The sequence below is a fragment of the Sphingomonas aracearum genome (assembly GCF_003345355.1).
Taxonomy (GTDB): Bacteria; Pseudomonadota; Alphaproteobacteria; order Sphingomonadales; family Sphingomonadaceae; genus Sphingomonas; species Sphingomonas aracearum.
This window is the reverse complement of record NZ_QQNB01000001.1, coordinates 943,412-1,000,387: the sequence shown is the minus strand read 5'-3', so window position 1 is coordinate 1,000,387 and position 56,976 is coordinate 943,412. Positions and strand designations below refer to the sequence as shown.

General features: G+C 69.1%; 50 protein-coding genes, 1 tRNA gene and 1 pseudogene (2 of these 52 only partly in view). 35 read left to right on the top strand and 17 right to left on the bottom strand.

From position 1 onward, the window contains the following. Positions 1–593 carry the end of a glutamine--fructose-6-phosphate transaminase (isomerizing) gene (gene glmS, locus DVW87_RS04860; RefSeq protein ID WP_114686575.1) on the top strand. Its footprint begins 1,231 nt before the window's first position, so 593 of the gene's 1,824 nt are visible here — the last part of the coding sequence; its start codon lies off the left edge, out of view; its stop codon occupies positions 591–593. A 75-nt stretch (positions 594–668) separates the two neighbouring features. Here the strand turns inward: glmS and DVW87_RS04855 are convergent, their stop codons facing one another. Further along, entirely contained in the window at positions 669–1,823 is a 1,155-nt protein-coding gene (locus DVW87_RS04855; protein ID WP_114686574.1) for a pyridoxal phosphate-dependent aminotransferase, read from the bottom strand. Between the two features lie 319 nt (positions 1,824–2,142). Between DVW87_RS04855 and DVW87_RS04850 the strand changes: the two genes are divergently transcribed. From DVW87_RS04850 to DVW87_RS04835, 4 genes are all read left to right on the top strand, one after another. Beyond that, entirely contained in the window at positions 2,143–2,955 is an 813-nt protein-coding gene (locus DVW87_RS04850) for a sulfite exporter TauE/SafE family protein (RefSeq protein WP_114687078.1), read from the top strand. A gap of 62 nt (positions 2,956–3,017) precedes the next feature. Next, positions 3,018–3,509, top strand: a complete 492-nt coding sequence (locus DVW87_RS04845) for an Lrp/AsnC family transcriptional regulator (RefSeq protein ID WP_220149784.1) — start codon at positions 3,018–3,020, stop codon at positions 3,507–3,509. Between the two features lie 208 nt (positions 3,510–3,717). Next, a complete protein-coding gene (locus DVW87_RS04840) occupies positions 3,718–4,206 on the top strand; it encodes an Lrp/AsnC family transcriptional regulator (RefSeq protein ID WP_114686573.1) in 489 nt (162 codons plus the stop codon). Between the two features lie 20 nt (positions 4,207–4,226). Beyond that, positions 4,227–5,696, top strand: a complete 1,470-nt coding sequence (locus DVW87_RS04835) for an amidohydrolase (RefSeq protein ID WP_114686572.1) — start codon at positions 4,227–4,229, stop codon at positions 5,694–5,696. Between the two features lie 74 nt (positions 5,697–5,770). On the opposite strand, the gene ggt is transcribed toward DVW87_RS04835, so the two are convergent. From ggt to DVW87_RS04810, 5 genes are all read right to left on the bottom strand, one after another. After that, a complete protein-coding gene (gene ggt / locus DVW87_RS04830) occupies positions 5,771–7,516 on the bottom strand; it encodes a gamma-glutamyltransferase (protein WP_114686571.1) in 1,746 nt (581 codons plus the stop codon). Positions 7,517–7,548: 32 nt separating this feature from the next. Next, positions 7,549–10,017: a zinc-dependent metalloprotease gene (locus DVW87_RS04825; RefSeq protein ID WP_114686570.1), complete on the bottom strand. Its 2,469-nt coding sequence runs from the start codon at positions 10,015–10,017 to the stop codon at positions 7,549–7,551. A gap of 61 nt (positions 10,018–10,078) precedes the next feature. After that, positions 10,079–13,117: a TonB-dependent receptor domain-containing protein gene (locus tag DVW87_RS04820; RefSeq protein WP_239017751.1), complete on the bottom strand. Its 3,039-nt coding sequence runs from the start codon at positions 13,115–13,117 to the stop codon at positions 10,079–10,081. A gap of 309 nt (positions 13,118–13,426) precedes the next feature. After that, complete coding sequence (locus tag DVW87_RS04815) at positions 13,427–16,222, bottom strand: M14 family metallopeptidase (protein WP_114686569.1); 2,796 nt, start codon at positions 16,220–16,222, stop codon at positions 13,427–13,429. 36 nt (positions 16,223–16,258) lie between these two features. Continuing rightward, a complete protein-coding gene (locus DVW87_RS04810) occupies positions 16,259–18,082 on the bottom strand; it encodes an amidohydrolase family protein (protein WP_114686568.1) in 1,824 nt (607 codons plus the stop codon). 300 nt (positions 18,083–18,382) lie between these two features. Between DVW87_RS04810 and DVW87_RS04805 the strand changes: the two genes are divergently transcribed. From DVW87_RS04805 to DVW87_RS04790, 4 genes are all read left to right on the top strand, one after another. Next, positions 18,383–19,282: an ROK family protein gene (locus DVW87_RS04805; protein WP_114686567.1), complete on the top strand. Its 900-nt coding sequence runs from the start codon at positions 18,383–18,385 to the stop codon at positions 19,280–19,282. A gap of 83 nt (positions 19,283–19,365) precedes the next feature. Continuing rightward, positions 19,366–21,249 (top strand): putative bifunctional diguanylate cyclase/phosphodiesterase, encoded by a 1,884-nt coding sequence (locus tag DVW87_RS04800; protein WP_114686566.1) that lies wholly within the window; start codon positions 19,366–19,368, stop codon positions 21,247–21,249. Positions 21,250–21,254: 5 nt separating this feature from the next. After that, complete coding sequence (locus DVW87_RS04795; RefSeq protein WP_114686565.1) at positions 21,255–23,087, top strand: sensor histidine kinase; 1,833 nt, start codon at positions 21,255–21,257, stop codon at positions 23,085–23,087. Positions 23,088–23,166: 79 nt separating this feature from the next. After that, positions 23,167–24,921 (top strand): aspartyl protease family protein, encoded by a 1,755-nt coding sequence (locus DVW87_RS04790; protein ID WP_114686564.1) that lies wholly within the window; start codon positions 23,167–23,169, stop codon positions 24,919–24,921. A gap of 7 nt (positions 24,922–24,928) precedes the next feature. On the opposite strand, the gene DVW87_RS04785 is transcribed toward DVW87_RS04790, so the two are convergent. Together DVW87_RS04785 and DVW87_RS04780 are read right to left on the bottom strand one after the other, a co-directional pair. Continuing rightward, complete coding sequence (locus tag DVW87_RS04785) at positions 24,929–26,098, bottom strand: SET domain-containing protein (RefSeq protein ID WP_114686563.1); 1,170 nt, start codon at positions 26,096–26,098, stop codon at positions 24,929–24,931. Positions 26,099–26,210: 112 nt separating this feature from the next. After that, positions 26,211–26,287, bottom strand: a tRNA-Pro gene (locus DVW87_RS04780). 177 nt (positions 26,288–26,464) lie between these two features. On the opposite strand from DVW87_RS04780, the gene pnuC reads away from it, so the two are divergent. Both pnuC and DVW87_RS04770 read left to right on the top strand, forming a co-directional pair. Continuing rightward, positions 26,465–27,040 (top strand): nicotinamide riboside transporter PnuC, encoded by a 576-nt coding sequence (gene pnuC, locus DVW87_RS04775; RefSeq protein WP_114686562.1) that lies wholly within the window; start codon positions 26,465–26,467, stop codon positions 27,038–27,040. Then, positions 27,037–27,549, top strand: coding sequence for an AAA family ATPase (locus tag DVW87_RS04770; RefSeq protein WP_114686561.1), 513 nt, complete (start codon positions 27,037–27,039; stop codon positions 27,547–27,549). Before pnuC ends, DVW87_RS04770 begins: the two co-directional genes overlap by 4 nt. A 50-nt stretch (positions 27,550–27,599) precedes the next feature. Here DVW87_RS04770 and DVW87_RS04765 read toward each other — a convergent pair whose 3' ends face one another. Beyond that, complete coding sequence (locus tag DVW87_RS04765; RefSeq protein ID WP_114686560.1) at positions 27,600–28,136, bottom strand: peroxiredoxin; 537 nt, start codon at positions 28,134–28,136, stop codon at positions 27,600–27,602. 86 nt (positions 28,137–28,222) lie between these two features. Between DVW87_RS04765 and lepA the strand changes: the two genes are divergently transcribed. Then, a complete protein-coding gene (gene lepA / locus DVW87_RS04760; RefSeq protein WP_114686559.1) occupies positions 28,223–30,031 on the top strand; it encodes a translation elongation factor 4 in 1,809 nt (602 codons plus the stop codon). Between the two features lie 112 nt (positions 30,032–30,143). Here lepA and DVW87_RS04755 read toward each other — a convergent pair whose 3' ends face one another. From DVW87_RS04755 to DVW87_RS04750, 3 genes are all read right to left on the bottom strand, one after another. Continuing rightward, positions 30,144–30,377, bottom strand: coding sequence for a KTSC domain-containing protein (locus DVW87_RS04755; protein WP_239017750.1), 234 nt, complete (start codon positions 30,375–30,377; stop codon positions 30,144–30,146). Between the two features lie 120 nt (positions 30,378–30,497). After that, the gene (locus tag DVW87_RS18465) at positions 30,498–30,620 is read right to left on the bottom strand and encodes a hypothetical protein (RefSeq protein WP_275402071.1); all 123 of its coding nucleotides are present in this window, start codon (positions 30,618–30,620) and stop codon (positions 30,498–30,500) included. A gap of 163 nt (positions 30,621–30,783) precedes the next feature. Then, positions 30,784–31,356, bottom strand: coding sequence for a DedA family protein (locus tag DVW87_RS04750; RefSeq protein ID WP_114686558.1), 573 nt, complete (start codon positions 31,354–31,356; stop codon positions 30,784–30,786). Between the two features lie 95 nt (positions 31,357–31,451). Here DVW87_RS04750 and DVW87_RS04745 point away from each other — a divergent pair, with 95 nt between their 5' ends. Further along, the gene (locus tag DVW87_RS04745) at positions 31,452–32,198 is read left to right on the top strand and encodes an HAD-IIB family hydrolase (protein WP_114687074.1); all 747 of its coding nucleotides are present in this window, start codon (positions 31,452–31,454) and stop codon (positions 32,196–32,198) included. A 38-nt stretch (positions 32,199–32,236) separates the two neighbouring features. Here the strand turns inward: DVW87_RS04745 and DVW87_RS04740 are convergent, their stop codons facing one another. Both DVW87_RS04740 and DVW87_RS04735 read right to left on the bottom strand, forming a co-directional pair. Further along, a complete protein-coding gene (locus tag DVW87_RS04740; protein ID WP_114686557.1) occupies positions 32,237–33,493 on the bottom strand; it encodes a glycoside hydrolase family 25 domain-containing protein in 1,257 nt (418 codons plus the stop codon). A gap of 61 nt (positions 33,494–33,554) precedes the next feature. Then, positions 33,555–35,312: a fatty acyl-AMP ligase gene (locus tag DVW87_RS04735; protein WP_114686556.1), complete on the bottom strand. Its 1,758-nt coding sequence runs from the start codon at positions 35,310–35,312 to the stop codon at positions 33,555–33,557. A gap of 124 nt (positions 35,313–35,436) precedes the next feature. Between DVW87_RS04735 and DVW87_RS04730 the strand changes: the two genes are divergently transcribed. The 5 genes and pseudogenes from DVW87_RS04730 to DVW87_RS04710 all read left to right on the top strand — a co-directional run. Beyond that, positions 35,437–35,991, top strand: coding sequence for a regulatory protein RecX (locus tag DVW87_RS04730; RefSeq protein ID WP_114686555.1), 555 nt, complete (start codon positions 35,437–35,439; stop codon positions 35,989–35,991). Between the two features lie 117 nt (positions 35,992–36,108). Next, entirely contained in the window at positions 36,109–36,612 is a 504-nt protein-coding gene (locus tag DVW87_RS04725) for a cold-shock protein (RefSeq protein ID WP_239017808.1), read from the top strand. Between the two features lie 5 nt (positions 36,613–36,617). After that, the gene (locus DVW87_RS04720) at positions 36,618–37,118 is read left to right on the top strand and encodes a DUF192 domain-containing protein (protein WP_114686553.1); all 501 of its coding nucleotides are present in this window, start codon (positions 36,618–36,620) and stop codon (positions 37,116–37,118) included. Between the two features lie 68 nt (positions 37,119–37,186). Continuing rightward, positions 37,187–37,579, top strand: coding sequence for an NADH:ubiquinone oxidoreductase subunit NDUFA12 (locus DVW87_RS04715; protein WP_114686552.1), 393 nt, complete (start codon positions 37,187–37,189; stop codon positions 37,577–37,579). Continuing rightward, positions 37,579–38,025, top strand: a pseudogene (locus DVW87_RS04710) (DUF2155 domain-containing protein); the annotation flags it as partial. The gene DVW87_RS04715 and the pseudogene DVW87_RS04710, both read left to right, overlap by 1 nt. A gap of 35 nt (positions 38,026–38,060) precedes the next feature. On the opposite strand, the gene aat reads toward DVW87_RS04710, so the two are convergent. The 3 genes from aat to DVW87_RS04695 all read right to left on the bottom strand — a co-directional run bounded on the left by aat (position 38,061) and on the right by DVW87_RS04695 (position 39,838). Continuing rightward, positions 38,061–38,807, bottom strand: coding sequence for a leucyl/phenylalanyl-tRNA--protein transferase (gene aat, locus DVW87_RS04705; RefSeq protein ID WP_114686551.1), 747 nt, complete (start codon positions 38,805–38,807; stop codon positions 38,061–38,063). Between the two features lie 66 nt (positions 38,808–38,873). After that, entirely contained in the window at positions 38,874–39,257 is a 384-nt protein-coding gene (locus DVW87_RS04700) for a hypothetical protein (RefSeq protein ID WP_114686550.1), read from the bottom strand. Between the two features lie 41 nt (positions 39,258–39,298). Continuing rightward, positions 39,299–39,838 (bottom strand): DNA-deoxyinosine glycosylase, encoded by a 540-nt coding sequence (locus DVW87_RS04695; protein WP_114686549.1) that lies wholly within the window; start codon positions 39,836–39,838, stop codon positions 39,299–39,301. 168 nt (positions 39,839–40,006) lie between these two features. Between DVW87_RS04695 and DVW87_RS04690 the strand changes: the two genes are divergently transcribed. The 17 genes from DVW87_RS04690 to DVW87_RS04610 all read left to right on the top strand — a co-directional run. After that, positions 40,007–40,999: a cysteine synthase A gene (locus DVW87_RS04690; protein ID WP_114687073.1), complete on the top strand. Its 993-nt coding sequence runs from the start codon at positions 40,007–40,009 to the stop codon at positions 40,997–40,999. A gap of 50 nt (positions 41,000–41,049) precedes the next feature. Continuing rightward, on the top strand, positions 41,050–41,325 hold the full coding sequence (locus tag DVW87_RS04685) for a hypothetical protein (protein ID WP_114686548.1): 276 nt from the start codon (positions 41,050–41,052) through the stop codon (positions 41,323–41,325). A gap of 316 nt (positions 41,326–41,641) precedes the next feature. Further along, positions 41,642–42,142, top strand: coding sequence for a division/cell wall cluster transcriptional repressor MraZ (locus DVW87_RS04680; protein WP_114686547.1), 501 nt, complete (start codon positions 41,642–41,644; stop codon positions 42,140–42,142). Further along, on the top strand, positions 42,139–43,083 hold the full coding sequence (rsmH, locus tag DVW87_RS04675) for a 16S rRNA (cytosine(1402)-N(4))-methyltransferase RsmH (RefSeq protein WP_114686546.1): 945 nt from the start codon (positions 42,139–42,141) through the stop codon (positions 43,081–43,083). Before DVW87_RS04680 ends, rsmH begins: the two co-directional genes overlap by 4 nt. Positions 43,084–43,088: 5 nt before the next feature. After that, a complete protein-coding gene (locus tag DVW87_RS04670; RefSeq protein ID WP_181814720.1) occupies positions 43,089–43,739 on the top strand; it encodes a hypothetical protein in 651 nt (216 codons plus the stop codon). Then, positions 43,736–45,463 (top strand): peptidoglycan D,D-transpeptidase FtsI family protein, encoded by a 1,728-nt coding sequence (locus DVW87_RS04665; protein ID WP_114686545.1) that lies wholly within the window; start codon positions 43,736–43,738, stop codon positions 45,461–45,463. Before DVW87_RS04670 ends, DVW87_RS04665 begins: the two co-directional genes overlap by 4 nt. Then, positions 45,460–46,926, top strand: coding sequence for a UDP-N-acetylmuramoyl-L-alanyl-D-glutamate--2,6-diaminopimelate ligase (locus DVW87_RS04660; RefSeq protein WP_114686544.1), 1,467 nt, complete (start codon positions 45,460–45,462; stop codon positions 46,924–46,926). The genes DVW87_RS04665 and DVW87_RS04660 overlap by 4 nt, the downstream gene beginning before the upstream one ends. Further along, the gene (locus DVW87_RS04655; RefSeq protein WP_114686543.1) at positions 46,923–48,308 is read left to right on the top strand and encodes a UDP-N-acetylmuramoyl-tripeptide--D-alanyl-D-alanine ligase; all 1,386 of its coding nucleotides are present in this window, start codon (positions 46,923–46,925) and stop codon (positions 48,306–48,308) included. Before DVW87_RS04660 ends, DVW87_RS04655 begins: the two co-directional genes overlap by 4 nt. Continuing rightward, positions 48,308–49,378, top strand: a complete 1,071-nt coding sequence (gene mraY, locus DVW87_RS04650; RefSeq protein ID WP_114686542.1) for a phospho-N-acetylmuramoyl-pentapeptide-transferase — start codon at positions 48,308–48,310, stop codon at positions 49,376–49,378. The genes DVW87_RS04655 and mraY overlap by 1 nt, the downstream gene beginning before the upstream one ends. A gap of 142 nt (positions 49,379–49,520) precedes the next feature. Further along, positions 49,521–50,843: a UDP-N-acetylmuramoyl-L-alanine--D-glutamate ligase gene (gene murD / locus DVW87_RS04645; protein WP_114686541.1), complete on the top strand. Its 1,323-nt coding sequence runs from the start codon at positions 49,521–49,523 to the stop codon at positions 50,841–50,843. Between the two features lie 62 nt (positions 50,844–50,905). Then, complete coding sequence (locus DVW87_RS04640) at positions 50,906–52,084, top strand: FtsW/RodA/SpoVE family cell cycle protein (RefSeq protein ID WP_114687071.1); 1,179 nt, start codon at positions 50,906–50,908, stop codon at positions 52,082–52,084. After that, the gene (gene murG, locus DVW87_RS04635; protein WP_114686540.1) at positions 52,081–53,235 is read left to right on the top strand and encodes an undecaprenyldiphospho-muramoylpentapeptide beta-N-acetylglucosaminyltransferase; all 1,155 of its coding nucleotides are present in this window, start codon (positions 52,081–52,083) and stop codon (positions 53,233–53,235) included. Before DVW87_RS04640 ends, murG begins: the two co-directional genes overlap by 4 nt. 142 nt (positions 53,236–53,377) lie before the next feature. Then, complete coding sequence (murC, locus tag DVW87_RS04630; RefSeq protein WP_114686539.1) at positions 53,378–54,796, top strand: UDP-N-acetylmuramate--L-alanine ligase; 1,419 nt, start codon at positions 53,378–53,380, stop codon at positions 54,794–54,796. Then, entirely contained in the window at positions 54,793–54,984 is a 192-nt protein-coding gene (locus DVW87_RS04625; protein ID WP_114686538.1) for a hypothetical protein, read from the top strand. The genes murC and DVW87_RS04625 overlap by 4 nt, the downstream gene beginning before the upstream one ends. After that, complete coding sequence (gene murB / locus DVW87_RS04620) at positions 54,981–55,877, top strand: UDP-N-acetylmuramate dehydrogenase (RefSeq protein ID WP_114687070.1); 897 nt, start codon at positions 54,981–54,983, stop codon at positions 55,875–55,877. Before DVW87_RS04625 ends, murB begins: the two co-directional genes overlap by 4 nt. Positions 55,878–56,040: 163 nt before the next feature. Continuing rightward, positions 56,041–56,964: a D-alanine--D-alanine ligase gene (locus tag DVW87_RS04615; protein WP_114686537.1), complete on the top strand. Its 924-nt coding sequence runs from the start codon at positions 56,041–56,043 to the stop codon at positions 56,962–56,964. Then, positions 56,961–56,976: the start of a cell division protein FtsQ/DivIB gene (locus DVW87_RS04610; RefSeq protein ID WP_114686536.1), read on the top strand. Its footprint extends 911 nt past the window's final position; only the first 16 of its 927 coding nucleotides appear in the window; the start codon lies at positions 56,961–56,963; the stop codon falls past the right edge of the window. The genes DVW87_RS04615 and DVW87_RS04610 overlap by 4 nt, the downstream gene beginning before the upstream one ends.

Below are 56,976 nucleotides of genomic sequence, written 5' to 3'. Positions count from 1 at the left end.
CGCTGGCCGCCAATCTCGCGCGGGCCAAGGGCAGGCTGACCCCGGCCGACGAGAAGTCGATCGTGCGGCACCTCGCCGAGGCGCCGGCCGCGCTGAACGGCGCGCTTGCCTATGACGAATCGATCGAGGCGATGGCGCACAGCGTCGCGGCAGCCCGCGACGTGCTCTATCTCGGCCGCGGCACCGACTATCCGCTGGCGCTGGAAGGGGCGCTGAAGCTCAAGGAGATCAGCTACATCCATGCCGAGGGCTATGCTGCCGGCGAGATGAAGCACGGGCCGATCGCGCTGATCGACGATGCGGTGCCCGTGATCGTCATCGCGCCCTCCGGCCCGCTGTTCGACAAGACCGTCAGCAACATGCAGGAAGTGCAGGCGCGCGGCGGCAGGGTGATCCTGATCTCCGACTATGACGGGGTGCAGGCAGCCGGCGAGAACTGCCTGGCGACCATCACCATGCCCAAGGTCCATCCGCTGATCGCCCCGCTCGTCTATGCGGTGCCGGTGCAGCTGCTGGCCTATCACGTCGCCGTGGCCAAGGGCACGGATGTCGACCAGCCGCGCAATCTCGCCAAGTCGGTGACGGTGGAGTAGCGTCGAACGCGCGGGGGACTACCGGGCTGTTGCTGGTCAGCCCGGCGGAACGCATCGCGCGATCCGACCATCGCCTCAGGCGAGGACGGCGTCCACTGCATCGTTGAACGCGCGCATGTCCGCGACCGAGCCGATGGTGACGCGCGACACCGTCGGCCAGATCGGCCAGCTGCGCCCGATCTGCACCTTGCGCGCGAGCAAAGCGGCCTGCATCTCCGCGGCCTTGCGGGTCTTCCAATCGACCATGATCATGTTCGCCTGGCTGTTCGGGTGAACGCGCAGGTCGTGCCGCGCGAGCCGCGCGACCGTGGCCTCGCGGACCGCGATCATCTCCGCCCGCCGGGCACGGATCGCGTCCGCCATCGGATAGGCAGCGTTGCCGCAAGCCACGGCGGTCATCGGCAGCGTGCCCGTGACCTGCTGCCCATCGTAGCGCATCATCTTCTTGTGCAGGTCCGGGTGCGCGAAGGTGAGCCCCAGCCGCATGCCGGCCATGCCGAACAGCTTGGAGAAGGTGCGCATCACCACCACGTCGCCCCGCGCGGCCGCGAGCGGTAGCGCACTGGGCGCGTCGGAGAAATGCAGATACGCCTCGTCGACCAGGACCACGGACTGCGCGGGCTTGTTCGCCAGCAGCCACGCGATGTCGGCGATCGGGGTCACCGTGCCGGTGGGATTGTTGGGCGTGCAGATATAATAGAGCCCGGCATCCGGGTTCGCCCGCAGCATGGCGCGCACGTCCGCGCCCTTGCCCGGCTGCATCGGCACCTTGGCTAGCGGCGCGCCCAGCCAGGTCGCGGCACGCCATGCCGATTCGAAGGTGGGGTCGGCGGTGACCAGCCCGCGCGTCGGCGAACAGAAGCTGATCACGGAGCGCACCAGCGGATCGCCTGAGCCCGGCCAGGCCAGGATACGTTCCTCCGGCACCTGCTCGACCGCCGCCACCGTCTTCAACAGGGCGCCGCGGTGATCCCCCGGATCGTAGCGATTGCCCTGGGCGAGGATCTGCGCCGCCGCGGCGGCCGCTTCCGGAAACGGACCCGTCCAGCATTCGTTGGCGCCGATCTGCACCGCCCCCGCCACGCCGCGCGCGGCATTGCTCTGCGCCTGCGCCGCATCGGCGAGCGGGGCGAGCATGGCACCGCCACCGATCAGCGCCGCGATGCGGCCAAGCTGGCGACGGGAATAACCGCGGACAAGCAGGTCCTCGCGGGCGTCGGCTTCGATCATCTGAACCCCCTTTTGTGCGTTGCAGCAACGTGGAGGGAAAATCGGACATTGTCAATGCAGGATAGAACGATCTTTTGCGCCACGGCCCCTTTGTAGATTTTTCCTTGCTTTCTTCGGTCGGTGAGCCAACAATGTTCGAGCTGTCGCAAGGGCGGACGGGGGACCGCGGCGATCAGAGGGGAGAGCAAGATCGTTGGGGCACGCCTCGGCTGTGCCCGGCAGACGACACCGCCCGACACAAGCCACGCCGCCGGACCATCGTTTCGGCGCATCCGTCACTTGCCGGCGAACACAGGGGGAATGCGCCTTGCTCGACATCATGGTTCCAGCACTTGCGTTGATCGGCGCCGGCCTGGCGGCCGGCTTTGCCGCGGGGCTGTTCGGCATCGGGGGCGGCTTTGTTGTGGTGCCGGCCCTGCTGCTCGTGCTGCCGCTCTTTGGCGGCGATCCCCACCACCTGACCCATGTCGCGGTGGGCACGTCGGCGGCGACGATCATCGTCACGTCGCTTCGATCCCTGCGGGCGCATGCACGGCGGAATGCCGTCGAGTTCGACGTGCTGCGCGGTTGGGCGCCCTGGATCGTGCTGGGCTGCGCTGGGGGAGTGCTGCTGGCGGATCATGTAAACGGGCAGGTGCTGACGGTGATCTTCGGCGCAGGCGTCGCCGCAATGTCGATCAACTTCCTCGTGCCGCAACTCGGCGACCGGGTGCTCACGGACAGGATGCCGGGCGGCACGATGCGGATCGGCTTCGCCGCCGGCCTTGGCACCTTTTCGTCCCTGCTGGGCATCGGCGGCGGCACGCTGGCGATCATGATGATGACGCTGTGCGGCCGCACCATCCACCGTGCGATCGCCACCGCCTCGGGCGTCGGCACGCTGATCGCGGTGCCCAGCGCCATCGGGTTCGCCCTGATCGGGCTTGGCCAGCAGGGGCTGCCCTGGGGATCGATCGGCTATGTCAACATGCCCGCCGCCGCCGCCGTGGCGGCGATGTCGATGATCACCGCGCCGCTCGGCGTCGCCGCGGCGCATGGGCTCCCGGCGCGCCCGCTGAAAACCGCGTTCGGCATCTACCTGCTGGCAATCGCGTTCGTGATGCTTCGGCGCGCGCTGCTGCCCACCGTCTAGCTCCCGGTCTGGATGGCGCCGCGCCCTTGCGGTAGAGCGCCGCCCGGAACGAGAGGATGAAGATGGCCAGATCGTCGACGCTGGAGAGTGCGGATCTCAAGATACTGGAAGTGCTGCAAAAGGACGGGGCGCTTTCGATCGCCGCGGTTGCCGAGCGCACCGGCATCTCGCAAAACGGATGCTGGCGCAGGATCAAGCGACTGGAGGACGAAGGCGTCATTTCCGGGCGGGTGACGCTGGTCAACCCTGCCAAGGTCGGCCTCGACCTGACCGTCTTCGTCCATGTGAAGGCGAGCGAGCATTCGGAGGAGTGGTTCGAGCGCTTCTCCGCCGCGGTCCAGGAGATGCCGGAGGTCGTGGAATTCTACCGCATGGCCGGCGAGGTCGATTACCTCATCAAGCTCATGGTGGAGAACATCGCCGCCTATGACGCGGTGTACAAGCGGCTCACCAAGGCGGTGAACATCGTCAACGTGACCTCGACCTTCGCGGTGGAGGTGCTGAAACTGACCACCGCCCTGCCGCTGACGCACCGGTTCAAGGCGGACGAATAAAGCGCGGCTCCCAGGCGCGGGAGCCCGGACATGGCGCGGTGCCTGCCAGATGCGCGCGCAAGGCTGATCTAGAATCCGGGGCAGAAGTAGAAACTTTTATTCACGCTTCCTGCTTGTGTTGAAATGGATCGGCGATAGTCTGCGCAAACGGGGGCAGCTTTCCGCGAGCTCGGCGACACGCCGCCGTGCTGCGGATGGGGGGACATGCATGGCGGCGATTGCCGGGCTGGACGAACAGGACATCAGGATCCTCGATGTCCTGCAAACCGAAGGATCGCTGTCGATCGCCGCCGTGGCCGAGCGGACCGGACTGTCGCAAAATGCCTGCTGGCGCCGGATCAAGCGGCTGGAGGACGAGCAGGTCATCACCGGCCGTGTGACGCTGGTGAACGCCCGCAAGCTCGGACTGGACCTGATCGTCTTCATGCACGTCAAGGCGAGCGAGCATTCCGAAGACTGGTTTCAGCGCTTCGCCGGCGCGGTTCAGGGTCTGGACGAGGTGGTCGAATTCTACCGCATGGCGGGCGAGATCGACTATCTCCTCAAATTGGTGGTGGAAAACATCGCCGCCTATGACCGGGTCTACAAGCGGCTGATCTCCATGGTGAAGATCGTGGACCTCTCCTCCACCTTCGCAATGGAGGAGATCAAGCGCACCACCGCGCTGCCCCTTCATCATCACCAGCCATCCCACTGACATTTGCCACAGGAAGAGCCATGACCCTCCGCTACGCTTTGCTTGCCATGCTGACGCCGCTGCCGGCCGCGGCGCAGACACTTCCCGAAGCGCAGCGCGGCACCATTGTCGCCGGCATCGACAAGCGGGCCCCGCAGCTCGAAAGCGCGGCCAGGACGATCTGGGGCTGGTCGGAGGTCGGCTATCAGGAAGCGAAATCCTCCGCCTTGCTGCAGGGGCAGCTGAAGGCCGCCGGCTTCACCGTGAAGCCCGGGGTGGCCGGGATGCCCACCGCCTTTGTCGCCAGCTTCAAGCAGGGCAGCGGACCGGTGATCGGCATTCTCGCCGAGTATGATGCGCTGCCCGGGCTGGCGCAGTCAGCAGTGCCCTCGCGGGCCGCCATCGACAACAAGGCGGCCGGCCATGGTTGCGGGCACAACCTCTTCGGCGCGGCCAGCATCGCGGCAGCGGTGGCGATCAAGGAGTGGATGGTCGCCAACAAGGTGCAGGGCGAGCTTCGCGTCTATGGCTCGCCGGCGGAAGAGGGCGGATCGGGCAAGGTGTACCTGGTGCGCGCCGGCCTGTTCGACGACGTGTCCGCCGTGCTGCACTGGCATCCGGCAGACGCCAACGGCGTTTTCACCGGCAAGAGCATGGCCAACATCTCGGGCAAGTTCCGCTTCCATGGCACCAGCGCGCATGCCGCCGCCTCGCCGGAAAAGGGGCGCTCCGCGCTGGACGGGGTCGAGGTGATGGACGTGGCGGTGAACTTCCTGCGCGAGCACATCCCGTCCTCCACGCGCATCCACAATGTCATCACCGCCGGCGGCGAGGCGCCCAACGTCGTCCCCGACTTCGCCGAAAGCTATTATTACGTGCGCAACACCGATCCCGAGATCGTCAAGGACGTATGGGCGCGGGTGACCAGGGCGTCGGAAGGCGCGGCCATGGCGACCGGCACCCGGGTGGAGCAGGAGGTGACCGGCGGCGTCTATTCCATGCTCGCTAGCCGGACGCTGGCCAAGGTGATGGCCGCCAATCTCACGCAGGTCGGTGGCGAGAACTGGACGCCGGAAGAGATCGCCTGGGCGACGGCCATGCAGAAGAACCTGCCCACCCAGCCGCCGCTCGACAGCGTGAAGCGCACCGACCTCGCCGATCGCGGCCCCGATGGCGGCGGCTCCACCGACGTGTCCGACATCAGCTGGACGACGCCGACGATTGGCCTGAACACCGCCACCTGGGTACCCGGCACGCCCGCGCATAGCTGGCAGGCGGTTGCCGCATCGGGCATGTCGATCGGGTTCAAGGGCGCGGTGGTCGCCGCCAAGACGATCGCGCTCACCGCGGCGGACCTGTTTCTGAGCCCGCAGACGCTGGCCGCCGCCAAGGCCGAGCTGGACGCGGCGCGCGGGCCTGGCTTCCGCTATGCGGCGCTGCTCGGCGATCGCCAGCCGGCGCTCACCTATCGCAAGCCGACGCCGGCGTTCGAGGGCAAGGCCGCGCGCTAGCGGCCGGCGATCGAGAGCTGGACGCCAGCGCCGCCTCCTGCCGGGGCGGACGCCGGCAACCCCGCCGGGCCGGTTCAGCGCACGCCCAGCGCCAGGGCGTCCGGACGGCGCGTGTCGGACGCACCCATGAACTTGTCGCCTTCGATCATGATCGACTGCGTGCTGCCCATGGTGTTCGACAGCCGGACCTTGTGGCCGCGTGCCTCCAACAGGGGGATGATGTCCGGCGAAAAGCCCGATTCCAGCTCCAGCGGCGCATCGGCAGCGCCCTGGTTCAGGCGCGGCCGCTCGGCCGCCTCGGCGATGTTGAGATTGAAGTCGATCGCATTGACCAGGACCTGCACCATGGGGGCGATGATATAGCCGCCGCCGGGCGTGCCGGTGACGAGCCACGGCTTTTCGCCGCGGAACACGATCATCGGCGTGATGGTGGAGCCCAGCCGCTTGCCCGGCGCAGGCCAGGTCGCCTTGCGCGCCGGATCCTTGCTGCCCCAAGCGAAGTTGCCCAGCGAGTTGTTGAGCAGGAAGCCGGTGCCCGGTGCCACCACATGCGCCCCGTAGGAGGCGGTGAGCGTGTAGGTGTTGGCAACGGCGTTGCCGTCCTTGTCGGCCACGGAGAAGTGCGTCGTGTCCGGGCTTTCGTGGCGGTAGGGATTGCCGTCCGGCAGCGTTGCGGCGGTGAGGGAGCCGTTCAGCGTGATGAGCTTGGCCCGCTCCGCCGCATAGGCCTTGCTGGCGAGGCCGATCGCCGGCGTCTTCCACTGCGGCTCGCCGCCCACGAAGCGCCGGTCGGAAGAAGCGATCTTCATCGCCTCGGAGATGAGGTGCAGCGTGTTGACGCTGCCCCAGCCATATTGTTTGAGCGGGAAGGTCTCCAGGATGTTCATGGCCTCCGCCACACTGACCCCGGAGGCGGTGGGTGGCATGTAGGCGATCCGCTGCCCGCGATAGCTGGACCAGATCGGCGGTGCGACGGCTGCCTTGAAATCGGCCAGGTCGCGCGCGTCGATCACCCCGCCGCCGGCCTTGATCCCGGCAACGAGCCGGCGGGCGAGCTCGCCCTTGTAGAAGCCGTCGCGCCCACGGCTCGCGATCTGCTCCAGCGACCAGGCGAGGTTGGGCTGGCGGAACAGTTCGCCCGGCGCGTACGGGCTGCCGTCCGGCTTGAAGAAGGCCGCGCGGGCGCCGGGATCGCGCGCCATCATCTTGGCGCGGCCGGCCGTCGCCTCCGCTTCGCCGTCGCTGAGGGGCACGCCGTCGCGCGCCAGCCGGATGGCCGGCTCCACCAGCTTCGCCCAGGGCAGCGTGCCGAAGCGCTGGTGCGCTTCCCACAGGCCAGCAACGGTGCCGGGCACCGCCACGCCCTTGAACGACATCACCTTGGACGGGTCCTGCTTTCCGTCCGTGCCCAGCAGTAGCGACGGCGTGGTCGCACGCGGCGCCAGGCCGTAATAGTTGATGGTGATGGTGGTCGCCGGCTTGCCGTCCCGGGCGGCCATGTGGACGACCATGTAGCCGCCCCCGCCCAGATTGCCGGCGCGCGGCAGCGTCACCGCTTCGGCAAAAGCGGTGGCGATGGCGGCATCCACCGCGTTGCCGCCCTGGCGCAAGATTTCCGTGCCGACCCGTGTCGCGGGCGCGCTCTGGCTGGCGACCATGCCGCCGCGGCCCAGCGTGGCGCCGTGGATCTGTTCATAGGCGACGATGTCGCCCCCGCTGCCGCGCTGCGCCACTGCGCCTTCTTCCTGCGCCGAGGCGGGCAGGGCGGTGGCGGCGAGCAGGAGGGCGATGGCCCAGCGACGGGTGCGAAGATCGGCCATGGAGGTCCTTTGCTGCTTGTCCGGTGAGGAGGTCACTGCGCTCGGTCGGGCAGGATGTCGGCGAACCAGTCGTCCGCGTCGCTGCCGATCGGCGCGCCGGGCGGAACGGGTGGCGGCGGCGCAAGCGGCTCGACCAGGGCCGCGCGGGCGTCGCCGGTGGCCGCCAGCATGTCCGCCAGGTAGCGGCAATGCGCCTGTTCCGTGCCGGTGCCCGGGCAGGAGGCAAGCCGCGCCTGCAACCGGCGCGTGGCATCCGCCACCAGCGCGAGCGCGGTTGGCGAGAGATCCTTCTCGGCGCCCAAAGCGAGCAGGCGCAGCACATAGCGGGCGCGGACCTGCCGGGCGATCTCCGCCCGCCTGCCGCCCGCCTGCGGGACAAACACGGCATTGCCGATCGCATCGAGCAGTTCGGTGACGGACGGCTGCGCCGGGTCGCTTGCCGCCTGCAGCACCAGCCGGTTGAGCCGCTCGGGCGCGAGCAGCGCGGCGAGGCCGATGTCCGCGGCGACCTCTGCGGCGCGCTGCCAGTCGAACAGGGCGGCGGTGCGGCCGGGCAGCACCTCGATCTCCGTCTGGCGATCGGCGGTGCCGGACTGGACGGAGGAAAGGAGCGGCAGGACGCTGTCGGGCAGGTCCAGCGCTGCCGGGGACAGCGTGACGAGTAACGACCGCAACGCGGCGCGCTGCTGCGCGGGGGGAACGGCCGTCGCGCGCTCCTGCCCGTCGCCGGCGACGGCGTAGCGATAATCCACGCCGCCGATCAGCTTGGCGGCGGCCGTCACCTGGTAGCGATGGAACAGATAAAGGGGGACGATCATCCGGCGCAGGTCCGCCGCCGGCGCTCCGGCCGGCAGGTTCGCCAGGCCGAAGCGGGACAAGGCGATGCGGCGCACCGCCAGCGCGTGGTCGAGCGCGGCCGCCGCGTCCTCGCCATCGTCCCACATATTGCCCCAAGGATTGGCGTCGCCGTCGCCGCGCGTGTCTCCATCGGCGACGAAGCGATAGCCCTTCGCCTGCGCCGCGCGCGCGAGCGCGTCCAGCGAGCTGGCCTCGTCGGCGCTGCGCGGGAACTCGCGATATAGCCAGTTGATCGCGAACCGGTCCCAGTCGCCGATGCCGACCTTGTAGGCGTCGGAGAAATCGAGCTGGCCGCCGCGGATGGCGATGCGTGGGGGCGGATAGTCCATCACCGAGGCGCGATCGGCAAAGGTGCTGCCGGCGAAATTGTGCGACAGGCCCAGCGCATGGCCGACCTCGTGCACCGCCAGCTGGCGCAGGCGCGCGCGCACGAGGGTGATCGGGTCGTCGGCACCGCCGGTGCCCTCGCGGCCGGCACCCACCAGCCCCTCGAAGATCAGCTTGTCCTGCCACGCGCGCAGCGATCCGAGCTGCACGACGCCGCGCACGATCTCGCCCGTGCGCGGATCGACGACCGTGCTGCCGGTCGACCACCCGCGGGTATCGCGATGGATCCACGCGATCACGTTGTATCGCGCGTCCATCGGGTTCACGCCCTCGGGCAGCAGCTCCACGCGAAAGGCATCGATGTACCCGGCGGCATCGAACGCGTCGGCCCACCAGCGCGCGCCTTCCAGCAGCGCCGTGCGGATAAGTTCGGGCGCGGCTCGATCGACGTAGAAGATGATCGGCTTGCGAACGCGCGACCGCGCGGCATCCGGGTCGACCTTCTCCAGGCGGAAACGGCGAACCAGGCGGGAGACGATCGGCTGGTCGAGCGATGCGGCGTAATTGTTGCGGATGACCTGCACCGAGGTGCCGGTGCGCGGATCGTGCGCTCGCGGGCGGAAACCTGCATCCGGCATCCGGATCAGGCTGTGATGGAGACGTAGCGCGAGGGTGCGCGCGTCCGGCACGATGCGCTCGACCGTCCGCGCCGGCTCGTCGCTGGTGAAGGACAGGGCCGCCTCGAACTCGACATTGTCGGGGAAGGCCTGTGTCTGTGCCGGATCGAGATAGCTGAGCATGGGCGAAAGGCGGTAGGTGCCGGCGCGTGCATCTTTGAGCCGTCCGGCGATGTTCATGGCGTCGCGCAACAGGAAGTCGCGCAGGTCGATGACGATGCCGCTCGCGTCCTCGCTGACGATGTCGCCGGACCAGACCGGCGAGCCGGAAAAGGACCGTGCCACCGCGCCGCGCTCGTCGGCATCGCCCTTCAGCGCGACGAAGCGGTTGTTCTCGAACTCGGCGATCACCCGGTTGCCGATGCGGCGAAAGGCGAGCACCTGCGTTTCGCCGAGCCGCGCGCGATCCAGGCCGAGCTCCGAGGCGCCCAGCCCTCCGGCGATCGAAGGCGTGTAGAGGAAGCGCGCCAGAACGCCGCCTTCTCCCTCGCGCGGCAGCGTGACGCGCACCGCGCCCTTTTCACCGGCCGATACCGCCAGCAGCGGCGCCTGCGCCTGCGCGGAAACCGGGAGCGCGAGGGCAAGGCAGGCGGAGGCACAGAGCGCAACGGTCAGGCGGCGGCGCGAGGAGAGGAGCATCGGGAAACCTGGGCTGGAGGAAGAAGCGGCGGCGCGCCTGTCCGGCGCGCCGCCCGCGGCATCAAAAGCTGTGCCGGACGTTGACGTACCAATAGCGCGCCACCGGGGCGTACAGCACGCCGGGATAGCCGTCCGACGACAGCGGCGGCTTGGTATCGAACAGGTTGCGCACGCCCAGCCGGATCGACGAGCCCTCCAGCGCGCCGCTGCTGAAGCGGTATTGCGCATACAGGTTCGCGGTGGTCGTCGGGGTGATTTCCCAATAACTGCCGTCCGGATAGGTCAGCGCCGTGTCGAACACCTTGCCGGTATATTGGGCAAAGCCGCTGACCGTCACGTCGCCCAGCGACCAGGTGAGCGTGGCGGAGCCGCGCCATTTCGGCTTGCGGTTCTGCTCCAGCAAGCTGCCCCCGTTGGAGATCACCGTGCCGTTGTTGATCTGGCCGGCGGCACGCGCGTCGAGCAGCTCCTGGATGCCGGGCGACGGCTCCTGGTAGAACTCGAAGAAGTGGGACGCGTTCACCGCCAGGTTGAACCGGCCGATGCTCGTGTCGGGCGTGCGGTAGGTGAGGTTGAGGTCCAGGCCGCGCACCTTTTGCGGCTGAAGGTTCACATATTGGTCCAGCACGTAGAGAACCTGGCCGGCGGGCGCGAGCCCGGTGCCGGCAAAGGCGTCGACGTCCGCCGCGGTCGGGGCGGCGCGGATCACGTTGGGGTTGATGCCGCCCGATTGCCGCAGGAGATAGTCGAGGATCAGCGCATTGCCCTCGCCATACAGGCCGACAAGCCCCGTCTGCCGCACGCGCCAGTAATCGGCGGTGACGGTGATCGCCCCCCATTCGGACGGCAGCGGCGGCTCCAGCACGAGGCCGACCGACGTGGTGGTCGCCTTTTCCGGGTCGAGATCGGGATTGCCGGACCGGCGCGCCTGCGTCGTCTGGGCGCGGGCGCAATTGTTGAAGCTCGCGATGCGCCCGGCGCGCAGGTCCGCTTCGCAATAGACATAATCGGTGCGGCTGTTGGAGCGGGTCACCACCGTGGCGTTGATCTGTTCCAGGTTGGGCGCGCGGAACGACTTGGCCCAGGAACCGCGCAGGCGGATGCCCTTCACCAGATCCCATGCACCCGCCACCTTGGGCACGGTGACGTCGCCGAAATCGCTGTAATGCTCGTACCGGCCGGCGATCTGGAAATCGAGGCTGCGGATCAGCGGCACGTGCATGTCCGGCGAAATCACCGGAACCGCGAACTCGGCATAGGTGCCCGCGACGTTGCGGCTGCCGGACGTGTCGGGATTGATCGCGGAGTCCACGAAGTCGCTGAGCACCGCGCCGGTGACCGGATCGGTGAAGGTGATCGTGCCGTCGATGCGCGCGTCTCGATTGTCGAGCTGGGTCTCGCGCCGGGCCTCGATGCCGCCGGCAAAACCCAGCGAACCGCCCGGCAGCTCGAGCAGGTGGGCGTTGGAGAGCCGGAAATCGAAGGTCGCCAGCGAGGACTTGGTGTAGCGCACCAGATCCTGCCGGATTCCGTCGATAGTCGCCGCGCTGTTCTGGGTCGTGCCGAAGATGTTGTAGGCGGCGGCGTTGGTCTGCAGCATGCTCTGGTACAGCTTGGTGCGGCTGACATTGTCGCTGACATCCCGCACCCAGGCTTCGGAATAGCTGGCGGCGGAATCCCAGTCGAAGCTGCCGAGCGTTCCGCGCAGGCCCAGCAGGGTGCGGAACTGCTGGTTGGTCACCTCCACTTTCCGCAAGCCAAGGTCAGCGAACAGGTAGTTGGGCACCGTGAGCGCGGTGCCGGCGGCGGACGAGCTCAGCCCGGGGAGACGGTTCGGATTGGCGGCGCCGTTCAGCGTGGCGGGCCCGAACGGGTTCCAGTAGCTAGTCGCCGGCACCACCAGCGGCGAGGCGGTGGTGGTGGAAGCCGGGCTCTGCACCGCCCGCGTCTTGGCCTTGTAGAAGCCCAGCTCGGTATAGGCGGTGATGTCCTCCGACAGCTCGTAATTGCCGGTGAGGAACAGGTTCACGCGATCCAGCCGCGGGATCACGGAGGTGCCCGCCGCGCCTGCATCGTAGCGCAGGTTGCGGTCCACGCCGGAGGTCGCCTGCGTGCCGCTCTGGATGCACACGGCGTTGCCGATGGCGGCGTTGCAGCCCGCATTGGTGGTCGGCTGGAGATGGAACTGGCCGGACGCGTTGGTGAGGGCCGTGCCGTTCTGCCGCACCACCACGTTGCCCACCGTGCGCAGGTTCGCATATTGATTGGTGACGGAGCGCCCGTCGAGCGAGGTCGCGCCGGCGAAATAGGTGTCGGCGAACAGCGGCGTCTTGTCCGAGGAGGCGGTGAAGTCCTGCTCGGTGGAAAGCAGGCCGGTGCCGCGATCATAGCTGCCGAACAGCGTGACGTTGCCGCGACCCTGCGCGAAATCGGTGCCGACCACGCCGTTGGCGTTGAATTCGCGATAGCCGGTGCCCTCGCCGCCGCCATATTGCAGCGACAGCTCGCCGCCCTTGTAGTTGTTCTTGAGCACGGTGTTGACCACGCCCGCCACCGCATCGGCGCCGTAGATCGCGGCGGCGCCGTCGCGCAGCACCTCCAGCCGTTCCAGGCCGTTCACCGGCAACGCGTTGCTGTTGAAGCTGAGCACCGGCACCAGCTGGTCGTTGGCCTGGCTGGTCGGGTGATTGACGACGCGGCGGCCATTCAGCAGCACCAGGGTGTTGCCGACGCCCAGGCTGCGCAGATCGAGCGAGCCCACGTCACCGCGCGCCGAATTGGAGCTGCCCGGAATATACTGGCTGTTGAAGCGCACGTCGCCGAACTGCGGGATGGAGCGGAACAGCTCGTCGCCCGACACGGCGGCCGTGCTGCGGATCTCCTCCGTGGTGACCACGGTGACCGGCAGCGCTTCGTTGATCCGCGCGCCCTTGATCTGCGATCCGACCACGACGATGTCGTTGGCCGGCGCGTCCTGCTCGACCGGCGTGACCGGCGTTATCTCGGCGGCGCTTTGCGCATGGGCCGTTCCGGCCACCGTCATCGCCATCAGTGAACAGGCGGCAAGCGCCAGGCGCCGCTGCGAGGCTCGCTGCATCATTCCAAAACCCCCTTGAGTACGTTCAGCCGGATCTCCTTGCATCCCACCCCGGTTTGCAAATGGACGTGCTCCCCACGCCGCTTTTCTTTTGTTATGATGCTTCACCAAACCGCACAGTCAAGAAACTTTTCGGCTTTTTGTCGCGCCTGTTGGGAAATCTATTTGCGTACGTAGGTTTCTGGCGGCTGGCGTGCGCACGCCTTCAGGCTCGAACCTGTCGAGCAGGCCGAGGGGTGGAGGCAGCGCCGCAGCGCTTCTTTGAGCGCGTCGAAGCCGCTCGGGGACGGGCCGGCGGTTGCCGGCTTGCCGCTACCGCGCGATGGCCGGTGCCGCTGCCGGCACGGCCTCCTGGCGCCTGGCCCCGCCGTAGAGCAGGGCGTTGAACAGGAACTTGAAGGTGCCGTACGACTGCGCCCGCTGCGCCACCTCCGGGCCGAGGAGGAACAGCTTGCCCTTGCCCACATCCACGTCGGCCACGGCCGTCGTGCCGGCAAGGCGCTCCTGCCCGATCGCCCAGCCGCTGCGCAGCAGGTCGCGGCCGTCGAACCAGGAAACCGGGCGCACCCGTCCCTGGCCGGCAGCTGGCATGAACGTCTGCGACTGGTTGAAGAACATGTCCACGTTCCCCGGCAGTCCGAAACCGAGCGGCTGGCTGTTGTCCACGCGCGCGCGCAGGATCGAGCCGGGGATGTAGAAGCTCCGCGGCTCCAGCGGCTTGGCTTCGCCGTCCACCGCCCGTGACAGGGCAGGGGCGAGGGGCGCGCCGAGCAGTTGGGCGAAGCGCCCGGAACTGCCCAGCGCCACTACCGCGCCGCCGCCGGACACGAACTGCGCCACCGCAGGGACGGACACCGTGTCGCTTACCTCGCCCAGCATCGGCCGCAGCGCCGCGGGCGTGTCCGCCGCTTCCGGCTGGCGGCTCGGCCGGTCGCTGCCCCAGGCTCCCTTGGGCGGAAGCGCATCGTCGGTGAACACCAGCACGTCGAAGTCGCGGGCCAGGTTCCCGGCATCGAGCCGCTTGGGATAGACACGCTGGAAATCGAACTCGAACCGCTCCAGCAACCAGCGCGTCCACCCTTCCGAGATCAGGCCGCCCCAGCGATCGACGAGGCCGATCCGCACCGGCTTCAGCGCGATGCGCTCGCCGGCCGGCGGCGCGGCCGCCGCATGCGCGGTGATGCCGAGCTCCGCTGCGCTGCGCTCCAAAATGCTTTGCGCCTTTGCCGACGCCGGAATCCAGAGCGCACCCGGCTGCAGCGTCTCGCCGCCGGCGCTGGTCGCCTGGCCGATCCAGCTGACCGGCACGCCCGCCTTCAGCAGGCGATTGGTCAGGATGAAGCTGTTGTTGGTTTCGTGTCCGACGATCCAGCCTGCGCTGCCCTGGCCCTCCACCCGGCCGCGCGGCGGCGCCATCAGGTCCGGCACCGGCGTCAGCGCGGCGTCGAACCCGTCGAGCACGCGGTCGAAGGCGATGCCCATCTGATAGGCGAGCGTGTAGCCGGTGATGTCATAGGGCGCCTTGGGCGGGCCGCCGGGATATTCCGCGTCATGCGGGTGGTTCTGCGGCTCGAACATGTCGAGCACGTGCGGGCGATAGGCCTGGGCGGTGCGCACCACATAGGAGCCGGCGGGATAGCTCCTGCCGCCGGCGCTGAACGGGCGGTCGGCACGCTCCACCTCCACGCCGTTCTTGATGAGCGCGTTGAGAAAGGTGATCGCGGTGGGCATGTCGCGCTGGGTCGCGGGGATCACATAGGCGCGCGGGTCGCGCTCGGCCGGCACCTGCGCCAGCGTCTTGTACAGCGCCGGGTCGATGCGCTTGGGGCCGGTTGCGGGACGATTGTATTCGTCCGCCCCGCCGGCACGCAGCGGCGCGGCATTCTCCATCCGCTCCACCTTGGCGGGGGTCATCGTCCAGCTGTCCGTGCTGCCCCTGGCGATGCTGTTGGCGCCCATCCGCCAGATGTTGAACAGCAGTCGCTCGCGGTTGCGCGAGGCATAGTCGATCACCGCGCGGTCGAGCGTCCACTGGTAATCGAGCGAGTCCTGCAAGTGCCATTCGCGCGGCGCGATCGGCATCAGCTCGTCGCCGCGCGGCAGCTGCGTGGAGGGGAGGAGCGGAATGCGCGTCGGGGTGGGTCCGCCGATGATCTCCGTCAGCAGGCCAATGCTGTTGTGGAAATAGGCGACCGACCGTTCCATGCCGTTGTGCCATGTGGAATATCGCGCCGCGCTGCGGCTGCCGGACCCTGCCTTGCCCTCCTCGATCAGCCGCGAATGCATCTGGAAGCCCACTTCGTTGAGCTCCGACATGACGATCGGATCGTAGTTGAAGTTGAAGGGGTCGCGGAACGGCGGAACGAACACCACCATGCCCTCGGGCCCGGTCTGGTGCTGGTTGTAGACGATCTGCGGATACCAGGTGCGGAACAGCTGCCGGTTGACGTTCTCCGTTTCCGGCATCTGCGCCATGAAGCTGTCGCGGTTGTTATCGTGCCCGATATATTTCTGGTACAGTCGCGGCAGGGTGGAGAATTCCCGCCTTTTCGGGTCTTCGTGGCGCATGTACCAGTTGCTGACCATCTCCATCCCGTCGGGATTGTCGTGCGCGAACAGGATGATGCAGTCGTCCAGCAGGCGCAGCGTCTCGGGGTCGGACTGGCTGAGCATCCGGTGGAGCACCTGGATCTGCCCCTGCGAGGTCACCGTCTCGGTGGCGTGGAGGCCCGCATCGATCCACACCACCGCCTTGCCCTCCCGGGCAAGCCGGCGCGCCTCCGTCTCGGGCACGCGGCCGCGCGCCAGCTTCTCGGCCATTCCGCGATATTCCTCCATCCGCTGGAGGTTGGCGGGCGAGGAGACCACCGCCATCCACTGCGTGCGCCCTTCCGCCGACTTGCCGATGTCCACCAGCCTGATCCGGTCGGACTCGCTCGCCAGCCGCTTCAGGTAGGCCTCGTATTCGGTGTAATTGGCCAGGTAATAGTCGCTGCCGATCGGCTGCTTGAAGAAGCGGTCCGGCGCGGTCGGCTGGGCCGACTGCGCGGACACAACAGCCGGCGGCAGGAGCAGCGCTCCCGAAAGGAGGAGCAGGCGCAGGTTCATCGGGTGTCCCCGTCGGTTTTTGTGTGGCAAGGGCGCTTACTGAAAGCGCAGGTCGTCGAGCTCGAAGGCCAGCGTTTCGCCCGGGCCGCGGGCTGCGCCGATCTCGACCTCGTAGATCGCCTCGCCGGTCCAGGGCGCACCGCGGCGCCGCGCGGAGGAGACCGGTTGCAGCGCGGAGAACGGCACCGTCTGCTCGGTCCAGTCTCGCGTACCCTGCACGGCCGCGCTCCACTCGCCACCGTCGCCGATGAAGCGCACGGTGTAGCTGCCGGTGCCCTTCAGCGCGAAGCGCAGCGCGCGATACCGTCGCACGGTGACCGGGCGTACGGACCCGCGGGTCAAGGGAAAGGAGACGCCGGCAGTGGCATCCTGCTTGATCGCCAATCGTGCCGCGACCTGTAGTGCATGGCCTGTGCCGCGCGGCACCAGCTGGGTGATCTCGACGGAGCGACTGATGCCGCCATCGGTGTCCTCGAGGCGCAGCGTGTCGAGGGCGGTGCGCCGGTCGGCCCGCTCGAAATCGTCGATCAGCGGCGCGACGGGGGCGGAGGGCAGGCGGGTGGCGGCGTTGCCCGCGGGCAGCGGCGGCGCGCCCGGGCCCACCACCAGGCGGCCGTCGATCAGCACGGACGCGATCTTGCGCACGTCGGCGATGTTCTCCCACGGCCTGCCGTCGATCAGCACGATGTCGGCGCGCTTGCCGGGCTGAATGGTGCCGCGGTCGGCATCGAGGTTCATCACCTTCGCGCTGGTCGCCGTGCCCGCGATCAGCGCCTGGGCAGGCGTCAGCCCGGCGCGCACCAGCAGCTCCATCTCGTGCAGCGAGGAGGAACCGTGCGGCGTTCCCGGCATCCCGGCATCGGTGCCGAGCGCGATCGGCACGCCGGCGGCATGCATCGCCTTCACGTTGCCGAGCGCATAGCCGAACTTGCGCAGGCTGGATTTCACGCGCGGATCGGATGGGTCCGGGCTCGCGCCGTTCTTGCCCGGTTCGTACACCGCCAGCGTGGGGGCCATCGCCATGCCCGACTGCACGATGGTCTTCAGCGAGTCCGGGTCGATCGGCCGGTCCTGCAGCCCGTGTCCCAGGCCATCGATGCCGGCGCGCGCCGCGATCGCTCCCCGGTCCACCGTCACCGTATGGGTCAACACCTTCAGGCCGGCCGCGTGCGACGCCTGGACCAGTGCCTTGAGCGTCCCTTCGTCCATGCTGCTATTGTCGGGCCCGGCACCATAGCGCCAGCCATCGGTGAACGCCTTGATGAGATCCGGCTTGTAGGGCTTCAGCCGCTCGATCGCGGCGCGCGCCGCCTCCGGCGTGTTGATCCAGATCGTGGTCGCCTGATCGCCCCAGTCGGCACCGTGACCGCCCGGCGTGCTGATCCGCGCCGCGAAGTTCACATGCGGGGCGGCGATGCCGGCCAGCCATTTGCGGCGCGGCGCATAGCTTTCGGGCTGCTCGTGAAAGTCGTTCACCGTGGTGACGCCGGAGCGCACATAGCTGGTCGCGATCTGCGGCAGGGTCGCGGGGGCGCCGGCGGGCGTCCAGTGCGTGTGGACGTCGAAAAAGCCGGGGAGCAGCGCCTTGCCGCGCGCGTCGATCACCCGGGCGCCTCGCGGCACCGTGACCTGTCCGACCGCGACGATCCGGTCGCCCCGGATCACCACGGTGCCGACGTGCGGCGCCGCGCCGGTGGCATCGAAGATGGTCGCGCCGGTGATCGCGGTGACCTCGTCCGCCGGCGATCCGGCGGCGGCGCCCAGCAGCAGGGGCAGCGCGGCCAGCAGCCCGCCCGGGAGCAGCTTTGCCCGTGCCCTCTTCTTGCGCGAGCGGCCGCGGCTGTCATCGATGACGTTCATTCTTCCCCCCGTTCCGATCGCCGACGTCCCCTCCCAAGGCTTTTACCGGCTTTCCCGCGCTCGCAGGCAATAAGATACCAACGCATGGCCGTGTTTTGTCATAAATGGGCTATAAAGACCTGCATATGTCAACAAACTTTTTGCGGCGCGGGCGATCGCCGGAGTTTTCAGCCGGCAGGGACCGCCGGACGCGTTCGCCCGAACCGGTGCAGGATCGCGCCCTCGCGAGCGGTGGCCGGTGTTGACGTCGGGCGAAGGCCCGGTCTGGCGACAGTCGCGCCGAGCGTCTAGGATCGCGGCATGACCCAGCCTCTTTTCGCCGGCGTGGAGCTTGGCGGCACCAAGTGCATCTGCATCCTTGCGACCGGCCCCGACGACGTGCGCGAGGAAGTGACCATCCCGACCACGCGGCCGGACGAGACCCTGCCGGCGATCGAGGCGGTGCTGGATCGCTGGCGGGATTTCGCCGCCCTCGGCATCGCCAGCTTCGGCCCGGTGGTGATCGACCGGGCCTTGCCGGAGTATGGCAGCATCGCCGCGACACCCAAGCCGGGCTGGGCGCATGCGCCGCTCGCCCCGCGGCTGGGGCAGCGCTACGGCGTGCCGATCGGGTTCGATACGGATGTGGTCGGCGCCGCTCTGGCGGAAGGTCGCTGGGGCGCCGCGATGGGCCTGGACGATTTCGCCTATGCCACCGTGGGCACGGGCATCGGTGTCGGCCTGATCGCCGGGGGGCGACCCGTCTCCGGCATGACGCACAGCGAGTTCGGCCACGTCCGCATCGCACGTCTGGCCGGGGACAGCTTTGCCGGCACCTGCCCGTTTCACGGCGATTGCTGCGAAGGGCTGGCCAGCGGCCCTTCCATCCAGGCGCGAACCGGAATTCCCGGGCCGGAACTGCCGAGCGACCATCCGGCCTGGAACACGGTGGCGCATGCCCTGGCGCAGCTTTGCCACACCCTGGTGCTGACGGGCGTGCCGCGCCGCATCGTGATGGGCGGCGGCGTGATGCTGGGCGAGGCGGACCTGTTTCCGCGTATTCGCACGCGCCTGCGCGAAAGCCTTGCCGGGTATATCGAGACCGCGCCGCTGGCGGACATGGACGGCTTCGTGGTGCCCCCCGCGCTGGCCGGGCGGGCAGGGCCGCTGGGCGCGATCGTGCTGGCGGAACAAGCGCTTGCCGCGACCGGGGCCCCCTAGCGTTTACGACGCCTTAACCGCCTTCGGTTACGCCGTGGCAAGGGCCGGACGTGCCCTTGAGGGAACCACAGGCGGTGAGATCCATGCGCATTCTGATCGTCGACGACGAACCGGGCATGCACGACAGCTACCGGCGCAGTTTCGCGCCTGCTGACGGCGGAAACGACGGACTCGATGCAATGGCGGCCGAGCTGTTCGGCGACGAGGCGCCGGCAACGGAGGCGCGCGAGCATTTCGCGCTGACCCATGCCAGCCAGGGCGTGGACGGTGTCCGCGAGGTGGAGCGCGCGCTGGCCGCGGGCGAGCCGTTCGCCGTTGCGTTCATCGACGTGCGCATGCCGCCCGGCATCGACGGCAAGGAGACCGCGCGGCGCATCCGGGCGCTGGACCCCGAGGTCAACCTCGTCATCGTCACCGGCTTTTCCGACTTCTCGCCGCTGGAGATCGCCAGGGTCGCCGGCCCGGCGGACAAGATCTTCTACATCGCCAAGCCGTTCGAGGTGGCCGAGGTGGTGCAGACCGCAACGGCACTGGGCCAACGCTGGCATGCCGATCGCGAGCTGGCCGCAGCGCGCGCGCAGCTCGCCCGGCAGGTGGTGCAGCTGGAGGAGCAGGGCCGCGAGCTGGCGGCCAACGAGTCCAAGGCGCTGTTCATCGCCAACCATGACTCGCTGACCGAGGCGCCCAACCGGCTCGCCTTCCTGCGCGCGCTGGGCGAGCGGGTGCGCGGCGATCGGGGGCTGGCGGTGGCGATGGTCGATCTCGACCGGTTCAAGCTGGTCAACGACACGCTGGGCCATCTGGCCGGCGACGATTTCCTGCGCCAGATCCATGCGGCGCTCAGCAGCCACATGCCCGCGGGTGGCATGGTCGCCCGCCTGGGCGGCGACGAGTTCGGCCTGTTGTTCGAGGCGCCGGGCGAGGAGGCGGCCGAGATGCTATGCCAGCGGTTCATCGGTGATTGCGCGGGGAGCTTCCGCATCTTCGGCCATTCGGTGCAGGGCGGCGCCTCGGCCGGGCTGGTGTTCGTGCACCCCGATGCGCAGCCCGATCCGATCGACGTGCTGCGCCGCGCCGACCTGGCGCTGAACGCCGCCAAGCAATCCGGCCGTGGCGTCGCCCGCGTGTTCGACGAGAGCATGGACGAATCCATCCGCTTTCGCCGCCGCATCGAGGGCGGTCTCGCGCAGGCGCTGGAGCGCGGCGAGCTGAGCCTTGCCTATCAGCCGATCGTCGCCGGCCACGATCTGGAGATCGTCGGCTTCGAGGCGCTGTTGCGCTGGAACACGGAGGAATTCGGCCCGGTCAGCCCGGCCATGTTCATCCCGATCGCGGAAGAGTCCAACCTCATCCACGAGCTGGGCGACTGGGTGCTGGACGGCGCGCTGGCCGAGCTCGCGCACTGGCCGGGTCAGTACGTGTCGGTCAATTTCAGCCCGCGCCAGTTCCGCCGGCACAATTTCGTCGGGCATATCGTGGAGCGGGCGCAGCGCGCAGGCGTGGAGCCGCATCGCGTGCAGATCGAGATCACCGAAACCGCGATCTTCGACGATGCCGATCGCGCGGCGGAAACGCTCTACAAGCTGCGGCAGATGGGCTTCCGCATCGCGCTGGACGATTTCGGCACCGGCTATTCCTCGCTCTACAACATCCGCAAGTTCGCGCTCGATTGCCTGAAGATCGACCGCAGCTTCATCGACGGCATGGGCCGGGAGCGGGAGTCGGCGGCGATCGTCCATTCGATCGTGCATCTTGGCCGCTCGCTGGGCCTGACGGTCTGCGCCGAGGGCGTCGAGACGGAGGCGCAGGTTCAGGCGCTGCGGCTGGCGGGGGCGAGCCACCTGCAGGGATATTTCTTCTCGCGGCCGGTGATCGCCGAGCTCGCGCGCGACATGGCGGCCGAGCGCTACATGCACTCGCCCGACGCCGAAGAGGAGCCGCTGGCGGCCAACGGCACGCACGGCTGACCGCCATGCCGCGACTGCTCACCCATGCACCCCGCTCGCTCGGGGCAAAGCTCGTGTTCGTGCTCACCGCGGTGGGTCTGGCCGGGGCGGCGGCGATCACGCTGCTGCTGGTGGCCGTCATCACGCCCAGTTTCGAACGGTTGGAGGCGGAGGCGATCGCCGGCCATGTCGAGCGAACGCGCGTGGCGCTGGGCGACTATGCGGCCAAGGTGGAGAATGCGGTTCGCGACTATGGCGACTGGAACGCCAGCTACGAGTACATGGTGCATCCCGGTCGCGCGTTCGAGCAGGAAAGCTTCTCCCCGCTGGCGATGCAGAACCTTGACGTGAGCGGCATGGCCTATGTCACTCCGGACGGCGGGGTGGTGATCGCGCGGTGGCTCGATCCGGCCACCGGCAGGGATCGGCCGGAACTGCGCGCCCGGCTGGTGCAGGCGATTGCCCGCCTCGACCTTGCCCGTGCCACCGCGCGGCGGAACTCCGCGCATTTCTATACCCGCCTTGGCTCCGTGATCGCCGCGATCGGTGTCGCGCAGGTGCGGCGCAGCGACGGGTCGGGCGCGCCACGCGGGTTCGTGCTGATGGCCCGCACCATCACCTCGGCCCAGCTTTCCCAGCTGCTCCAGGTCGCCGCGCGGCTGGAGTTCGGCAACCGTCCGGCCGCGGTGCCGGAAAGCCGCACCGTCACCATCGCGGTGCCCGTGCCGGGCTGGGTCGGGCAACCGATCGCCAATGCGACCTTCGCGGTTCCCCGCGCCGTGTCGCTGCTGGGGCAGCGGATGCTGGGCTTCGCGGTGGCCGGGACGATCGTGCTGCTTGCCGTGCTGCTGCTGGTCTTGCGAAGACTGATCGCCCGGCTGGTGCTCGCCCCGCTGGGTCGGGTGGAGGCGCACATGCAGCGGGTGCGTGCGTCGGGTGCGCTTACCTTGCTGGAGGAGGCGGACCGGCCGGACGAAGTCGGCTCGCTGGGTTGCAGCTTCAACGCGATGCTGACGCAGCTGAAGGACCTGCGCGAACAGCTGGAGGTGCAGAGCTTCGAGCTTGGCCGCACCGAAAGCGCGATTGCCGTCATGCACAACGTGCGCAACGCGCTGAACCCGATCAGCACCATCCTGTCACAGGGGGTGGCGCAGCCGCCGGCCGTGGACCGCGCCCTGTTCGAGCGCGCGGTGGGCGAGCTTGCCCGCGACGACCTGCCGCCGGCGCGGCGCGAGAAGCTGCTCGCCTTTCTGACGGCGGCGGTGGACGCCTTTGCCCGGGATCGCGCGTGGCAGCGCGAACAGCTGGCAACCGGGCGCGAGGCGATGCGCGTGGTGCTGGACATCATCGGCGAGCAGCAGGCCCATGCGCACGAACGGCCCGTGCTGGAGCCGGTCGACGTCACCGCGATCGTGGCGCAGAACGCGGCGCTGGCCCGCTACGCACAGGGACTCTCGATCGCGTTCAGCTTTCCTGCGCAACCATTCTGGGTGCTGGCGAACCGCGTGATCCTGAGCCAGGTGATCGGCAATCTGTTCGGCAATGCCGGCGAAGCGATCGCCGCCGGGGGCGCCGATACCGGCAGCATCACGGTTTCGGCGTACGAGCAGGACGGGCGCACGACCATTTCGATCCGCGACGATGGGGAGGGCTTCGCGCCGGAGACGACGGCGGGTCTGTTCCAGCGCGGTTTCTCCACCCGGGCGCACAAGTCCGGCGGCCTCGGCCTTCACTGGTGCGCCAATTCGATGAACGCCATGGGCGGCGGCCTGCGCCTGGAAAGCGCCGGACGGGGGCTGGGGGCGAGCGCGATCCTGACGCTGCCGAGCGCGCCGGCGGAGATGCGGGCGGCCGCCTGAACTCGCCCGAACTCGCTTGCCCGGATGCCTGCGCGCGCTAGGATGCCGCAGAAGGGCAGAAAAGGGCCGGGGGGATCGCATGAAGTGGCGCGGATGGGTGCTGGGCGGATGTGCGCTGCTGGCGGCGCAGCCGGCGGCGGCGGCGTGCAAGGTCGGCAAGATGCTGGAACTGCCCGTCACCATGGCCGGGCGCCGGCCGATGGTCACGGCGCAGTTCGGCGGCAAGGACGCGCACTTCATCGTCGACAGCGGCGCCTTCTACAGCACCCTGTCGCGCGCGAGCGCGGCCGAATTCGGCGTGCAAGTGCGCCCGGCCCCACCCAGCTTCTACGTGAAGGGCGTCGGCGGCACCTCCTCGGTGGGCATCGGCACCACCCGCGACTTCAAGCTGGGCGGCGTGACGCTGCCCAAGGCGGACTTCATCGTCGGCGGCAGCGACACGGGCACGGCCGGGCTGCTGGGTCAGAACATCCTGGGTCTCGCCGATGTGGAATATGACCTGCCGCATGGCGCGGTGCGGCTGATGCGGACCACCGATTGCGACAAGGCGACGCTGGCCTATTGGGCGGGCGAGCGGCCGTTTTCCACCATCCGGCTGGAAGAACGCGATCCGATCTCCCGGTTCAAGCCGCATACGATCGCCACCGTGCTCATCAACGGCGTGAAGGTGAGGGCGGAGTTCGACACGGGTGCGCAAGGCTCGCTGCTGTCGCTGGCGGCCGCCAAGCGGATCGGCGTGACCCCCGCTTCGCCCGGCGTGGAGCGATCGGGCGAGACGGGGGGCGTGGGCAGCCGCCGGATACCCACCTGGCGGGCCACCTTCGACAGCATCGACCTGGCCGGCGAGCGGCTGTTCAAGCCGAAGATCACCATCGCCGATGTCGACCTGGGCGGCGCGGACATGCTGATCGGCTCCGACTTCTTCCTGACGCACCGCATGTTCGTCTCCAATGCGCAAGGGCTCATGTACTTCACCTATGAAGGCGGACCCGTGTTCGGCCTCAGCCCGCGCGGGGCGGTGGACACGGCGGGCAAGCGGCTGGACCTGACCAGCACCGAGCCCGAGCCGACCACGGCCGAGGCCTTTGCCCGGCGGGGTGCGGTGCTGGCGTCCAACCGGCGCTTCGATGCGGCGCTGGCCGATTTCGACAAGGCCTGCGAACTTGCCCCAAACGAGCCGCGCTTCTTCTACCAGCGGGCGATGGCGCAGCTCGCCACGCGGCAGCCGCGGCGGGCGCTGGCTGATCTCGACCGCGTGCTGAAGCTCGACCCCACCCACGTCGATGCGCGCATGATGCGGGCATCGGGCCGGGCAGCCGCCAAGGACGAGAAGGGCGCGATCGAGGACATGGCCGCGGCCGACGCCGCGCTGGCGCCGTCGTCTGACAAGCGGCTCGGCGTGGCGGCGTTCTGGAACGGGCATGGCGCGCCGGAAAAGGCGCTGGCCAATTACGATCTATGGTTCCGCGACCATGCCCGGGACAGCAGCCGGGCTGGCGCCTTCAACGGGCGCTGCTGGGCGCGCGCGCAGCTCGGGCGCGAGCTGGACAAGGCGCTGGACGATTGCAACGCCGCGATCCGGCTGCGCGGGCAGGACGGGTCCTATTTCGACAGCCGGGCGCTGGTGAAGCTGCGCAGCGGCGACACGGCCGGCGCGCTCGCCGACTATGACATGGCGCTGAAGCTTTCCCCGAAGAACGCCGGATCGCTGTACGGCCGGTCGCTGGCCAGGCGGAAGCTGGGCCGTATGCAGGAAGCGGATGCGGACCGCACGGCCGCGCTGGCGCTCAATGCGGACATCGCGGAACGGGCGAAGAAGATCGGGCTGGAATAGCGCCCGCTCACCCGCTAAGGCGCGCCAGCTCCACTTCGCGCCAGCCGCCCACGGTGTCGCTGCGGCGCAGGTACGGCGCGACGAGATTGCGCGCGCGGTACCATTCCTGGCGCTCCGGCGGCAGGGTGGAGAAGTTGCCGATGGTCCCGCGGCAATCGGGCGCGCCGCACTGGCACAGCATCTGCCAGTCGGACGCCATCATGGTGGTGGAATAATCCCAGGCGATCTCCTCGCCCGGCGCAATGGCGCGCACCGCGATCAGGAACACGCCGCCGGACAGGAAACGCAGGCCCGCATTGGGCGCGCAGCTGTGGTTGATGAGGTCGTCGATGCGACCGGACGGGCCCATCACGGTATCGGGCGTTACCTGCACGAAGCGGTCGGCGCGGCCGGAAAGGTCGCTGGGCACGCGATCGGCGCGAAAGCGGCGGCCGGTGAAGCGGATGATCGTCTCGCCCTCGGCAAAGCCCTGCGCGGCATAGACCGCCTTGCCGAGATGCGTCTCGCCGATCCGGAACAGATTGTCGGCGGGCGCATAGGCGTCCAGCACGAAGAAGCGGCCGTTCCGCCAGCCGAGCGAGCGCAGCGGGTTGATCGTGAGCAGGCCCACCATCAGCCACATGCCGGCATGGCAGGCGAGTTCCACCAGGATATAGGCGTATTCGCCCATCCCGCCGCTCTCACTGCGCGTGGCGACGATCAGCGTGGCGAGGTCGCCGATCGTCCAGAGGCCCCAGGCCGGCGAGCGCTCGCGCGTGCGGTCGGCCCAGGTGCTCGCCCAGGTCGGCCAGAAGCTGACGGGCACCGCGGCTACCACCAGCATGTGCGCCCAGAAGGCGGAACGAAAGGCGAGCCACAGGACGAGCGCGGCCAGGCAGGCGGCCATGCAGAACAGTTCGTCGGCCGTGGGCCGATCCCACGCGCCTCGTCGCCAGATCGCCAGCGTGACAAGGAGGCAGGCGCCCGCCGACAACAGGAACACCCAGGCTTGCGGCCCGTGCGGATTGACCGCGGTGTAGGTGGCCGCCTCCACTGCAGCGGCGGCGCTCCAGATCAGCCAGGAGGCGCGGTTCGGCTCCACCAGGCGGCGGCGCAGGCCGATGCCGTAGAGGACGTATGCGGCTAGGCTCGTCGCAACCGCGAGGAGGAACCAGAAGGAGGGCGCGGCAGGGGGCATGGCTTGGCGCCAGACTATCGCCCGGCCGCGACTCCGTCCAGCAAGGCGGCCCCGTGCCGCCGCACGCCGGCCCGGGAGGGCGGCGGCGGGATGCGGGCATCTGAAAGGAAAATGGTCGGGGAAAGAGGATTCGAACCTCCGGCCCCTGCCTCCCGAAGGCAGTGCTCTACCAGGCTGAGCTATTCCCCGACCGGGACCGCACCGTTCACGGAACGGGCGGCAGGCGGCGGCTTATAGCAGCGGATTTCCGGCCGGCAAGGGGCTTTGCGCGCGCATTCCGTTCAGGGCGGCTGGCGAACCCTCGCGCGGGGTGGCGCGGTGGAACGGGGATGCTATCGGGTACGTCCTGAAGGAAGCGGGGGACGGATGAACGGGCTGGAGCTTGCCGCGGCGCTGCTGGGCATCGTGTGCGTGGCGCTGGTCGTGCTGCGCCGGATCGGCAATTTCGCGTTCGGGATCGCCTCCACCGCCCTGTACGCAGCGGTTTTCTTTGGGGCGAAGCTTTATTCGGACGCGCTGCTCCAGCTCTTCTTCGTCGCGGTGAACGCCTATGGCTGGTGGAACTGGACGCGCGCCAGCGCCGCAACCGGCGAGATCCCGGTGGAGCGGCTGGCCGGCCGCGCGCGGCTGGGCTGGGTGGGCGGGATTGCCGGCGCCACTCTGCTGTGGGGCGGGCTGATGCACCGGTTCACGGATGCGTCCTACCCCTGGGCCGATGCCGGCATCGCCATCGCCAGCGTCGCCGCGCAGATCCTGATGGCGCAGCGGCGGATCGAGAACTGGTGGCTGTGGATCGCGGTCGACCTGGCCTCCGTCCCGCTCTACGCGGCCAAGGAGCTGTATCTCACCGCGGGGCTGTACACGATCTATCTCGCGCTTGCCCTGTGGGGCTTGCTCGACTGGCACCGCGTGCGCCGTCCGGCGAGGCCAGTTGTCGCATGATCCCGCGCACGATCTGTCTTCACGGGCCGGAAAGCACCGGCAAATCGACGGTCGGCCCGGTTCTGGCCGCGCGCCTGGGCGGCGGCTATCTCGGCGAATATGGCCGCGACTATGCCGAGGCGGAAGGCACGGACTTCACGATGGACGACCTGCTCGCCATCGCCCGGACGCACCACGCGCAGATCGCGGCGGCCCTCGCCGGCGGCGCCGACCCGCTGGTTCTCGACACCGATCCGCTGATGACGGCGGTGTGGGCCGACATGCTGTTCGGCCGGCGCGATCCCTGGTTCGATGATTGGCACGATACCGCAGACCTCTACCTGCTGTTCGACATCGACCTCCCCTGGGTGGCGGACGGCACGCGCCTGTTCGGGACTGCCGAGCTGCGGCAGAAGTTCTTCGACCTGTCGCGCGCGGAGCTGGAGCGCCGCGGCGTGCGCTGGGCGATGGTACGCGGGGAGGGGCCAGCCCGCTTGGCGAGCGCGCTGGCGGCGATCGCGGCCTTTTAAGCGTTCGGTGACGTTACAGCCGAGGCTGGCGGGTGCAGCCTCGACAAGCGTTATTTCGGGTGCTTCGCGCGCCACTCGCGCACGGCGGCAAGCGTGCCCTGGACGTGTCCTGCCGGGTTCGGCTGCGACAGCGCATACAGGATGCGGCCGTTCGGCGCGATGACGTAGCTGGTGCGATCGGTGCGGTTCTTGGCCACCGCATGGGCGACGTCATAGCCGGCAATCGTCGGCGCCTGCGCGACCCCGACCGGGAACTTGTTGCGGCATTCCTTCACCGAAAAGTCGGCCAGCTTGTCGATCGGATCGGCGGACAGGCCGATCAGGGTAGCGCCGGCCCGGGCGAAATCGTCCGATGCCTCCGCGAACTCGTGCGCTTCCACCGTGCAGCCGGAGGTGAAGGCGGCGGGGAAGAAGTAGAGCACCACCGGGCCCTTCTTCAGCGCGGCGGAAAGATCGAAGGTGGAAACCTTGCCCCCGGTCGCCGCCTGCGTGGCGAAGGCCGGCGCCTTGGCACCCGGCTTCAACGCGGCGGAGGCAGGGGCAGCCAGGAGGGCGGCGGCGGCGAGCAGGAGGGCGTGGCGCTTCATCGAATGTTCTCCGCTGGATCGCTGTCGTTGTACGGACTTCACGCGCCCTTTGGCAATTGGCACGCCGCCTGCTAACGCGCGCGGCTATGACTCCCCTCGACAAGATCCGTAACTTCTCGATCATCGCGCATATCGACCATGGCAAGTCGACGCTCGCCGACCGCCTCATCCAGAAGACCGGCGGCCTTTCCGACCGCGAGATGAGCGAGCAGGTGCTCGACAACATGGACATCGAGAAGGAGCGCGGCATCACCATCAAGGCGCAGACCGTGCGCCTGTCCTACAAGGCGCAGGACGGCGAAACGTACACGCTGAACCTCATGGACACGCCCGGGCACGTCGACTTCGCCTATGAGGTCTCGCGCTCTCTGGCGGCGTGCGAGGGCGCGCTGCTGGTGGTGGACTCGGCGCAGGGCGTGGAAGCGCAGACGCTCGCCAACGTCTACCAGTCGATCGAGCACGACCATGAGATCGTGCCCGTCATCAACAAGATCGACCTGCCCGCCGCCGATCCGGACAAGGTGAAGGCCGAGATCGAGGAGGTGATCGGGCTCGACGCCTCGAACGCGGTGCTCGCCTCGGCCAAGTCGGGCATCGGCATCGAGGAAACGCTGGAAGCGATCGTCACCCGCATCCCGCCGCCCAGGGGCGATGCGACCGCGCCGCTGAAGGCGATGCTGGTGGACAGCTGGTACGACCCGTATCTCGGCGTGGTGATCCTCGTTCGGGTGATGGAAGGCGTGCTGAAGAAGGGCCAGCTCGTCACCTTCATGCAGGCGGGCACGCAGCACCTGGTCGACCGGGTGGGCTGCTTCCGGCCGAAGATCGAGCAGCTGACCGACCTCGGGCCGGGCGAGATCGGCTTCATCACGGCGCAGATCAAGGACGTGGCGCAGGCCCGCGTCGGCGACACCCTGACCGATGCCAAGAAGCCCGCCGCCGAGCCGCTGCCCGGGTTCAAGGAAGTGCAGCCGGTGGTGTTCTGCGGGCTATTCCCGGTGGACGCGAACGACTTCGAGAAGCTGCGCGAGAGCATTTCGCGGCTGCGGCTGAACGATGCGAGCTTCTCGTTCGAGATGGAGACCTCGGCCGCGCTCGGCTTCGGCTTCCGTTGTGGATTTCTCGGCCTCCTCCACCTGGAGATCATCCAGGAGCGGCTGACGCGCGAATACGATCTCGACCTCATCACCACCGCGCCCAGCGTGGTCTACGAGATCGAGCTGACGCATAATGGCGGCAGGATCGAGCTGCACAATCCGGCCGACATGCCCGATCCCAACAAGATCGCGACCATTTCTGAGCCGTGGATCGAGGCGGTGATCTACGTGCCGGACGAATATCTCGGCTCGATCCTGAAGCTGTGCCAGGATCGCCGCGGCATCCAGAAGAACCTCACCTATGTCGGCGGCCGCGCGCAGGCGACCTATGAGCTGCCGCTCAACGAAGTGGTGTTCGACTTCTACGACCGGCTGAAATCGCTGTCGAAGGGCTATGCCAGCTTCGACTATCACCAGATCGGCTATCGCGAGGGCGACCTCGTGAAGATGAGCATCCTCGTCAACGAGGAACTGGTCGATGCCTTGTCGATGATCGTCCACCGCGGCACCGCGGAAACGCGCGGGCGCGGCATGTGCGAGCGGCTGAAGGACCTCATCCCGCGCCACCTGTTCAAGATCCCGATCCAGGCGGCGATCGGCGGCAAGGTGATCGCGCGCGAGACGATCAGCGCGATGCGCAAGGACGTGACGGCGAAATGCTATGGCGGCGACGCCACCCGCAAGCGCAAGCTCCTCGACAAGCAGAAGAAGGGCAAGGCGAAGATGCGGGAATACGGCTCCGTCAGCATCCCGCAGGAGGCGTTCATCGCCGCGCTCAGGATGGGCGATGAGGCCTGAGGCCCAAGGCTAAGCGCAGCTTAGCCGCGGTGGTGCCGAAGGCCGGCCGACGACCGCGCGAGCTCGCTCTCGCGCCTGTCGATCGACGACATGGCTTCGCTGCGGCGCGGCCTCATTCCTCCACCGGATACCTTCTCCGCAGCGGCTGACATGCGAAGCGCCCCTTGATCGCCTCGTTGAAGAACGTTCCCGCCGACTTGGCGCGGCTCAGCGCCTCATAGATCGCGCGCGGAACGCCCGAATAGAGATACTCGCCCGAGCGCCGGAAGCGGATGCGCAACGTCTCCGCTTCCTCGTCGAAGACGATCCGCTCGATCAGCGAGGAGTTCAGCCGGCGCGCCCGCATGATGCCGGAAAGGTCGGTGGAATCGAGCGTTCCCCTGCCTGCGGCGGGGCGAATCGATTCCGCGCCGGAGCGAATCCGCTCAGCGCATTATGACCCCGCGAAGCGCCCAATTCCGGGCACTCAGGCAGGCCCGGCGCGGCAGGCGGTCGCCCGCAGCAGCACGTCGCCACGCGGGTGCGGGGTGAGGCACAGCCGGGCCGGACCCGACGCGCTGCCCGCGACGGTCAGCCGTGCGCGGGTCATGGTGGGGGCGGCAGTGCTGCAAGCGTCATCAATCGCGTCATTGGATCCTCCCGTCGCTGCCTTGATCGGCAGGGAGGAGGTTGCATCGGGCATGCCAATGGGCCTTCGCGCGCAGCTTCAATCACCTGTGCGAGGGCGATGCTGTATCCTTGGCGTCATACGATCAGGATTGGTGCAGCGCGCTTCTTCGGCGGCGGAGTAGCCAGAACGCCGCGCCTGCAATCGCCAGCGTGGCGGCGACCAGCGCCAGCACATGCGGCCGCCCGATCAGCCGGTGCAGCAGCGGATCCAGGAAGTTGCCGAACCAATAGCCGAGCAGGGTGAACAGACAGCCCCAGATCGCCGCCGCCAGCGCGTTCAAGGGAACGAAGCGGCGTGCCGGAACGCGCGACGTGCCGATCGCGATCGGGCTGACCGTGCGCATGCCGTAGACGAAGCGAAAGCCGAGCACGAAGACCGTCGGGTGCCGCTCCAGCAGGCCCAGCGCGCGGGCGAACGCCGGCTTGGCGCGGATGGCGGCGACCCGGCGGTTGTCCCGCAGGCGGCGCCCGGCAAGGAACCATGCCTGGTCCACGATGCAGGAGCCGGCCGCCGCGCACAGCATCGCGCCCCACAACGGCACCAGGCCCCGGTGCGCCAGGACGCCGCCCGCGATCACCACCGCTTCGCCCTCGATGCCGGCGCCCACCAGAATGGCGAGCAGGCCATATCGCGCCAGCAGTGCTTCCATCGCCATGTCCGTCCTTCTGTCGTCCCGAACAGGGCCGCACCATCCATATTGCTCTGCAGCATTGCGCTGCTAAGGGCGGGGCTTCAACAGGAGTGAACGCCATGAAGCAGCTGGTCGCCTTCGATCTCGACGGAACGCTCGCGCTGAGCAAGCAGGCCCTGCTGCCCGACATGGGCGAGGCGCTGGCCGACCTGCTGGGCGTGGCGAACGTCGCGGTGATCTCCGGCGGCGACTGGCCGCAGTTCGACAAGCAGGTGGCGAGCCAGCTGCCCGCGCGCGCAGACCTGTCGCGCCTGTGGCTGATGCCCACCACCGGCACCAAGCTCTACACGCACAAGGAGGGCGCGTGGCGCCCGGTCTATGCCGAGCTGTTCGACGATGCGACCAAGAAGAAGATCCTGGAAGCGTTCGACGCCTCGCTGGAGGCGACCGGCTTCACGCCGGAGCAGACCTGGGGCGAGCGGATCGAGGATCGCGGCAGCCAGATCACCTTCTCCGCGCTCGGCCAGCAGGCACCGATCGAAGCCAAGGAGCATTGGGATCCCAAGTTCGAGAAGCGCAAGGTCATCCAGGCCGACCTGAAGCAGCGGCTGCCGGGCCTGTCGATCAACATGGGCGGCGCCACCTCGATCGACATCACGCGCGAGGGCGTGGACAAGGCCTATGGCCTGCGCAAGCTCCACGACGCCAGCGGCATCCCGCTGGAGACGTTCCTGTTCATCGGCGACGCGATCTTCCCCGGCGGCAATGATTATCCCGCCAAGGAGATGGGGCTGGACACCGTGCGCGTGCGCGATCCGCAGGAAACGCTGGCGGTGATCGCGGCGATCGTCGCCTGCCAGAAGTAAGGCGACTGCTTCCCAGCGCCTGACTGGGGGAGGTTGCGCTAGCGGGAGGCCGTGGCGAGCGAAGAGGGCTCCTGCACCGCGTAGCGGATGCGTCGCCCGGCCGGCAGCAGCAGCATCGGCGCGGGCTTGCCTGCCTCCACCAGAACCTGGTCGAGCGGCACGGCGTCGGCGGGTTCCGCGGCATCAAACGCCTGGATCAGGCGCTTGCCTGTGGTCGGCAGCAAGGCGGGGGCGATCGCGACGGGACGTCCGCCAAAGGTCGCCAGCCACGAAGGACGGCCGTGGCGATAGCTGCGCAGTGGGTGTACGACCTGAAGGTCGACCGCGCCGGCATCGCCATCGCCCAGGATGAGCGGCGTGTCGCCCTTCATGAAGATCGCGGGACGGCTGCCCACACGCGCGCTTGCCGCCATCTGCACGACGCGCAACCGCGGGCGGAGGCCGGCAAGCCGCACCTGATCGACCGTCAGCGGATCGATTCCGGAAAGCCGCTTAAGCCGCTCGGCCATCATGGCGGGGCCGGCGCTGCTCGAGCCTTCCATGACGTGGCCGTGACCGACATAGACCAGCACCTTGGCGGCAGGGTTGGCGCGGAGCATGGCCAGCAGGTTCTGCGCCTGCGCTTCCTCGCGCTCGGGCACGCCGCCGTCGGGCGTGGTCTGGTCGCGCCGCTGCTCATAGGCGACGGTGCGATAGCCGAGCGCATGGGCGCCGCGCAGGAAGTTCGCGAAAACCGGGTCGGCGCTGTAAAAGCCGGTCGATCGACGAACGATGCCGTCCTGCTGTAGCTGCTCGCCGCCGGTCGCGGGCTGCCCTGCTTCCGGATCATTGCGGAACGTCTCGGCGGCGAGGACGGAATAGCCGAGCGGCCGCAAGGCGCGGGCGACTTCCAGCGCGAAGGCGCGGTCGCGGGGGCTGAAATGCGCCTCGTTGAGGATGACGATCCGCGTGTCGCGGGCGCGCCGCGCGATCTCGGCCACGGCATCGCGCGGCCGGGCGGCGGCGAGTTGAGCGAGCATCGCCGGATCGGCCGGTGGCGTGTCCGCGCCGAACACGGCCGGATCGAGCTCGCCGGTCACGAACGGCGTATATTGCGTCCAGAGCTGGCGCGGCAGACCGTTCACGGCGGCGCCGGGCTTGAACGCCTCCGCTTCGAGGACGGCCGTCGCGTCCAGGTATCTGCCGGCCATCACCGCATTGCGCGAGACGGTATAGAGATCGACCTGCTTCGGCTCCTGCGCGGATGCCGAGCCCAGCAGAGACGTTGTTGCCAGCAGGCCAAGCAGATGCCGCATTTATCCTCCCCCGATCAGCCGGGGGAGGATGGCGCGGCGCGGCGCCGCTGTCGAGCGGAGCTTACGCCGCCAGCTCGTACGGCTTGATCTCGCCCGCCAGATACAGGTTGCGGGCCTTGGCGCGGCTGAGCTTGCCCGAGGAAGTGCGCGGCAGGGTGCGCGGCGGGATAAGCTCGATCACGCAGTTCATGCCGGTGACCGAGCGGACGCGCTCGCGGATCTCGTCGTGCAGGCGCTTGCGCTCGGACGTGTCGGAGGTGCGGCACTGGACCAGCACCGCCGGCGTTTCCTCGCCGCCCGGCGTGGTGATGGCGAAGGCGGCGATGTCGCCCTGCTTGAAGCCGGGCAGCTGCTCCACGGCCCATTCGATGTCCTGCGGCCAGTGGTTGCGGCCGTTGACGATGATCATGTCCTTGGCGCGGCCGACGATGTAGACATAGCCGTCCGACAGATAGCCCATGTCGCCGGTGTCCAGCCAGCCATCGGTCATGCAGGCGGCGGTTGCGTCCGGATCGCGGAAATAGCCCTCCATCACCGAGGGACCGCGGCACCACAGCTTGCCGATCGCGCGCTCGGGCAGGGGCGTGCCGTCCTCCTCGCGGATCTCGACGGCCATGTCCTTCACCGGGCGGCCGCAATTGACGATCGCGCGGTAGCGCTGGGGGCGGTCCTCGGTCATGCCGGAGCCGGACAGCTGCGTTTCCTCGACCAGCTCGACGCGGATCCCTTCGCCCGGCGGCATGATCGAGACGGCAAGCGTCGCTTCCGCCAGGCCGTAGCTCGGCAGGAAGGCGGTCGCCTGGAAGCCGGCATCGGCAAAGGCGTCCACGAAGCTCTGCATCACGTCCGGCCGGATCATGTCCGCGCCGTTGCCCGCGACGCGCCAGCGCGCGAGGTCGAAGCGGTCCGACGCCTTGGTCTGCGACGACATGCGGCGCGCGCAGATGTCATAGCCGAAGGTCGGCGAATAGGAGAGCGAGGTGCCCTGGTTGCGGCTGATGAGATCGAGCCACGCAAGCGGTCGGCGGGCGAAATCCTCGGTCTTCAGGTAATCGGTCGACACCTGGTTGGCGACCACCGACAGGAAGCAGCCGACCAGGCCCATGTCATGGTACCAGGGGAGCCAGGACACGCAGCGATCGCTTTCGATCAGCTTCATCCCGAACGCATGCGCCTGCAGGTTGTTGAGCAGCGCGCGGTGGGTGATCGCCACCCCGTGGGGGAAGCGGGTGGAGCCGCTGGAATATTGCAGATAGGCGATGTCCTCGCTGCCGGCCCGGGGCAGCGCGGCGTCTGGCGCAGGGCGGGCGGCGAAGCTGGTGAAGTCCAGCCCTTCCACATCGGCGATACGCGCGGCCTCGCCCGCCATTTGCGACAGTTCGGCGGGGAACAGCAGCATCTGCGGGTCGCAGCTGGCGAGCTGCACGCGGAGCTGCTCGATATAGGAGGCCGAGCCGCCGAACGAGGTGGGCAGGGGCAGCGGCACCGGCCAGGCGCCGGCATAGACCACGCCGAAGAAGAGGGCGGCGAACTCCGACCCGGTTTCGGCGATCAGCGCGACCCGGTCCTGCGGGCGGATGCCGGCGGCGATCAGGCGGCGGGCGCAGGCCAGCGCCTCCTCGCGCATCTCGCGGAAAGGATAAGGGCGGGTGAGCGTGCCGCGGGCGTCGTGGAAGTTCAGGCCGCGCGTGCCGGTGGCGGCATAATCCAGCGCCTCGCCCAGCGTGGCGAAATCGGAGAAGCGACGTGGAAGCGCGTCCTCGGTGGCGGTCGGCACGAGCGCCTCGCCCGCTGCTGCCCTGTTCTGCGTATCCGTCATAATTCGCCCTTGATCGCGGTTTTCCCATTGCCGCGGGTGTTCGTGCCCGTGGGCACGCTTGCAATTGCTCGACGCCAAAAATCTTGGGGCAAAATCGGCACGGAGTGTGGCACAATGATGGCGCATGCCTGCCGTCTCGCCTTCCGCCGGCCGCCGCGAGCGCCGACCCCCGCCGCCGCTGGATGCCGCGGCGCTCGATCGGCTGGCGCTGCGCTATGTGGAACGGTTCGCCACCAGCGAGGCGAAGCTGGCCGATTACCTGCGCCGCAAGGTGCGGGAGCGCGGCTGGGAGGGCGCGCCCGCCGATCCGGCGGCGGTGGCCGCCCGGATGACCGCGCTCGGCTATGTCGACGACCTGGCCTTTGCCGAGGCGCGCGCGCGCTCGCTGGGCCGGCGGGGCCTGGGCAAGCGACGCATCGACGCGGCCCTGCGCGCGGCGGGCATCGGCGAGGACGAGCAGCAGGCGGTTGCGCCGCAGGTGGAGGAAGGCGCGGTGGAGGCGGCGCTGTCGCTGGCGCGCCGCAAACGGATCGGACCGTTTGCGCGTGCGCAGGCGGAACGGCCGGAGCGGGAGAAGCAGTTGGCGGCGATGCTGCGCGGCGGCCATGCGCTGGATCTTGCCCGGCGCATCGTGCGCATGGCGCCGGGGGAAGACGTCTCCACCCTGTCCCAGGAGTGAGATAAAACAGTTTTGTGCAGCGCCGCACGATCGTGCTAGGCACCCGCCCCGGGGGATCGAATGCGTCAAGAGCCGCGCTCCGTGCCTGTATCTTCGGAGCATCCCGAGCCTGCCGGGATGGCCGATGGCGTGCGCCTTTCCGGCGTGCTGAAATGGTTCGACGTGACGCGCGGCTTCGGCTTCCTGGTGGCGGACGATCCGGCGCTGGGCGATATCCTGATCCACTTCTCGGCGCTTGCCGCGCATAATCGCCGCTCGCTGCCCGAGGGCGCACGGGTGGACTGCGTGGCGGTGCGGCGAGACCGCGGGTTGCAGGCGGTCGAGGTCCTGGCGATCGACCTGGCCGATGTGGTCGAGCCGCGGGGCCGGCCGGCAGACCGGCTCGACCCGCAGAGCCTGCTCGCCGAGGCCGGGCCGTTCGAGCCCACGCAGGTGAAGTGGTTCAATCGGCTGAAGGGCTACGGATTCCTGGTGCGCGATGCGGACGGCGCGGATATATTCGTCCACATGGAGACGCTTCGCCGCGGCGGGGTGGCCGAGGTGGAGCCCGGCCAGCCGCTGCGCGCCCGGATCGTCGATGGCCGCAAGGGGCCGCTCGCCGTGGCGGTCGAACAGGACTGAACGTGATGATGCTTCGCCGACCCCGCGCCGCTTTCCTGCCCGCGCTCGCCGCCGGACTGATCGCCGCCGCCTTGCCCGGCTGCACCCCCGGCACCGCCAACGCCACGGCCGAGGCGAAGCAGACGCTGCTGCCGGTGACGGTCACGGGCGCGAAGGGCGTTCACACGTTCAAGGTGGAAGTCGCCAAGACGCCGGCCGAGCAGGAGCGCGGGCTGATGTTCCGCACCGACATTCCGCAGGACGGCGGCATGCTGTTCTACCCGTATCCGGCCGCCGGCGGCCCGCCGCAGGTGGCCAGCTTCTGGATGAAGAACACGCCATCGGCGCTGGACCTGATCTTCATCCGGGCGGACGGCACGATCGCCACCATCGCCGAAAACGCCGTGCCCTTTTCCGAGGCGCCGATCGGGTCGGGCGAGCCGGTCGCGGCGGTGCTGGAGCTGCTGGGCGGCCGCGCGGCCGCGTTGGGGATCGCGGAAGGCGACAAGGTCAGCTGGCCGAAGTGACGCGATCGACCGTCCCGACTGCAACGCCGGTTGCTGGCGGGCGGGCGTCGCGCTAAGCGCGGAACACCATGGGCATCAACCTCAATCCCTTCACCTGGTGGAACGGCGCCACCATCGGCACCTGGTTCGGCCTGCGCGGCAAGACGCGCATGGGCGAGGACTCGCTCGGCAACGTCTATTACGAGGGCGGGCGGGACACTGCCGGACGCGCGCGCCGCTGGGTGATCTATGCCGGCGCCAACGACGCCAGCCGCATCCCGCCGGAATGGTTCAGCTGGATGCACCACCAGATCGACGGCGTGCCCGACGCGGCAATGCCGAAGCACCGCGCGTGGCAGAAGCCGGCCGTGCCCAATCTCACCGGCACCGCGCTGGCCTATCGTCCGCCGGGTGCGCTGGAGAAGGGCGGCAAGCGGGCCGTCTCAACCGGCGACTATGAGGCCTGGACGCCGGACGCCTGATGCGCCGCGCCCTTCTGGGCCTGATCGTCGCGGTCCTGCTGGCGGTCGGCGGCTGGTTCGGCTGGCGTGCGTGGCAGGACCGGCAGGCCCCGGCTCCGGCCACCGCCACCATTGTCGAGCCCACCGCGCTGGACGAGGCGCCGGCGCCGACCGACGTGACCACGGTGGACGTGGAGGAGGGGGGCGTCGACCCCAACAAGGGGGCAACGCCGATGGCGCAGCGCGTCGCCGTGCTGGGCGTGCTCAACAAGCGCAACGGCCAGACACGCGACGTGACGCTGAAGCCGGGCGGGGCGGTGCGGCTGGGCGATCTCATCGTCCGCCTGCGCGCGTGCGAGCGGACCGCGCCGTGGGAGGACCAGCCCTATACCGGCGCCTTCGTGCAGGTGGATACGCTGGAGCTGGACCGGCGCTGGCACCGGGTCTTTTCGGGCTGGCTGTTCAAGGAGCAGCCCGGCCTGAACGTGGTGCAGCACCCGATCTACGATGTCTGGCCCAAGAGCTGCGCGATGACCTTTCCGGAAGCGGGCGCCGACTCGGTCGCGGCGGCGACCGGCGAAGCGGGGCGGTCGAGCGCGAAGAAGTCCCCGGCTCCTGCGCCCTCTCCCTCGGCGTCGCCGAGCACGCCGGCGAGCGCGTCCGCCAGCAACCCGGAATAACGCGCGGCGGAAACCTCCACCGCGCCCAGCGACGCCAGGTGCGGCGTCATGAACTGGCAGTCGAGCAGCGAGAAGCCGCCCACCCGCAGCCGGGCGACAAGCCAGCCGAGCGCGACCTTGGACGCGTCGCGCGCGCGGCTGACCATGCTCTCGCCGAAGAAGGCCCGGCCGAGCGCCAGCCCGTACAGGCCGCCAACAAGCTCGCGGTCGTGCCAGACCTCGATCGAATGGGCGAAACCCATCCGGTGCAGTTCGACGAATACCTGCTCGATCTGGGCGTTGATCCAGGTATCCGGACGGTCCGCCGCCGCTTCGGCGCACAGCGCGATCATCGGCTCGAACGCCTGATCGGCGGTGACGCGGAAGCGCCCGGAGGCGATGGTCTTGCGGAGCGAGCCGGAAAGATGAAAGCCGTCCAGGGGAAGCACGGCGCGCTGGCGCGGCTCGACCCAATGGACGTGATCGGCGGTGCGCGCATCCGCCATGGGGAAGGCGCCCACCGCATAGGCACCCAGCACCAGGCGCGGATCGAGCGGTTCGGGAGCGGAGGGAGCGGCGCGGTGCTTCACGCGGCAAAGGTGGCGCGGCGCCGGCCCGAGGGCAAGCGCCGCGCGATGCGGATCAGGAGCGAACGCTCAGGCGTGGCAGACGAGCGAGCCCTTGCCCGGCTGCTTGAGCGTGACGTTCTTCTCGTCGCCGGTCAGCGAATAGCCCTCGGCCGTGTAGGGCTGGCCGGCTTCCGGCGCCTTGAGCTGGGTCGGCTGGCCGCCCTTTTCGGTGCGCACGTTCACCTGCTTGTCGCCCTGGAAGAAGGTGACATAGACGAGGCTGTTGTCCTTGCAGCGCAGCGTCACGTCGGCGCGCACGGCCGGCGGCAGCTCCACCGGCGCGGCATTCGCCAGCGCGGCGCGGTTCGGATCGGGCGCGGTGGTGTCGACCACTTCGGGCGCGGGTTTGTTGCAGGCGGCCAGTGCGAGCAGCGAGGCCAGAGCGGAAAGGGGGAGGGAGAGCCTGGTCATAACGGAAGCCGCTTCGCGCATGCGAGAAGCCGGGTCAACAGTTATGAATTTGACACATTGTTTCCGTTGTGCGCCGCGCCGGGCGAAAGGTATTGCCGCAGCGCCTGCCAGGCTGGCAGCTTGGCGGCCAGACCGATCGTGTGCAGCGGGCTGGACGAGGGGAGGGTGATGAGATCGGGCCCGCTGTTCTTCAGCACCGGCGCGCCCTGCCGCCACGCGGTTCCGCCGTTGAACGCCACGGCGCGCAGAACTGGCAGGCTCGCGACGAGTGTCGCCAGGTCGTTGCCTGCCGCCTCCCGGATCGCCGCATCCGTGCTGCCCGGCCGGATGGCGGAGGCGACCACGTCCCACAAGCCGACCCCGGCGGCAAGAAGCGCGAGGAGCCGCTCGTCATAGGGCAGGGCGGGCAGATCCGGGCGCTCGACCGCCGCCCCGATCAGGCGCCAGAACTGGTTCTGCGGATGCGCATAATAGCGCCGCTCCGCCAGGCTGCGCTCGCCCGGCAGGCTGCCCAGCACGAGCAGGCGCGTGTCCGCGGCCACGACGGGCGGAAAGGAATGCTTGCGCGGCTGGCCCGTCATCGGCGCGCCCCGGCGGCGGCGCGGGCATGGCGCGCGGGGTCCAGGCGATGCCTGCCGTGTCTCATTCCTCGCTCGATTTCCCGAATCACCTTCCGCCCCAAGCTCCGATTGCGCCCGGCATATATGTGGTGGATTGCCGCGCGGGCGATCGCAGCCCATCTGTGCACCATGCAGACCGCCAGCGACACGCTTTCCCTTATCGGCCATACCCCGCTCGTGCGCCTTCGCGGACCGAGCGAGGCGGCAGGCGCCGACATCTTCGGCAAATGCGAATTCGCCAACCCCGGTGCCTCGGTGAAGGACCGTGCGGCGCTGTTCATCGTCGAGGATGCGGAGGAACGCGGCCTGATCCGTCCCGGCGGCACCATCGTGGAGGGCACGGCGGGAAACACCGGCATCGGCCTGGCGCTGGTGGCCAATGCCAAGGGCTATCGCACGATCATCGTGATGCCCGAGACGCAAAGTCGCGAGAAGATGGACACGTTGCGCGCGCTGGGCGCGGAACTCGTGCTGGTGCCGGCCGCGCCCTATTCCAACCCCGGCCATTTCGTGCACACCTCGCGCCGGCTGGCCGAGGAGACGCCGAATGCGATCTGGGCCAACCAGTTCGACAACATCGCCAACCGTCGCGCGCACATCGTGGGGACGGCGGAGGAGATCTGGGCGCAGATGGACGGGCGGGTCGATGGCTTCACCTGCGCGGCGGGTACCGGCGGAACGATCGCCGGCGTCGGGCTCGGCCTCAAGGCCAAGGACGAGCGGGTCTGCATCGCGCTGAGCGACCCGCACGGGGCGGCGCTCTACGATTACTACGCCCATGGCGAGCTGCGGTCGGAGGGCTCCTCCGTTGCCGAGGGGATCGGGCAGGGGCGCATCACCGCCAATCTGGAAGGCGCGCCCGTGGACACGCAGTTCCGCATCTCGGACGCGGAAGGGTATGAATGGGTCGATCGCCTGCTCAAGGAGGAAGGGCTGTGCCTGGGTCTTTCGAGCGGCATCAACGTGGCCGGCGCGGTGCGGCTGGCGCGGCAGCTGGGCCCGGGCAGCCGGGTGGCGACGATCCTGTGCGACACCGGCTTTCGCTACCTGTCCACCCTCTACAATCGCGAATGGCTGGAGGCGAAAGGACTGGTGCGCGAGCGCGACCTTGCGATGAGTTGAGCCGGGGGGTCGACAAACAGGCTAGAGGCCGTTACATTTTTACAACAGTGATGAAGACCACCGCGCAGGAACCGGGCCAGACGTCGCAGCGCGTCAAGGTCGGCATGATCGGACTGGCCGCCGTGCTGCTGCTGATCGGGCTGGCAGCGGCGATCTTTTCCAGCGTCAGCAAGGATCGGCCGCTCGCCGGCGCGCATGCCGACGCGATCGCCAACATGGCCATCGCCAATACCAGCGTGCCCGGCGACCTGCCCACCAGCGAGCCGCTTGCCGAACTCGGCGTGGCACCGGCGACCTCGGGCAACAGCAGCATGGCGCGGCGATGACGGGCATGCGCTTCAGGGAAAATCGGGGAAAACCTGCGCAGCGGCTGCCGATCGCCCGTGCGCGGCCGGTTTTCGGCATCGGGGAGAGGCCATGGCGATGACGGCTGCTCCCGCTCCAGCCCAGGGAACTCGGCCGATCTAAGTCGAATTCCCGCGCTGTCCCCGGAAATCCCCTTGTCTCCCCCTTAGTGGCATAGTAACCCTGTTTAGCGACAGGGGCTGACTCTCCTTGCCCGGATGGGCTCTCCGAAAGACGCGCGATCGGCGCGCTTTTCGGAAACGGGATCGGCTTGCCTGCTGAACGGCGGGGTAGGCGTTGACCGACAGGGTGGAATATCAGGGGGACGGTTTCGGCCTTGTCGATGACAAGGGCCGGGTCGCTATCCCTGCGTCCCTGCGAAGCGCGCTGGCGGCCAATGCGCCGCGCGCCGACGGCAAGGATGGCGGCAACGTCGTCATCGCCGTGCACCAGAAGAACAAGTGCCTGATCGCCTATGACCCGGCCTATCGCGCGGTGCTGAAGCGCCAGGCCGATGCACGCGAGGCCAACTACACCGCCGACGACGGCGAGTTCGACTACAACATCAAGCGGCGCGTCAGCCATGGCGAGGAAGTGCCGTTCGACGGCTCCGGCCGCTGCATCCTGCCCGGCTTTCCCCGCGATTTCGCGAACATCGACAAGCACGCCTTCTTCTGGGGCGTGTTCGACTATTTCGAGATCTGGGACCCAAAAACGCTGATCGACACCGAGGGCCTGCCCGACGTGATGAAGGCGGCCGCGCGCTACCACCTCAAGCAAAAGGGGATCGCGCTGTGAGCGTGCAGCCCCATGTCCCCGTCCTGCTCGACGAAGTGGTCGCCGGGCTTGCGCCGCAGCCGGGCGAGACGATGGTCGACGGCACGTTCGGCGCCGGCGGCTACACGCGGGCGCTGCTCGCGGCGGGGGCGCGGGTCGCGGCGTTCGACCGCGATCCGGATGCGATCCGCGACGGGCAGGCGCTGGTGACGGAGAGCAACGGCGGGCTGATCCTCGTGCCGGCCACCTTCTCGGCCATGGCGGCCGAACTGGCCGCGCGCGACATCGCCGCGGTGGACGGCGTCACGCTGGATATCGGCGTGTCCTCCATGCAGCTCGACCAGGCCGAGCGCGGCTTCTCGTTCCAGGCCGATGGCCCGCTGGACATGCGCATGAGCCAGGAAGGGACAAGCGCGGCGGATTTCCTCAACACCGCCGACGAGGAAGAGATCGCCGACGTCCTTTACCATTATGGCGAGGAGCCGAAGAGCCGGCGGGTCGCGCGGGCGATCGTCGCCGCGCGCCCGCTGACGCGCACCGGCGAGCTCGCCAACGTCGTGCGCAAGGCGCTGGGCCACAAGCCGCACGACAAGAAGGACCCGGCGACCCGCACCTTTCAGGCGATCCGCATCCACGTGAACCGCGAACTGGGCGAGCTGGAAGACGGGCTGGCCGCTGCCGAGGCGGTGCTGAAGCCCGGCGGCCGGCTGGCGGTGGTGACCTTCCACAGCCTGGAGGACCGGCTGGTGAAGCGCTTCCTGCGCGAGCGTTCGGGCGGCAATCCCGGCGGCTCGCGCCACCTGCCGCAGGCGGAGGCCTCGGCCGAACCCACTTTCGAGAGCGTCGGCCGCGCAGTGCGCGCGGGCGAGGCGGAACTGGCGCGCAATCCGCGCGCGCGATCGGCAACCCTCAGAACCGCCCGGCGTACCGGGGCGGCATCCTGGACTGGCAAAGGAGCGTAAGAGAGATGTTGGCGGCAGCCTGGAAGGGTCTGGGATATTTCGCGGGCGCCACGGCGGTGACGCTCGGCTTCCTGGCCGTGCCGTTGCAGGTGGCGGGCGAGCGCAAGAAGCTCGACAAGACGGTGGCGCAGATCCTCGCTGCCCACCGCGACATCCGTGCGCTGGAAACCGAGTTCGAGACGCGCGGCAGCCTGGCCCAGCTGGAGCGCTGGAACGGCGACACGCTGCGCCTGACCGCGCCGACACCGGCGCAGTTCGTGCGCGACGAGGCGCAGCTGGCCAGCATGAGCCTGTCCGGCAGCCCCGCCGTGCAGACCGCCGCGCTGGTCGTGCCTTCCGCACCGGACATCGTCACCAATGCGCAGCCCCAGCCTGCCGTCGTCGTGCAGCCCACGGCCACCGTGCCCACGGTAACCAAGGTGGCGGCCACCGCGGCCCCGTCGCGCGCCACCCCCGCGGCCAAGCCGGCGGCGGCAAAGGCGGCGCCGGCCCCGAAGGCGGCGCCCGCGCCGGCGATCCTGCGCGTGGCATCGGTGCAGCCCGCCCCGCGCGCCCGGCTGCAGAACATCGCCATGCTTGACCGCAAGCTGCTGAGCGACCGAACCCTGTCCGACCTGGTCAGCGGCTCGCGCGCCGAAGCGAGCCGCCTGCGGTGACCGCGCTGGTCGCCCGCCCGCTGCCCCAGCATCGCCGCGTCGATCAGCGCCACCAGCTGATCGCGGTGGCGCATCTGCGGCTGATGATCGTGATGCTGCTGTTCGCGGCCGGGGTCACGCTGGTGCTCGGGCGACTGGTGATGCTGGGCTTCACCGCTGAGGCGCCGGACCGCAGCGGCGCGGGCGCAAGCCTCGTCGGGCGCGACGACATCGTCGACCGCAACGGCGCGCCCCTGGCGCGCACGATCGAGGCGTGGGCGATCGGCGTGCAGCCGGAAAAGGTGCTGGGCGACAAGCTGGCCCTGGCCGAGAACCTCGCCGATCTGATGCCGGATCATGACGCGAGCTATTTCTACGCGCTGCTGACCAAGCCGGTGCGCTTCACCTATCTCGAGCGGCATGCCTCGCCCGCGCTGGTGAATGCGGTGCACGCGCTGGGCGAGCCGGGCCTGACCTTCGGCCGCGAGGCGGAGCGGCTGTACCCGCAGTCCACGCTGGCCGCGCATGTCCTTGGGTACATCGGCCCCTCCGGCGACGATCCCACCGTGCTGGGCCGGGCCGGCGTGGAGCGCGCGTTCGAGGACCGCCTGATCGATCCGGCCTATCACGGCCAGCCGCTGGCGCTGTCGATCGACGCGCGGGTGCAGGCGGCGCTGGAGAGCGAGCTTGGCCATGCCATGGCGACCATGCAGGCCAAGGGCGCGACCGGCGTGGTGCTCGACGTGGATACCGGGGAGGTGCTCTCCATGGTGTCGATGCCGACGTTCAACCCGAACCGGCTGCAAGGCGCCAATGCCGAGGCGCTGCGCAACAACGTGACGCAGTCGGTGTACGAGCTCGGCTCCACCTTCAAGCCGATCGCCATGGCCACCGCCATCGATACCGGCGTGGTGACCGACATGGCGCGCCGCTTCGATGCGACCAAGCCGCTGCATGTCGGCGGCTTTACCATCCACGACCATGATGGCGAGAACCGCTGGCTGGATATCCCCGAAACGCTGATCCACTCGTCCAACATCGCCACCGCGCGGATCGCGGACGAGATCGGCAAGGACCGCATGCAGGCGATGTTCAAGGCGCTGGGCTTCGACACCCGGCCGGACATCGAGCTCAAGGAAAAGGGCCGGCCGATCTGGCCGACCTACTGGGCGCGCACCACGGTGATGACCACCGCCTATGGTCATGGCATCGCGGTGACGCCGTTGCAGCTGGCCAGCGCCTATGCCACGATGGTGAATGGCGGCACCTGGCGGCCGGCGACGCTGATGAAGCTGGCGCCGGGCCGCGCGCCGCAGGGCCGCCGCGTGCTGTCGGAGGCGACCAGCGCGCGCATGCGGCAGCTCCTGCGCCTGATCGTCACGCAAGGGACGGGTCGCAAGGGCGAGGCGCCCGGTTATCGCGTGGGCGGCAAGACCGGCACCGCGGAGGTTTCCGGCAAGGGCGGCTATTCGCGCAACACCAACGTTTCCACCTTTGCCGCCGCCTTCCCGATGGACCGGCCGCGTTATGTGGTGGTGGCGATGCTCGACAGCCCGAAGCGGGTGCAGGAGAACAGCTTCCAGACGACCGCGGCCTATACCGCCGCGCCGGTGGTCAGCCGCTTCATCCTGCGCGCGGGCACCATGCTGGGCGTGATGCCGGACGAAACCAAGGACATCGACGTTTCCGAACTCCTGCCGCTGCTCTGGCGCCAGCCGAACGAGAACGGTAAGGATCCGGAATGAAACTTTCTGCCTTGGTCGGGGGTGACAACGGGGCACCAGCGGCCGCCCTGGCCGCCGACCAGCAGGTGACCGGTTTCGCGATCGACCACCGCAAGGTCGCGCCGGGGACGATCTTCGGCGCGTTTCAGGGCGCGCGGGTGAACGGCGAGGATTTCATCCCCGCCGCGGTGGCCAGCGGCGCGGTGGCGGTGGTCGCCCGGCCGGAAGCGCGGGTCGAAGGCGCGCTGCATATCGCCGACGCCGAGCCGCGTCGCGCCTTCGCCGCGCTGACCGCGCGCTTCTTTGCGCCCTTTCCCGACACGTGCGTGGCGGTGACCGGCACCAACGGCAAGACCTCCACCGTGGAGCTGACGCGGCAGCTGTGGCGAATGGCGGGCTTTTCCGCTGCGTCCATCGGCACGCTGGGCGTGACCACGGGCGACGAGCGCGTGACCACCGGCCTCACCACGCCGGACGTGGTCACGTTCCTGTCCAACATGGCCGGGCTGGCACGCGAAGGCGTGAGCCATGTCGCGTTCGAGGCATCGAGCCACGGCCTCGACCAGTTCCGCTCCGAAGGCGTGCCCGTCCGGGCGGCGGCTTTCACCAACCTCAGCCGCGACCATCTCGATTACCACGGCACGATGGAGGGCTATTTCGACGCCAAGGCGCGGCTGTTCGGCGAGGTGCTCGGGGTGGGCGGCACGGCGGTGATCTGGACCGACCGGCAGGCGGAGCCGATCCGCGGCGAGTTGCCGTGGCGGCTGCTGGCGAAGGTGGCGGCCGATCGCGGGCTGCGCGTGCTGACGGTGGGCGAGGACGGCGAGGCGCTGCGGCTGGTGGCGCGCGAGCCGGGGCTGCTGGGGCAGGTGCTGACGGTGGAGGCGGACGGCCGCGCCTGCACGGTCAAGCTGCCGCTGATCGGCGCATACCAGGCGTACAATGCGCTGACCGCCGCCGCGCTGGTGATCGCCACCGGCGGTGACGTGGCGCAAACCCTGGCGCAGGCCGAGCGGCTGCAACCCGTACGCGGCCGGCTGGAACGGGCGGTGATCGCGATGGCCGGGGCGCCGGTTTATGTCGATTACGCGCACACTCCGGATGCGCTGGAGGCGGCGATTGCGGCGCTGAAGCCGCATGCGGCCGGGCGGCTGATCGTGGTGTTCGGCGCCGGCGGCGACCGTGACACCGGCAAGCGCGCGGCGATGGGCGCGGTGGCCGTGGCGCAGGCCGACACCGTTTACGTCACCGACGACAATCCCCGCTCCGAGGATCCGGCGGCGATCCGCGCGATGGTGCTGGAGGGCGCGATCGGCGCGACGGAGATCGGCGACCGTCGAGAGGCGATCGGCGCGGCGATCGCGGGCGCGGGGCCGCAGGACATCGTGCTGATCGCGGGCAAGGGCCACGAGCAGGGGCAGGTCGTGGGCGACCGCGTGCTGCCGTTCGACGACGTGACGGTGGCGCGGGAGATGGCGGCATGAGCCTGTGGACCGCTCGCGAGATCGCCGCAGCGACCGGTGGCATCGCCTCCGCAGACTTTGCCGCCGAAGGGGTCACGTTCGGCAGCCGGGAGGTCGGGCCGAACGACCTGTTCCTGGCGCTGAAAGGTGAAACGACGAACGGTCATCGTTTCCTCGACGGAGCCTTCGCGCAAGGCGCTGCCGGGGCGCTCGTCAGCGAGCAGACCGCACACCCGCATGTCGAGGTCGCCGATACCTTCGCGGCGCTCGAGGCTCTCGGCAAGGCGGCGCGGGCGCGCACGGCGGCGCGGATCATCGGCGTCACCGGATCGGTGGGCAAGACCTCCACCAAGGAAGCGCTGTTCGCCGCGCTCGACCGGGCGCAGCCGGGCGAGGCGCATCGTTCGGTGAAGAGCTACAACAATCACACCGGTGTGCCGCTGAGCCTCGCGCGGATGCCGGCGGCGTCACGTTACGGCGTGTTCGAGATGGGAATGAACCATCCCGGCGAGCTGGCCCACCTGACCACTTTGGTGCGCCCGCACGTGGCAATGGTGACCGCCATCGCGCCGGCGCACACCGCCTTCTTTCCGGACGAAAGCGCGATTGCCGACGCCAAGGGCGAGATCTTCCGCGGGCTGGAGGCGCCTGAAGGTGGCAGGGGTGGCGTGGCGATCGTCCCGTTCGACAGCCCGCATCGCGACCGGCTGCGCGCCGCGGCCGAGCCCTATGCGGGACGGATCGTCACCTTCGGGCTGGACCGGGGGGCGGACGTCGCCGCGCTGGAGACGATGCGCACCAGGACCGGCGGCACCTTCGTCACTGCGCGCGTCGGCGAGCGGGAGTTGAGCTTCACCGTCGGCCAGCCGGGGCAGCATTGGGTGTCCAATGCGCTGGGCGTGCTGGCGGCGGTGGATGCGGTGGGCGGCGACCTCGGCATGGCCGGGCTGGCGCTGGCCGAGCTCGGCGGGTTGCAGGGCAGGGGCGCGCGGTTCCTGGCGCCGGTGTCCGGCGGCGAGGCGCTGGTGATCGACGAAAGCTACAACGCCAACCCGGCCAGCATGCGCGCGACACTGGCCGTGCTGGCGCTGGAGCCTAGCCGCAAGCTCGCCGTGCTGGGCGAAATGCGCGAGCTGGGGACCAAGTCGGCCGCCTATCATGCTGGCCTGGCCGAGCCGATCCTCGCTGCAAACGCCGGGCCGTTGGTTCTTGTCGGCGAAGCGATGGCGCCGCTGGCGGAGGCGCTTGAGGGAAAAACCGATTTCGTCCATGTGGCCGACGCCGCTGCCGCGCGCGCCGTCCTGAAGGACATGCTGGCGCCGGGCGACGCGGTTCTCATCAAGGGATCGAACGGGGTGGGGCTCTCGGCGCTGGTCGCGGGCCTCAAGGCTGGGACACTGTAATGCTCTACTGGATCGCGCAGTATCTCGGCTTTCCGCACCTCCTCAACCTGGTGCGCTACCAGAGCTTCCGCACGGGCGCGGCGGTGGCGACGGCGTTGTTCATCGGCCTGTTGATCGGGCCGAAGTTCATCGGCTGGCTGCGCGTGCGCCAGGGCAAGGGCCAGCCGATCCGCACCGACGGGCCGCAGAGCCACCTCGCCAAGCGCGGCACGCCGACGATGGGCGGGCTGATGATCCTGACGAGCCTGTCGCTATCGATCCTGATCTGGATGGACCTGAGCAATCCGTTCGTCTGGGCGTGCCTGTTCGTGACGCTCGGCTTCGGCGCGATCGGTTTCCTCGACGACTATGACAAGGTGCGCAAGGCGAGCACCGCGGGCGTCTCCGGTAAGGTGCGGCTGCTGCTGGAGTTCGCGGTGGCGGGTATCGCCTCGGCGATCATCATTCACGAGAACGGCACGCACCTGTACCTGCCGTTTGCGCAAGGGCTGTCGATCGATCTCGGCTGGTTCTACATCGTCTTCGCCGCCTTCACGATCGTGGCGTTCGGCAACGCCGTGAACCTCACGGACGGGCTCGACGGGCTGGCGACCATGCCGGTCATCATCGCGGCGGTGACGTTCATGATCATCGCCTATCTCGCCGGCAACGTGAAATTCGCCGATTATCTCGGCATCCCGCACGTACCGCGCGCGGGCGACCTGGCGATCTTCTGCGGGGCGATGATCGGGGCGGGGCTCGCCTTCCTGTGGTTCAATGCGCCGCCCGCGGCGGTGTTCATGGGCGATACCGGCAGCCTGGCGCTCGGCGGCGCGCTGGGCGCGATCGCGGTGGTGGCGCATCACGAGATCGTGCTCGGGATCGTCGGCGGCCTGTTCGTGGTGGAGGCGCTGTCCGTCATCATCCAGGTGTTCTTCTACAAGCGGACGGGCAAGCGCGTGTTCCGCATGGCGCCGATCCACCACCATTTCGAGCAACTGGGCTGGAGCGAGCCGACCGTGGTGATCCGCTTCTGGATCATCGCGCTGGTGCTGGCGCTGGCCGGCCTGTCGACGTTGAAGCTGCGGTGATGAGGGGCGCTCGCCTTGCCCTCACCGTCATGCCGGGCTTGTCCCGGCATCTACGGTGCCGCGCTTCCGACGGGTTCGGGTTTGCGGGCCGGTGGACCCCGGAACAAGTCCGGGGTGACGGTGATGTATGGGGAGCCAGCGAGTGATCACCTCGCGCGCCTGGGCCGGCAAGCGGTTCGCGGTGCTGGGGCTGGCGCGCTCCGGCGCGGCGACGGTGCGCGCGCTGCTGGCGAGCGGCGCGACCGTGGTGGCGTGGGACAGCGACGACGCCAAGCGCGAGGCGTTGGTGGACTCGGTGCAGGCGGACTCGCACACACTCGACCATGTCGACCTTAGCTTCGCCGATCCGGAAGCGATCGACTTGGCCGGCTTCGACGGGCTCGTGGTTTCCCCCGGGGTGCCGCTCAACCGGCATCCGGTAGCGGCGAAGGCGCGGGACGCCGGCGTGCCGATCCTGGGCGATATCGAGCTGTTCGCGCAGGCCCGCGCCGAGCTGCCGGCGCACAAGGTGGTGGGGATCACCGGCACCAACGGCAAGTCGACCACGACCATGCTGGTGCACCATATCCTGGAGACCGCCGGCGTGCCTGCGCGGCTCGGCGGCAATATCGGCAAGCCGGTGCTGGGCGAGGAGCCGCTGCCCGCCGGCGGTGTCTATGTGCTGGAACTGTCGAGCTACCAGATCGACCTGACGCAGAGCCTCGACTGCGACGTGGCGGTGCTGCTGAACATCACCCCCGACCATCTCGATCGCTATGACGGGTTCCAGGCCTATGCCGACAGCAAGGCGCGGCTGTTCGCGATGCAGTCGGCGGGGCACGACGCGGTGATCGGGCTCTCCGACGATGCGTCGGCCGCCATCGCGCGCAGCCTGTCGGCCAGGGGCGAGCACCTCCACAAGATCCTGCCCGGTGTGTGCATGGACCAGTCGCGCTGGCCCGCGTTGCAGGGGCCGCACAATGCGCAGAACGCGCTGGCGGCGATCACCGCCTGCGAGCTGCTGGGCGTGCCGCAGGACGCGATTACCCAGGGGCTGGCGAGCTTTGCTGGCCTGCCGCACCGCATGGAGCGGGTCGGCGTGGTGAACGGCGTCGCTTACGTCAACGACAGCAAGGCGACCAACCCGGAGGCCGTCGCGCCGGCGCTGGCGGCGTTCGATCGCATCCACTGGATTCTGGGCGGCGAGGCCAAGAGCGACAGCCTGGACGCGTGCCGCCCCGGCTTTCCGCACGTCAGGGCCGCCTACACGATCGGCAAGGCCGGGCCGGCGTTCGCCCGCGTGCTGGACGGCGTGGTGCCGGTGACGGCCAGCGGCACTCTGGCGCAGGCGGTGGCCGATGCCCAGGCCGCGGCGCAGCCGGGCGACACGGTGCTGCTGTCCCCGGCCTGCGCCTCGTTCGACCAGTTCCGCGACTTCGAGGATCGTGGCGCGCAGTTCCGCAGCCTGGTGGAGGGTTTGGCATGACCGACATCCGCGTCTCGCCTGCACGGAGCCCCAGGCCGGGCGGCAAGCCCCTCTGGCAGAACATGAAGGGCCGCGGCACGCGCGCCGATCGCAGCGTGCTGGGCACCTGGTTCTTCGACATCGATCGCGTGCTGTTGGCGCTGGCGCTGGCGCTGATCGCGATCGGGCTGGTGGCGGTGGGCGCGGCCTCGCCGGCAGCCGCGTCGCGTTACTCGGACGAACGGCACCATATCGCGCCGCTGTTCTACCTGTGGTGGCAGCTCGCCTGGGTGTGCGTGTCGCTGCCGGTGCTGCTGGTCACCTCCATGCTGCCGATCAAGCTGGCACGACGCCTCGCGCTGCTCGGCGCTTTGGTGTGCGTGGCGCTGCTGGTCGCGGTGCCGTTCATCGGCGTGACCAAGAACGGCGCGACCCGCTGGCTGGATGTCGGCGTTTCGCTGCTGCAGCCGTCCGAGTTCCTGAAGCCCTTCTTCGTGGTCGCGGTCGCCTGGGTGCTGAGCTTGCGCGCGCAGGAGCCGGAGCTGCCGACCACGATCATCACCGGCGGCATGACCGTGCTGGTCGCGTGCCTGCTGATGCTGCAACCGGATTTCGGGCAGACGGTGGTGTTCGGCGTGATCTGGATCGCGCTGCTGACGATTTCCGGCACCAGCCCGAAGAAGATGGCGATGCTGTTCGCGGCCGTGCCGGTGGGGCTGGTCGCGGCCTATTTCTTCTACTCGACCGCCACCAAACGCATCAACGCCTTCCTGTTCCCGAGCGAGGACGGCGCCCTGACCGACCATTTCCAGACCAACGCGGCGCACAATGCGATCACCGCGGGCAGCTGGCTGGGCACCGGGCCGGGCGGCGGCAAGATGAAGTTCCGCCTGCCGGAAGGGCATACCGATTACATCTTCTCCGTGGTCGGCGAAGAATTTGGGCTGATCGCCTGCGCTCTCGTCGCCCTCGTGTTCCTGGCGCTGGTGGTGCGGGTGTTCGTCAAGCTGCTGGACGAGCAGGACGAGTTCCGGCTGTACGCCGCGGCGGGGCTCGCCACGCAGTTCGGCGCGCAGGCGCTGATTTCCATGGCGGTGAACACCGGGCTGGCGCCGTCCAAGGGCATGACGCTGCCGTTCATCAGCTATGGCGGATCGTCGATGATCGCGCTGTCGATCGGCATGGGGCTGCTGCTGGCGTTCACGCGGCGCAATCCGTATCTGCTCCGCTCGCCCTATGTCGCGAAGTGGAGTGGTCAATGACGAAGGCCCGGCATTACGTCCTGGCGGCCGGCGGCACCGGGGGGCATATGGTGCCCGCGGCGGCGCTGGCGGGAGAATTGCAGAAGCGTGGCCACCGGGTAGCGCTGGTCAGCGATGCGCGCGGGGTGCGGTTCCCCGGGCTGCTGGACGGGCTGCAGACGCATGTGCTGCCGGCCGGGCGCTTTGCCGGTGGGCCGATCGGCTATGCCCGGGCGGTCGCCAGGCTGTGGGAAGCCCGCGGCATGGCGATCGAGCTCTACAAGACGTTCAAGCCCTCTGCGGTGATCGGCTTTGGCGGCTATCCGGCGATGCCGGCGCTGCTCGCGGCGTTCCATGGCAAGATCCCCACCGCGGTGCACGAACAGAATGCGGTGCTCGGCCGCGTCAACCGGCTGGTGGCGGGCAAGGTGGATGCGATCGCCACCTCCTATGCGCAGGTCGAGCGGCTGAAGGACGCGCATCGCGGCAAGACGCACCTGGTGGGCAATCCGGTGCGCGAGGCGGTGCTGGCGCTTCGCTCGCAGCCCTATCCGCTGCTGGAGGAGGATGGCATCTTCCGCGTGCTGGTGACCGGCGGGTCGCAGGGCGCGAGCGTGCTGTCCAAGGTGGTGCCGGACGGGCTCTCGATGCTGCCGATCGCCTTTCGCAGCCGGTTGCAGGTGACGCACCAGGCGCGGATCGAGGACATCGACGAAGTGCGGGCGAAATATGCCGAGCATGGCATCCCGGCGGAGCTGGCCACCTATCTGCCCGACATGCCCGAGCAGCTCGCCTGGGCGCATCTGGTGATCGCGCGCGCGGGCGCCTCGACGCTCGCGGAACTGACGGTGGCGGGGCGGCCGGCGATCCTCGTGCCGCTGCCCTCGGCGACCGACGACCACCAGACGGTGAACGCCCGCGAGATGACGAACGCCGGCGGCGCGCGCACCATCCCGCAAGGCCAGTTCACGCCGGTGGAACTGGCCAAGCAGATGCAGAAGCTCGGCCTCGATCCGCTCGCCTTGCAGAATGCGGCGGGCCGGGCGCGCAGCTGTGGCCGGCCGAATGCGGTGCGCGATCTGGCGGACCTGGTGGAAAGCCTGGATGCGCCCGCGGCGGGCGTGCCGGTGGGACTGGCGAAGCCGGTGAAGATGGCGGGAGCGGCGGCGTGAGCGGGCATCGGAAATCCTCCCCTGCAAGGGGAAGGGGACCGCTCGCGCAGCGAGTGGTGGAGGGGTATCGCGCTGTCGAGAGGGGGACACCCCTCCGTCGCGCTGCGCGCGCCAACTCCCCTTGCAGGGGAGGATCAAGGCTGTGAAGGGCGTCGCCACAGATATCGGCACGATCCACTTCGTCGGCATCGGCGGGATCGGCATGTCCGGCATCGCCGAGGTGATGAAGAACCTGGGCTATCAGGTGCAGGGCTCGGACGTGGCCGAAGGCTATGTGGTCGAGGGCCTGCGCGCGCGGGGCATCCCCGTCGCGATCGGCCATGCCGCGGAGAATATCGGCGACGCGGCGGTGGTGGTCACCTCCACCGCGATCAAGCGCGGCAATCCGGAAGTCGAGGCGGCGCTGGAGCGGCGCGTGCCGGTGGTGCGCCGCGCGGAAATGCTGGCCGAGCTGATGCGGCTGAAATCCACCGTCGCGGTGGCCGGCACGCACGGCAAGACGACGACGACCTCGATGGTCGCGGCCTTGCTGGATGCGGGCGGGGTGGACCCGACCGTCATCAACGGCGGGATCATCAACAGCTACGGCTCCAACGCGCGGCTGGGTGCGTCGGACTGGATGGTGGTGGAGGCCGACGAAAGCGACGGCAGCTTCCTGCGGCTGGACGGGACGATCGCCGTCGTCACCAACATCGATCCCGAGCATCTCGACCATTATGGCGATTTCGAGCGGGTCAAGGACGCGTTCGTCGATTTTGTGGAAAACGTGCCGTTCTATGGCGCGGCGCTGCTGTGCCTCGACCATCCGGAGGTGCAGCGCATCATCCCGCGCGTGCGCGACCGGCGCGTCGTCACGTATGGCTTTTCCGCACAGGCCGATGTGCGCGGGGTGAACGTGACGCCGTTCCCCGGCGGCAACCGCTTCGAGGCGATCATCCGCAACCGCGACGGCACCAGCCGCTCGATCGAGGATATCGAGCTGCCGATGCCCGGCCGCCACAACGTCTCCAACGCGCTGGCGGCGGTGGGCGTGGCGCTGGAGCTGGGCGTGCCGGACGCGGTGATCCGCACCGGCTTTGCGAAGTTCGGCGGGGTGAAGCGGCGCTTCACCAAGGTCGGCGAGGTGGATGGTACGACCATCATCGACGATTACGGCCATCACCCGGTGGAGATCCGCGCGGTGCTGTCGGCCGCGCGGGAGGGCGTGGAGAACCGCGTGATCGCCGTGGTCCAGCCGCACCGCTTCACCCGCCTGCGCGACCTGATGGACGAGTTCCAGGGCGCGTTCAACGACGCCGACATGGTCTATGTCGCGCCCGTCTATGCCGCCGGCGAGGCGCCCATCGACGGTGTCGACGCCGAGGCGTTGGTCGAAGGATTGAAGCGCCGTGGGTACCGTGCGGCGGCCACCGTTGCCGGGCCGCAGGAGCTGGCGGCGGAACTGGCGGACGTGGTGCAGTCAGGCGACATGGTGGTGTGCCTGGGCGCGGGCGACATCACCAAATGGGCAGCCGGCCTGGCCGAGGGCATTGCAGCCGCCAGGGGCGCCGTCCCGGCATGACCCGGGGGCCGTCGCCTTTCGAGTGGCAGCGGCAGGCTCTGGCGGCGCATCGCGCGTCGCTGGACGCCATGGCGCGCGGTCTGGATGTGGCGGGCGACCTCACGCGGATGCAGGAGGCCGGGCAGAAGGCGATGGAGGCCAACCTCAAGGCCTGGAGCAGCTGGGCGAGCCTGTGGAGGTGGAAGTGAGCACGCTGGCGCTTCCTCGCGTGCGCGGGCGGTTGACGGAGAGCGCGCCGCTGGCGCCGCTTGTCTGGTTCAAGTCGGGCGGGGCGGCGCAGTGGCTGTTCGAGCCGGCGGATGTGGAAGATCTGGTCGATTTTCTGCGGGATCTCGATCCGGCGGTGCCGGTGATGGCGCTCGGGCTCGGCTCCAACCTGATCGTGCGCGACGGCGGGGTGTCCGGCGTCGTGGTGCGGCTCGGCAAGGCGTTCGCCACGGTCGAGCGGGTGGACGCGACCACGCTGCGCTGCGGCGGCGGGGCGAGCGGCATCCTCGTTTCCTCCACCGCGCGCGATGCCGGGATCGCGGGCGTCGAGTTCCTGCGCTCGATCCCCGGCACCGTTGGCGGCTTCGTGCGGATGAACGGCGGCGCGTATGGCCGCGAGGTGAGGGACGTGCTGGTCGAGGCCGACATAGTGCTGCGCTCGGGCGAGCGGCGCACGCTGTCGCTGGACGAATTGGGCTACACCTACCGCCACTCCGAACTGCCGGACGGCGCGGTGGTGGTCTCCGCGACGTTCCGCGGAGAGCCGGGCGATCCGGCGGCGATCCAGGCGGAAATGGACCGCATCGCCGCCGCGCGCGACGCGTCGCAGCCGCTCAGGTCGAAGACGGGCGGATCGACCTTCAAGAACCCAAACGGGCACAAGGCGTGGGCGCTGGTGGACGAGGCGGGGTGTCGCGGGCTCAAGATCGGCGATGCGCAGGTGAGCGAGAAGCACACGAACTTCCTGCTCAACACAGGCGCGGCGACCAGCGGCGAGATCGAGGCGCTGGGCGAGGAAGTGCGCGCGCGGGTGAAGGCGAAGAGCGGCGTGATGCTGGAGTGGGAAATACAGCGGGTGGGAGTGGCGAAGTGAACGGGCGTGATGCGATCCTCCCTGTGCGCAGCACGGGGAGGGGGACCGCCGCGCAGCGGGGGTGGAGGGGCAATGCCCGGACCGCCCCGTTTGCGGCCAAGCCCCTCCCCCCCCCGCGGCGCGAGCGGTCCCCCTCCCCATCGGTGATGGGGAGGATAGTCTGATGCACATCGTCGTTCTGATGGGTGGCTGGTCGGGCGAGCGGCCGGTGTCGCTCAAGTCGGGCGAAGGCGTCGCCGAGGCGCTGGAGTCGCTCGGCCATCGCGTCACGCGGATCGACATGGACCGCGACGTCGCCGCCCGCCTCGCCGAGGCGAAGCCCGACCTCGTGTTCAACGCGCTGCACGGCAGCCCGGGCGAAGACGGGACGGTGCAGGGGATGATGGACCTGATGGGGCTGCGCTACACCCATTCCGGCCTGGCCACGTCGGTGATCGCGGTGGACAAGCAACTGACCAAGCAGGCGCTGGTGCCGCATGGCATCCCCATGCCCGGCGGGCGGATGGTGAAGAGCGCCGAGCTGTTCGAGGGCGATCCGCTGCCGCGCCCCTATGTGGTGAAGCCGGTCAACGAGGGCTCGTCGCTGGGGGTCGCGATCGTCACCGACGAGGGTAACTATGGCAACCCGATCGGACGCGACGTGGCTGGGCCTTGGGCCGAGTTCGAGGAGCTGCTGGCCGAGCCCTATATCCGCGGGCGGGAGTTGACCACCGCCGTTCTGGGTGACCGGGCGATGGGGGTTACCGAGCTGAAGCCGAAGAACGGCTGGTACGATTTCGACAGCAAATATACCGACGGCCTGACCGAGCATGTCTACCCGGCGGACGTGCCGGACGAGATCACGCAGGCCTGCAACGCGATTGCGCTGGAGGCGCACCGGCTGCTGGGTTGCCGGGGCACGAGCCGCGCCGATTTCCGCTGGGACGACAGCCGAGGGGTGGACGGCCTGTTCCTGCTGGAGGTGAACACGCAGCCTGGCATGACCCCGCTCAGCCTGGTGCCCGAGCAGGCGCGGCACAACGGGATGAGCTATCCGGAGCTCGTCCAGCGCATCGTCGACGAAGCGCTGCGGGAGGAGGCGGCATGAGTCGCGCCAGCA

Coding starts and splice junctions, on each gene's coding strand:
- DVW87_RS04655 (WP_114686543.1), top strand. CDS start 46,923: ATGAGCCTGTGGACCGCTCGCGAGATCGCCGCAGCGACCGGTGGCATC.
- DVW87_RS04695 (WP_114686549.1), bottom strand. CDS start 39,838: ATGACGGGCCAGCCGCGCAAGCATTCCTTTCCGCCCGTCGTGGCCGCG.
- DVW87_RS04670 (WP_181814720.1), top strand. CDS start 43,089: ATGTTGGCGGCAGCCTGGAAGGGTCTGGGATATTTCGCGGGCGCCACG.
- DVW87_RS04735 (WP_114686556.1), bottom strand. CDS start 35,312: ATGACGGATACGCAGAACAGGGCAGCAGCGGGCGAGGCGCTCGTGCCG.
- DVW87_RS04820 (WP_239017751.1), bottom strand. CDS start 13,117: ATGATGCAGCGAGCCTCGCAGCGGCGCCTGGCGCTTGCCGCCTGTTCA.
- DVW87_RS04800 (WP_114686566.1), top strand. CDS start 19,366: ATGCGCATTCTGATCGTCGACGACGAACCGGGCATGCACGACAGCTAC.
- DVW87_RS04685 (WP_114686548.1), top strand. CDS start 41,050: ATGAAGACCACCGCGCAGGAACCGGGCCAGACGTCGCAGCGCGTCAAG.
- DVW87_RS04700 (WP_114686550.1), bottom strand. CDS start 39,257: ATGACCAGGCTCTCCCTCCCCCTTTCCGCTCTGGCCTCGCTGCTCGCA.
- pnuC (WP_114686562.1), top strand. CDS start 26,465: ATGAACGGGCTGGAGCTTGCCGCGGCGCTGCTGGGCATCGTGTGCGTG.
- DVW87_RS04615 (WP_114686537.1), top strand. CDS start 56,041: ATGCACATCGTCGTTCTGATGGGTGGCTGGTCGGGCGAGCGGCCGGTG.
- DVW87_RS04690 (WP_114687073.1), top strand. CDS start 40,007: ATGCAGACCGCCAGCGACACGCTTTCCCTTATCGGCCATACCCCGCTC.
- DVW87_RS04660 (WP_114686544.1), top strand. CDS start 45,460: ATGAAACTTTCTGCCTTGGTCGGGGGTGACAACGGGGCACCAGCGGCC.
- DVW87_RS04755 (WP_239017750.1), bottom strand. CDS start 30,377: ATGCGGGCGCGCCGGCTGAACTCCTCGCTGATCGAGCGGATCGTCTTC.
- DVW87_RS04845 (WP_220149784.1), top strand. CDS start 3,018: ATGGCCAGATCGTCGACGCTGGAGAGTGCGGATCTCAAGATACTGGAA.
- murG (WP_114686540.1), top strand. CDS start 52,081: ATGACGAAGGCCCGGCATTACGTCCTGGCGGCCGGCGGCACCGGGGGG.
- DVW87_RS04720 (WP_114686553.1), top strand. CDS start 36,618: ATGATGCTTCGCCGACCCCGCGCCGCTTTCCTGCCCGCGCTCGCCGCC.
- DVW87_RS04785 (WP_114686563.1), bottom strand. CDS start 26,098: ATGCCCCCTGCCGCGCCCTCCTTCTGGTTCCTCCTCGCGGTTGCGACG.
- DVW87_RS04725 (WP_239017808.1), top strand. CDS start 36,109: ATGGCCGATGGCGTGCGCCTTTCCGGCGTGCTGAAATGGTTCGACGTG.
- DVW87_RS04640 (WP_114687071.1), top strand. CDS start 50,906: ATGAAGGGCCGCGGCACGCGCGCCGATCGCAGCGTGCTGGGCACCTGG.
- DVW87_RS04730 (WP_114686555.1), top strand. CDS start 35,437: ATGCCTGCCGTCTCGCCTTCCGCCGGCCGCCGCGAGCGCCGACCCCCG.
- DVW87_RS04625 (WP_114686538.1), top strand. CDS start 54,793: ATGACCCGGGGGCCGTCGCCTTTCGAGTGGCAGCGGCAGGCTCTGGCG.
- DVW87_RS04715 (WP_114686552.1), top strand. CDS start 37,187: ATGGGCATCAACCTCAATCCCTTCACCTGGTGGAACGGCGCCACCATC.
- DVW87_RS04815 (WP_114686569.1), bottom strand. CDS start 16,222: ATGAACCTGCGCCTGCTCCTCCTTTCGGGAGCGCTGCTCCTGCCGCCG.
- DVW87_RS04745 (WP_114687074.1), top strand. CDS start 31,452: ATGAAGCAGCTGGTCGCCTTCGATCTCGACGGAACGCTCGCGCTGAGC.
- DVW87_RS04810 (WP_114686568.1), bottom strand. CDS start 18,082: ATGAACGTCATCGATGACAGCCGCGGCCGCTCGCGCAAGAAGAGGGCA.
- DVW87_RS04740 (WP_114686557.1), bottom strand. CDS start 33,493: ATGCGGCATCTGCTTGGCCTGCTGGCAACAACGTCTCTGCTGGGCTCG.
- DVW87_RS04795 (WP_114686565.1), top strand. CDS start 21,255: ATGCCGCGACTGCTCACCCATGCACCCCGCTCGCTCGGGGCAAAGCTC.
- DVW87_RS04765 (WP_114686560.1), bottom strand. CDS start 28,136: ATGAAGCGCCACGCCCTCCTGCTCGCCGCCGCCGCCCTCCTGGCTGCC.
- DVW87_RS04855 (WP_114686574.1), bottom strand. CDS start 1,823: ATGATCGAAGCCGACGCCCGCGAGGACCTGCTTGTCCGCGGTTATTCC.
- DVW87_RS04750 (WP_114686558.1), bottom strand. CDS start 31,356: ATGGCGATGGAAGCACTGCTGGCGCGATATGGCCTGCTCGCCATTCTG.
- DVW87_RS04835 (WP_114686572.1), top strand. CDS start 4,227: ATGACCCTCCGCTACGCTTTGCTTGCCATGCTGACGCCGCTGCCGGCC.
- DVW87_RS04790 (WP_114686564.1), top strand. CDS start 23,167: ATGAAGTGGCGCGGATGGGTGCTGGGCGGATGTGCGCTGCTGGCGGCG.
- DVW87_RS04770 (WP_114686561.1), top strand. CDS start 27,037: ATGATCCCGCGCACGATCTGTCTTCACGGGCCGGAAAGCACCGGCAAA.
- lepA (WP_114686559.1), top strand. CDS start 28,223: ATGACTCCCCTCGACAAGATCCGTAACTTCTCGATCATCGCGCATATC.
- ggt (WP_114686571.1), bottom strand. CDS start 7,516: ATGGCCGATCTTCGCACCCGTCGCTGGGCCATCGCCCTCCTGCTCGCC.
- DVW87_RS04850 (WP_114687078.1), top strand. CDS start 2,143: ATGGTTCCAGCACTTGCGTTGATCGGCGCCGGCCTGGCGGCCGGCTTT.
- DVW87_RS04825 (WP_114686570.1), bottom strand. CDS start 10,017: ATGCTCCTCTCCTCGCGCCGCCGCCTGACCGTTGCGCTCTGTGCCTCC.
- DVW87_RS04805 (WP_114686567.1), top strand. CDS start 18,383: ATGACCCAGCCTCTTTTCGCCGGCGTGGAGCTTGGCGGCACCAAGTGC.
- DVW87_RS04840 (WP_114686573.1), top strand. CDS start 3,718: ATGGCGGCGATTGCCGGGCTGGACGAACAGGACATCAGGATCCTCGAT.
- mraY (WP_114686542.1), top strand. CDS start 48,308: ATGCTCTACTGGATCGCGCAGTATCTCGGCTTTCCGCACCTCCTCAAC.
- DVW87_RS18465 (WP_275402071.1), bottom strand. CDS start 30,620: ATGACCCGCGCACGGCTGACCGTCGCGGGCAGCGCGTCGGGTCCGGCC.